Here is a 57186-nt window from a genome sequence, read left to right as displayed (position 1 = left end):
CGACTACACCGAGCACGCGATGAGCGCGGGAACCGACGCCAAGGCGGCGTCCTACGTGGAGTGCGAGGTCCACGGGCCGAACGGCGCCCAGGTCCTGTGGGGGGTCGGCATCGACGCCAACACGACGACCGCCTCCCTCAAGGCCATCATCTCCGCCGTCAACCGCGCCACCCGCTCCTGACCGCCACGCCCCTGGCGTGATCATGCACAGGTTCCTCGAAACGGTCTCTGACCTGCCCAAAAGGCATTCATGGCCATGCGATGAAGGCGGCATCCGTGAGATCCACGGGTGTCGCCTTCATCGCATGGTGCCCAGTTGAGGTACCGGCCTTTCTGCATGATCACGGCCAGGTTCGGGCAGGTCGCGGGGCATGTCCAGGAACCTGTGCATGATCACGATTCGGGTTTCGGCTGGTCGCGGTCCCGTCCGGGAATCGGTGCATGATCACCTCCTGGGTGGGGGTGGATCAGAGGCCCACCAGGCGGCCGAGGCATGCGATGTTGTGGTCGAAGAGCTCGTCGCGATGCGTGATCACGTTGTTGAACTGGCCGAACAGCTCGAAGTTCACCATGCCGAACAGCCCCGTCCAGGCGGTGATCGCGCGCGTCACCACGTCATCGGAGACGTCCGGCATCAGTGTCCGCACGGCCTCGGCATCCGATGACAGCACGTCCGGAGGCGACGGGCAGATCTCCGGCGGTGACAGCCGTCCCGCCTGAAAGGCCTCCGAGATAATCCGTCCGTACACCACCGTGTCCCGGCTGGCCGGCTCGATCGTGTCCTCGGGGGCGCGGTAACCCGGCACCGGCGAGCCGTACAGCAGCGCGTACTCATGGGGACGCGCCAGCGCCCAGTGGCGTACGGCACGGCAGACCGCGAGCCACCTGCCGGCGAAGTCGTCCCGCGCGCAGGCCGCGTCGGCCTCCTCCACGGCCTCGCCGATCGCGTTGTACCCGTCGATGATCAGCGCGGTGAGCAGGTCGTCGCGGCTCGGGAAATACCGGTAGATCGCCGACGACACCATTCCCATGTCCCTGGCGACGGCGCGCAGCGACAACCCGCCTGCGCCCTCGGTGGCGAGATGACGCCGGGCGATGTCGGTGATCTCCCGGACCAGCTCCGCTCTCACCCGCTCCCGCGCGGTACGGCTCGCGTTCATGACGTCAGGTTATCAGAGCACTGACTAGAAATGAGAGCAATGCTCTTGACGAGTGCCGCTCTCAAGCGAGAGCATTGCTCTCATAAGGGAGCAACGAACTGAAGGAGAAGCGATGCTTACCGTCGCCAAGGGGGTCAACCTCGCGGTCATGTTCCTCCTGGAGTTGGGCGTCCTCGCGTCGGTCGGCTACTGGGGCTTCACCGTGAGCCCGCATCTCGCCCTGCGACTGCTGGCCGGTCTCGGCGGCCCCGCTCTCTTTATCGCCGTGTGGGCGATCTTTGGAGCCGCCAACGACCCGGTCGTCCGGCTGACCGGCGTCGCCCGCGCCATGCTGGAGATTCTGTGGTTCGGAGGCGGGGCCGTCGCCCTGGTCGCCTCCGGGCTCGTGACCACCGGCACGATCTTCGCCGCGCTCTACATCCTCAACGCCGTTCTTCGGCTCGTCTGGAATCAGGTGTGAACATGGGAAAGCACGTCATCGTCGGCGCCGGCCAGGTTGGCGGATCGGTCGCGGAACTGCTGGCGGACCAGGGGCACGAGGTCGTGGTCGTGACGCGATCCGGCTCCGGCCCCGTCAGGCCCGGCATCAGGCTGGTCGCCGCGCAGGCGGGGGACGCCGCCACGATGCGGCAGCTCACCGAGGGAGCCGACGCGCTCTACAACTGCGCGAACCCGGCGTATCACCGCTGGCCCACGGACTGGCCGCCGATCGCGTCCGCCCTGCTGGAGACGGCCGAGTCCACCGGAGCGGCCCTGGTCATCCTCGGCAACCTGTACGGCTACGGCCCCGTGGACGGCCCCATGACCGAGGATCTGCCGCTGGCCTCGACCGGCACCAAGGGGCGTGTGCGGGCCGCGATGTGGGAGCAGGCGCTCACCGCTCACCAGGCGGGCCGGGCCCGGGTCGTGGAGGTTCGCGGCTCCGACTACTTCGGCCCCCGTGCCTCCGACCAGTCGTACCTCGGGGAGCGGTTCGTCCCGCCGTTGCTCGCGGGCAAGCCGGCCACGGTGCTGAGCGACCCCGACATCCCCCACAGTTGGACCTACCTGCCCGACGTCGCTCAGGCCCTGGTGGCGGTGGCCGGGAACGAGCGCGCGTGGGGCAGGGCGTGGCATGTGCCCACGAGCCCGGCGGTGACCATCCGGACGGTCGCCGAACGCCTGGGCGCGCTCGCCGGCGCTCCCGCGCCCCGGCTGCGGCGAATCCCGTGGCCGGTCCTCAAGGCGGCCGGCCTGGCGGTCCCCTTCATCCGGGAGTTGAGGGAGACGCGCTACCAGTTCGACCGGCCGTTCGTCCTCGACTCCTCGGCCTCCGAGGCCGCCCTCGGCCTCACGCCCACACCACTGGACGACGCGCTCAAGGCCGTCATCGCCGAGTGGCGTACGCGCTGATCACGATCAGGCGGGCGCGGCCGCCGTCCAGCCCCTCTCCAGGCTGGACATGTCGTGGATGCCGGGATTCCATAGCGTAAGGAGCGTCAGGCCGCCCGCGCCGAAGATCGCGGCAGCGGGGATGCGGATCTTCATGGAAGGTTCTCCTCCGGGGATGAGGCCGCGGTGCGCCCAGGCGTCGAGCGCGCCGTACAACAGATCGACAAGGGTGCCGAAGCGCGCGGGGTGCTCGGAGAGCAGGTCGCGGACCTCCTCGCCGTACCGCTCACGCCATGTGTGCGGGTATAGCCCGATCACCGCACCGCTCAGTCTCCGCATGTCACGTCACCCCCCATGAGGGCCGCGCGCGGCGCGTGCCCGTCTGCTCGATCCGGCGCAGCGTCGCGAGCTGCTCATTCAGGGCGTCGCGGCCCGAGGCGGTGATCCGGTACGGCCGGCGCCGCTCGGCCGCCGGGAGCGCCTCGATCCATTCGCGCTCCTCCAGCCGCATGAGCGCGCCGTACAGCGTGCCCGGCTCCAGCGAGGTGCCCGAGAACTCCTCGATGTCCTGGATCATCCGGTAGCCGTGCTTGTCGCCCTCGGCCAGGCTGACCAGAACCAGCAGTGCGACATCGGTGAACCGGCCCAGCTCCGGTGATCGTCGTCCCATGTACTCAGTTTCACTTAATAAGTCCGATTGAGCAATGGCTATAAGCTTCCGGCATGAGAGTCGGGATCATCGGGCTGGGGGACATCGCGGAGAAGGCGTACCTGCCTGTGCTGGCGGCGACGCCCGGAATCGAGCCGCACCTGTGCACGCGCGACCGGGGGACCCTCGACCGGCTGGGCGACGCCTACCGGATCAGGTCCAGATTCACGTCCGTCGCAGAGCTGGTCGGTGCGGGAATCGACGCCGCCTTCGTCCACGCCGCCACCGAGGCGCACGTCCCGATCGTCACCGCGCTCCTCGACGCGGGTGTGCACGTCTATGTCGACAAGCCGCTCGCCTATGACCTCGCCGACTCGGAGAAGCTCGTACGGTTGGCCCGCGACCGGGGCAGGTCGCTGATGGTGGGCTTCAACAGGCGGTACGCCCCCGGCTACGCGAGCCTGCGAGACCGCCCGCGCGACCTGATCGTCATGCGGAAGAACCGGGCGGACCACCCCGACGACCCCCGGACCGTGGTGCTCGACGACTTCATTCATGTCGTTGACACGCTCCGCTTCCTCGTCCCCGGCCCGGTCACCGGCATGACGATCAGGACGAGGGTGCGAGCAGGGCTCCTGGAACACGTCGTCCTGACGCTGGACGGGGACGGTTTCACCGCCATCGGCCTGATGAGCCGCGTCAGCGGGGCGGCCGAGGAGACCTGTGAGGTCATGGGCGGCGGCGCGAAGCGCGCGGTGGTCAACCTCGGAGACGTGGTCGATCACGCCGGCGCGGAGACCCTGACGAGACGGCCCGACTGGGCACCCGCGACGCGCCAGCGCGGCATCGAGCAGATCTGCCACGCGTTCCTCGGCTCCGTCCGCGAGGGCCGTACGGTCTCGGCGGACGACGCCCTGATCACACACGCCATCTGCGAGGACATCGTCACGGAAGCGGCCGGAAGTGCATGATCACGATGAGCGACCGCGCTGGTAGGGGGTCATGGACGGGAATCCGTGCATGATCACGTCGAGAGGTGGCGCTGGCAGGGGGCCATGCGCGGGAATCCATGCTTGATCACGGCCCAAAAAGCGGCCCGCACTGGCGGGTGCGGGCCGTACTCGGGTGATCAGGGGTAGAGGCCGCGCATCTGGTGGGCCTCGGCGACCCGGCCGACTCCGATGGCGTGGGCGGCCTGGCGGAGCGTGAGGTCCCTCTCCTCCGACAGGGCGGCGACCGCCTGGAACGCGCTGGTCATGAGGTCGCGGAGCTTCATCTCGACCTCATTGGCGCTCCAGGAGTAGGCCTGCATGTTCTGCACCCACTCCAGGTAGGACACGATGACGCCGCCCGCGTTGGCCAGAATGTCGGGGACGACCGTCACCCCGGCTTCCGTGAGGATCCGGTCGGCCTCGGGGGTGGTGGGGCCGTTGGCGCCCTCGACGATCAGGCGAGCTCTGACGCGCGGGGCGTTCGACGCGGTGATCACGCCTTCGAGCGCGGCGGGGACCAGCACGTCGACGTCCATCTCCAGCAGCTCGTCGTGGCTCAGGGCGTCCGCGTCGCGGTAGCCGTACACCGAGCCGGTCTCAGCGGCGTGCGCCCGCAGGGCGGCGACGTCGAGGCCCGAGCGGCGGACGACCGCGCCGGTGGCGTCGGACACGGCGACCACGCGGCAGCCAGTGTCCGCGAGGTACTGCGCGGCGAGGGCGCCCACCTTTCCGAAGCCCTGCACCGCCACGGTGACGTCCTCCGGGGACCGGGAGAGGGCCTGGAGCGCCGCGATCTGGACGCCGCGCGAGGTGGCCCCCGCCCGGCCCAGCGAACCGCCGAGCGTCATCGGCTTGCCGGTCACCACGCCCGGCACCGAGTAGCCGGCGTTGGCGCTGTAGGTGTCCATGATCCACGCCATGGTCTGCTCGTCGGTGCCGACGTCAGGGGCCGGGATGTCCTTCTCGGGGCCGATGAGCGGAAGGATCTCGTTGATGTAGCGCCGGGTGACCCGTTCAAGCTCGCGGGTGGTCAGCGCCCCGGGGTCGACGGCCACGCCGCCTTTGGCCCCGCCGTACGGGATGCCGACCAGGGCGCACTTCCAGGTCATCCACATGGCGAGCGCGGTGACCTCGGCGAGGTCGGTGGAGGGGTGGAAGCGGATGCCGCCCTTGGCCGGGCCGCGCGAGAGGTTGTGCTGCACCCGGTAGCCCTGGACGACCTCCATGCGGCCGTCCTCGCGGCGGACCGGAACCGAGACGGTCAGCGACCGGCGTGGAGTGGCGAGCATGCGGTGCAGGCCCTCGTCGAGGCCCAGGAAACGGGAGGCCTCGGCGAGCTGGAAGCGGGCCGCCGCGAGGGCCTGCTCTCCGGGGGAGGCGGGCTCCGCGGGGTGAGAGGCCGCGGGCTGAGAGGCCGCAGGGAAAAGGGGATCGGGGACCTCGTCCCGAACCCCCGACGCCGTTGTCGGGAAGTCCGTGATGGTCATGTCTGGGAGTGCTCCTCCGATTGGATGGGCTGGATGCGCCAAATGCCCGGACGCCCGGATGTCCGGCCACGTGCCGTCGACGTTGACGGTACGGAGTCGGGCGGGGCTTCGCCGGCCTCTTGATCGAATCGTGGACGCGCCCGCAGCGGTATAGGCCATTCCGGCGGCGTGAGAGAGATATTTCACCTTTGTGGAGCAGCGGCGAGTGGAACAGCTGACCAAGGCGGTGGACCGGCTCGTGGACCGGGTGGTGGTCTATCGCGGACATTAGCCCACAGATCGCCGCAAAGTAGCGGTTCTTTGTGCTGATCGGGGCAGTGACCTCCTGAGCCGCCTGGAGGCGGGCATCGCCGAGCACCACCGGGCGATTCTCGCCACCTACGGCGCGGCTCCGACTGAAGAGCTCATGCGCGAGCTCGATCATCTGGTGCGGTCCCTCGACGGCTGACCCACTCACCAGGTGGAGTTCCCGCATATGGTCATAAATGGCTTAGAGGGGAGTCACGTGCCTGATCTGCTGGTAGGCCCCATGCTTCGTTACGTCGATGAGACGAGCGCGTCCATATGGGTCGAGACGACCGAGCCGTGCGAGGTCGCCATCGCGGTCGGCGGCGTCCGGGCCACCGACCGGACGTTCTCCCTGCACGGCCACCATTACGCGATAGTCGACGTCGAAGGCACCGGGCCGTACAGCGTCGAGCTGGACGGGCGGCGCGTCTGGCCGCTCGACGGCTTCCCCGACAGCGAGATCTGCCCCCTGGAGGAGCTGAACCGGGTCGTGTTCGGCTCCTGCCGCACCACAGTGCCGCACGACGAGGAGTACGTGGCGACGCACGGCGTGGACGTGCTCCGCGAGTACGGCATGCGCCTGATGGACGGGGAGGACCTGCCGAGCCTCATCCTGTTCCTCGGCGACCAGGTCTACGCCGACGAGCCCTCGCCTGAGATGCTCGAATTCATCCATGCCCGCAGGAGCGACGGCCCCGACGAGATCGTGGACTTCGAGGAGTACGCCGAGCTGTACCGCCAGGCGTGGACCGATCCCGTGGTCCGCTGGCTGCTGTCCACCGTACCGACGGCGATGATCTTCGATGACCACGACGTGCGCGACGACTGGAACACCTCCCTGGCCTGGCGCCAGAAGATGGCCGAGGTGCCGTGGTGGCCGAAGCGGGTGACCTCGGCGCTCGGCGCCTACTGGGTGTACCAGCACATCGGCAACCTGTCGCCCGCGGAGCGGAAGGCCGACCCCCTGTTCGCGCAGATCCACGGCGCCGACGTGGACGGCGGGCCGGCCTTGGACGAGTTCGCCAAGGGAGCCGACGAGGACCCGTCGTCGGCGAGGTGGAGCTACACAAGGGACATCGGCGGCACGCGTTTGATCATGCTGGACACCCGCTGCGCCCGCGAAGTCGACCCGCGCCGCCGCCGCATGCTCGACGACCAGGAGTGGGCCTGGTTCGACGACCTCGCCACCGGCGGCGTCGACCACCTGATCATCGGATCATCGGTGCCGGTGTTCCTGCCGAGCGGCATCTTCGACGTGGAGAGCTGGAACGAGGCCGTCGCGGGCGGGGCCTGGGGTCGCCGGGCCGCGGTGTGGGGGGAGAAGGTCCGCCAGGCCCTCGACCTGGAACATTGGGGGGCGTTCCGGGAGTCGTTCGAGCAGCTCGGCCGCCTGCTGGCCGACGTGGCGGCGGGCCGTCGCGGACGGGCCCCGGCCACGATCGTCCTGCTCTCGGGCGACGTCCACTACTCCTACCTCGCGGCGGCCGGGCGGAAGTCCTCCGACCTCGACTCGCCCCGCATCTATCAGGCGGTGTGCTCGCCGATCCGCAACCCGCTGAGCCGCACGCTGCGACTGGCCAACGTGATCGGGTCCTTCGGCGTCGCCGGTCTCGTCGGCGGCGTCCTGGCGCGCATGGCCCGCCTGCCCCGCCGCGCCCTCCGCTGGAAGATCACCGATGGGCCGTGGTTCCCCAACGCGCTGGCGACACTCGACCTGGACGGCCGCTCGGCGGCCGTGAGCTGGCACACCGCTCGTCCCGCCCTTGAGGAGATGGCCCGGGTTCAGCTCACCCAACCCCGCCGTGATCATGCACGGGTTCCGGTACGGCGCGGCTGACCTGGGCCTTCCCCGTCCGCGATCATGCACTGACGGGGGATGCCATGCCGTGCCCCCTGAGCGGGGGCTTGGCTCACGCTCCGGGGCGCGAGCCGTACCGGAATGGTCTCAGCCGGCGGCGAGCTCGGTCAGGACGGCGGCGAGCTGGTCCACCGCCCAGGCGAGGTCGTCCCTGGAGACGACGATGGGTGGCGCGAGGCGGATCGTCGAGCCGTGCGTGTCCTTGGCGAGCACGCCGCGGCGCATGAGGGCCTCGCTGACCTGGCGGCCCGTGCCGAGCGACGGGTCGATGTCGATGCCCGCCCACAGGCCGCGCCCCCGGACCGCCACGATGCCCGGCCGGCCCTCGCGGGCCTCCGACAGCTCGCGCAGCCGCTCGTGGAGAAAGGCCCCGAGCTCGCGGGCCCTGGCCTGATACTCGCCCGTGCGGAGCAGCGCGATGACCGCGTTGCCGACCGCGCAGGCCAGTGGGTTGCCGCCGAACGTCGAGCCGTGCTGGCCCGGTTTGATCACACCGAGGACGTCGGCGTTCGCCGCCACCGCCGAGACCGGCACGACGCCGCCGCCGAGGGCCTTGCCCAGGACGTACATGTCCGGCACGACGCCCTCGTGGTCGCAGGCGAAGGTTTCCCCGGTGCGGCCCAGGCCCGACTGGATCTCGTCGGCGATGAAGAGCACGCCGCTCTCCGAGCAGATCTCCCGGACCGAGGTGAGGTAGCCGTCCGGCGGCACCAGCACGCCCGCCTCGCCCTGGATGGGCTCGAGCAGCACGGCGACGGTGTCCTCGTCGATGGCGTCCCTGATCGCCTCGGCCGAGCCGTACTTCACGATCCGGAAGCCGGGAGTGTAGGGGCCGAAGCCGTCGTGCGCGTCCGGGTCGGTGGAGAAGCTGACGATCGTGGTGGTGCGGCCGTGGAAGTTGTCCTCCATGACCACGATGTTCGCCCGGTCCCCGGGTACGCCCTTGACCTCGTAGCCCCACTTGCGGGCGACCTTGATGGCGGTTTCGACGGCCTCGGCGCCGGTGTTCATCGGCAGGACCATGTCCTTGCCGCACAGGTCCGCCAGTCCGGAGACGAACGCCGCGAACTGGTCGTGGAAGAACGCCCGGCTCGTCAGCGTCAGCCGTCCGAGCTGCTCGCGGGCGGCCGCGATGATCGCCGGGTTGCCGTGGCCGAAGTTCAGCGAGGAGTAACCGGCCAGGCAGTCGAGGTAGCGCCGGCCCTCCACGTCGGTCACCCACGCGCCCTCGGCCGAGGAGATGACGACGGGCAGCGGGTGGTAGTTGTGCGCGCTGCGGCTCTCGCCGAGCCTGATCAGGTCCTCGGTCGCGTTGTCGTTGGGCGTGGTCATGGGCGGATCTCCAGGGTGCAGCACTTCGGGCCGCCGCCGGCCTTGCGCAGCTCGCTCAGATCGACCGGGACGACCTCGTAGCCGCGGCGCTTCAGCTCCAGCGCGAGCCCGGTTGCCTCGGCGTTGAGGACGACGTTCCGGCCGTCGCTGACCGCGTTGAGGCCGAGGACCTCGGCGTCGGCGGCCGAGGCGATGAGGGCGTCGGGGAAGAGCCGCTTCAGGACCTTGCGGCTTCCTGCGGAGAACGCCTCGGGGTAGTAGGCCACGTTCGTCCCGTCGAGCGGGAACAGGGCCGTGTCGAGGTGGTAGAACCTCGGGTCCACCAGCCGGAGCGTGACCACGGGCCGGCCGAGGAACTCCTGGGCCTCCATGTGCGCGGCCACGTCGGTGCGGAAGCCGGTCCCCGCGAGGATCATCTCGTCGAGCGTCAGGTAGTCGCCCTCGCCCTCGTTCGTGAACGACGCCTCCAGCGTCTCGAAACCGCGATCGGCGAACCACCGCAGGTACGCCGGGCCCTCGGCGACCCGCTCCGCGTGGGCGAACCGGGCTCCGTAGACGCGGCCCTCGACGATCAGCGCGCCGTTGGCGGCGAAGACCATGTCGGGCAGCCCGTCCACCGGGTCGATCAGGCTGACGCGGTGGCCCAGGCTCTCGTACGCCCGCCGCAGGCTCTCCCACTGCTGTACGGCTCTGGCCGTGTCGGCGCCCGCGTCCGGGTCCATCCAGGGGTTGATGGAGTAGGACACGGTGAAGAACTCCGGACGGCACATCAGGTAGTGCCGTGCCGTACCGGTGCGCTGGCCGGTGGTGGCGGCGGTGGTGGCGGTGAAGGGCAAGGTCATCGGGGCTCCATACGGGAAACCGGTGAACAGGTCTTCAGCGTAGGAACCGGGAGGCTGGCGGCCAATGTGCCCGCGTTGCGCCTTAGTGGGGATCGGTTGCGTCCTTCAGCCGGTTTGCGGCGATCCGTTAATCAGCCGGGAGAGTACGATCGCGCTCTTCGTCCGCACCACGAACGGCTCGGCGGCGATGCGCTCGATGATGCGCTCCACATGGCTCACGTCGGTCGCGCGGATGTGCAGCAGGGCGTCGGCCTCGCCGGTCACCGTGCAGGCCGAGACGATCTCCGGATGCCGGGCGACCGCCATGGCGATCTCCGATGGGGACGTCTTGCCCCGGCAGAAGAGCTCGACGTACGCCTCGGTCGTCCAGCCGAGAGCGGACGGCTCGACCTGGGCGCTGAACCCGGTGATCGCTCCAGTGGCGACGAGCCGGTCGACCCGGCGCTTGACCGCCGGGGCGGACAGCCCGACCTGAGCGCCTATTTCGGCATATGTTGCGCGGGCGTCCTCGACGAGAGCCTTGATGATGGCGCGGTCCAGCTCGTCCAACTTCACGTGGACCTGTATACCGGTCATCGCGCGCGAGGCATCGATCGCATAGGACCCCAACCCCCCGTGTCTTCCGGCCGTGATCATGCACAGGTTCCCGGAGGGCGGCTTTGACCTGCGCCGATCGAATTGGTGATCATGCGCAGACTCCCGGCCTCGGCCCTTGACCTGCGACAACCGGGGTGGTGATCATGCGCGAGTCGCGAGGCGCGATGTGCATGATCACGCCGAGGGTTGGGGCAGCTCAATCAGGCTGTCCGGGAAACTATGCATGATCACGCCGGAGGTGAGGGGGTGTGAGGGGGGTGGTGGGGTCCTTGCCAAAGGCGGGCCTGTCCCCTCATCTGGTCGTGGGGGACGGTGCGGAGGGCTGGCCGGACGGCGGGCCGTATGACCGGGTGCATGTCACCTGCGGCGTCTCATGGGTGCCGTATGCGTGGGTGGCGCAGACACGACCGGGCGGGGTCATCGTGCTTCCGTGGATGCCGGAGTTCGAGGGCGGTCACAAGGTGGCGCTCACCGTGGGGCGGGACGGCCGGGCGATCGGGCGGCTGTCGCATGGTGGGGCGGCTTACATGATGCTGCGCGAGCAACGCCCGCCCGGCTGGAAGTACGCGGGCGGCTACCGGGAAACCGTGGCGACCCTCGACCCTCGGCGGATCTTCAAGGCCGGTGTCGGGCTGGATGTGGCCGTGGCCGGGATGCTGCCGGGTGTTTCGGCAGTCACCGAGCAAGACGACTCCTTCGAGATCTACCTGTCGGACGGCGAGTCGGGCGCATGGGTGTCCGGTGAGGAGGTGAAGCAGTACGGGCGGCGAAACTTTGGTGATGCGCCGAACTCACGGATGACGAAATTCGGGCCATGCGGGCGACGTTGGCGGGGGTGCGTGAGGCTCTTGCGGTGATCGTTGCTCGTGAGCGTGAGCATGCTCAAGGGCTGATGGACGGGGGGCGTCTGACCCGTGAGGGCGTGGATGCGACGGCTGTGTTGCTGGGCATGTCGCCGGTCAGTGACGAGGAATGGCGGGATATCAACGGCGGCGCGGCAGACGGGCGATAGAGCAAGGTCGCTATGACAGCGATGGTTGATCAAGCTATCGGCAACGAGAACGCAAGTTGGCCGCGCGGTTCCCAGGGCGAGGTGCCATGCGGCCGTAGAACGGACCCTGACATTTCGATGGGGGGTCCTCATGCGTCCACGTTGGACGAGAAACACGACGGAGAATCGCTGTCCTGAACGGCCGGGCCGGTCTTATAGGGGTGGGTGGTGGTCGCGTGTCCGGCTATCCGTGAGCGCGGCGGCCATCGTGGCCGGGCTGGCGTCGCTGATGGTGGTACCCACCCCAGCCGGGGCCGCCGCGCAGGTGCGGGAGTACGCCTACGTCGCCAACAGGAACTCCAATACCGTGTCGGTGATCGATACCGCGACCAACACGGTGACCGCCACCATCTCCGTGGGGCGTACTCCGACCTTTCCTGCGATCTCTCCCAACGGCACCCGTGCCTATGTCAGCAATCAGGACTCCGGCAGCGTGTCGGTGATCAACACCCTGACCAACAGGGTGATCGCGACCATCCCCGTGGGGACCAACCCCATCGGGGTGGTGGTGACTCCGAACGGTGCCCGTGCCTACGTCGCCAACCAGAACTCGAACAGCGTGTCGGTGATCGATACTGCGGCCAACAGGGTCATCGCGACCATTCCCGTCGCGGGCGGTCCCACCTTGGTCGCGATCTCCCCCAACGGTGCCCGTGCCTACGTCACCACCCCGAACTCAAGCAGCGTGTCGGTGATCGATACCGCGACGAACAAGGTCGTCGCCACCATCACGGCCGGAATCGGGAACGCTCCCGTGGGGGTGGCGATCACCCCAGACGGTACCCGCGTCTACGTCGCCGACCTTGGCTCGAACGAGGTGTCGGTGATCGATACCGCGACGAACACGGTCGTCGCCACCATCCCCGTGGGGACCAACCCCACACTGCTGGCAATCTCCCCCAACGGTGCCCGCGTGTACGTCGCCAACCAGAACTCGAACAGCGTGTCGGTGATCGATACCGCGACGAACACGGTCGTCGCCACCATCACGGCCGGGCTCGGGGCTAATCCCGTTGGGGTGGCTCTGAGTCCCAACGGTGCCCGCGCGTACGTCACCAACCAGACCTCGAACAACGTGTCGGTGATCGATACCGCGACGAATACCGTCGTCGCCACCATCGGCGTGGGGAGTTATCCCGGTGGTCTAGCCGTCGGACGTGTCAATGTTGCCAGTGCTGTCAGTGCCGTCCAGCCCGTCACGATCAGGCGTCACATCAAAAACAAGATCAAGCAAACTCAGGGGTTCGGTCCTTGAAACGCCAGCGAGGGCGGCCCGCTACCTGACCTATTTGGCGTGGTCACCCTGGCGTGTCGATCGATGGGAGTTGGCGCCGTAGCGGTCGATAGTGATCTTGATGCGCCCCGCGGCGTATTGCAATGATCTTTAGGGTTGGCGGGCCGATCTTGATTCCTATGAGATTAATTCGGCAACCGATGCGATAAGGGTCCTCATCATCGACCATGGGCGGATCGTGGCCTCCGGCACGCCGGCCGAGCTCAAGGCGGCGCACGGGGCGGCCACGCTCGACGACGTCTTCCTCGCGGTCACCGGCCGCGAGCTGCGTGAGGGAGCCGCCGCGTGAGCGCCCTCATCCCGCTGACCGCCTACTACCTCCGCGCCACGTTCAAGAACAAGTTCGCCGTGGTCTTCGGCGCCGTCCAGCCGCTCTTCTTCCTGCTGCTGTTCGGCCCGTTGTTCGCCCGCAGCGGCGTCGGCTCCTGGGACACGCTCGTGCCGGGCCTGCTCGTCCAGCTCGCCCTCATGAGCTCGGGACTGGTGGGCTTCGGCGCGTCGGTGTCCTACGCCGCCGCCCTGACGATCAGGCAGGAGCTCTTCGCGCCCCTCATGACGACGCTCGTGATCCCGCTGATGCTGCTGTCGGGGGCCCTGCTGCCCATGTCGCTCGCGCCGGCGTGGCTGGACGCCGTCTCCCGGTTCACCCCGTTCCGCTACGCCGTAGAGGCGCTGCGGGCGCTTTTCGCCGGGTCCTACGCCTCCTCTGAGGTCCTGTGGGGCGTGCTGGTGTCGGCCGTCTTCGTCGTCGCCGGCGTCGTCATCGGCACTCGGCTCTTCCAGCGGGAAAACGCCTGATCAAGGCATGGAACGGTCCGCGCAACTTCATGGAGGCCCACCTGAGGGTTGCGGGAGCCGTACGGACCCGGGGCGGTCACAATGGGTGGCGTGGCGGACGTCAACTTCACCCTCGTCCAGCTGCGTTACTTCGTAACGGCGGCCGAGCTCGGCAGCATGACCGCGGCCAGCCGGGAGCTCATGGTGGCGCAGTCGGCGATCTCGGCTGCTATCGCCCAGGTGGAGCGGGAGCTCGGGGTGCAGCTCCTGATCCGCCACCACGCCAGGGGGCTGTCGCTCACCCGGTCGGGGGAGCGGTTCCTCGTCGAGGCCCGGGAGTTCCTGGCCCGCGCCGCCGCGCTGGCCGAGTCGGCGCGCGGGCTGGCGGGCTCGCTCACCGGCGAGCTCGCCGTCGGCTGCCTCACCACGCTGGCGCCGTTCTACATGTCCCGGCTGCTGCGCCACTTCGCCGGGCGGCACCCGGGCGTCCGGGTGACGGTGTCCGAGGGGGAGATCTCCGCCGTGGAGAGCGCCCTGCTCGACGGCCGGTGCGAGGTCGCTCTGGTCTACGCGATCGACCTGGCCCTCGATCTCGACATCAGGCCGCTCACCCGGGCCAGGCCGTACGTGCTGCTGCCGCCCGGCCACCCGCTCGCCGGGGCCGACGCGGTGTCGCTGTCCGACCTCGCGGCCGAGCCGATGATCCTCCTCGACCTGCCGCGCAGCCGCGACTACTTCCGCACGCTGTACGCGGCGGAGCCCCGGGTGCGGTTCCGGACGTCGAGCTACGAGACGGCGCGGTCCCTGGTGGCGGGCGGGCACGGCTACTCGATCCTCAACCAGCGGTCCGCGACCGACCAGACCTACGACGGTGGGCGGGTCGTGAGCGTCCCGATCAGAGACGACGTGCCGTCGCTCGACGTGGTGCTCGCGTCGGTCCGGGGAGTCCGGCCGACCGCGCGCGCGATCGCGTTCACGGAGACGTGCCAGGAGTTCTTCTCGGCTCTGACGGAGACGTGAGGGTCTACCGGATCTCCGCGAGCAGCTTCTCCAGGAAGGCCTTGGTGCGGAAGGCCGGCCGGGCCTCGACGCACAGCGTGTTCATGACCTGCATGTACGCCTCGGTGTCCTCGGGCTTGTCGAGATAGAGCGCGCTCGTGAGCTGCTCGAGGTAGACGACGTCGGGCAGCTCCCGCGCCTCGAAGCGCAGGATCGTGAACGGGCCGCCGGCCGCCGAGTGGCCTCCGCGCTCGAACGGGACCACCTGGAGGGTCACGTTGGGGTGCCCGGTCATCTCGATCAGGTGCTCGATCTGGCCGCGCATCGCCTTCTCGCCGCCCATCGGCCTGCGCAGCGCGGCCTCGTCCACGACGGCCCACAGCTTCGCCGCGTCCGGTCCGGTGATGCGCTCCTGCCGCCGCATCCGCAGGCTGATCCGCTTGTCCAGCTCGGCGTCCGACGCGTTGGGGTTGCCGAGCAGGATGACCGCGCGGGCGTAGTCCGGCGTCTGGAGCAGGCCGGGGACGAACTGGAGCTCGTAGCTGCGGATGACCGACGCGGCCTCCTCCAGCCCGATGTAGACCTCGAACCAGCTCGGCAGGACATCGCCGTACTTGTGCCACCAGCCGGGTGTGTTGGCCTCCCGCGCCAGGCTCAGCAGCGGGGCCCGGTCGGCGGGGTCGGTCATGCCGTACAGCGTGAGGAGGTCGGCGATGTCGCGCTCCTTGAAGCTGACGCGGCCGAGCTCCAGGCGGCTGATCTTCGCGTGGGACGCCCTGATGGCGCTCCCGGCCTTCTCCGGCGTGATGCCGTGCTCCTTGCGCAGCCGCCTGAGCTGCGCACCGAGGAGGATGCGCAGGACGGTCGGTCCGCCCCGCGCCGTTCCGATCCGCGCCGGCTCGGCGTTCGCCGCCTGTGCCGTGTTCATGTGGACTCCGTGGCGGACATGATTCTCAGTGAACCAGTCTCTCGTTGCGGCGGTGTTGCGGACAGATGATCACTGTATTGGGTCCACGACGCCGTTCGCCAGTGGTGATCGCCGCCCGTTTCGCCGGCCGTATGTGTAACGGTCCATGGTTAACGGGGAATCCGCAGGTCGGGACTTCTTTTAACTCTTGTATTGACACTTGTCGTATCCATCCCTAGTTTCGTCGCGATGTTGGGACCCGCTATCCGACTGGGGAATTCATGACACGGTGGAAGACCTGTCTTCGGTTGTTCCTCGTTTGCGTGGCATTCCTGGGGGCCGGGGTCGTGGGTTCACCCCAGGTCGGCGGCTCACCGACTCGCCCGCGTACGCGCGGGAGGGCGGAAAGCCGGTCGTCGAGCTGTGGGGCTTCGGATTCACCGGCAGGCCTGGCGGCGTCGCGCAGGCGGTGAGCCTCGTCAACTGGTTCAAGAGCCAGGGCGCCTACGTGATAGGGGGCGTTCCCCGGGGCTGGCGGACCAACAGCGCGGGCGCCAAACCGGGCTACACCGCGGCGTACGACGCCTTCGACATGATCTCCCCCTGGACGGTCGGCTACACGGGCTCCGACCTCGTCCAGAACTATCTGGTCCCCGACCGCGACTACCTGACCGCTCGCGGAAAGGCGTACCAGCCCGTCATCTACTCCGGCTTCGCCTGGTCGAACTGGAACGGCGGAGCGAGAAACGTCATTCCGCGCAGGAGCGGTGACTTCTTCTGGCAGCAGGCCGTCGCTCTGCGACAGAACAACATAAAGCAGGCATTCATCGCGATGTTCGATGAATACGACGAGGCCACCGCGATCGCGAAGACCGCCTAAGACTCGTCCATGATCCCGTCCAACCAGTACTTCCAGACCACGAGTGCGGACGGCAAATACCTGTCGTCCGACTTCTACCTGCGTCTGGCCGGGAAGGCGATCCGCATGATCGGCAGGCTGGATCCGCTCGTCACGACGGTGCCCATCCCCGGCTCCCTGGGTCCGGTCTTCTTCCGCACCGGCCTGGAAAAGGACACCGATGCCTTCTTGACCTGGGTGAACACGCTGAATGGCGGTGCTCTGAAGAACGTGACGGGTTATGGCGCGACGGCGTCCCCCCGGCTTGAGATCGTGGCGAACGAAGAGCATCAGAAGGGACTGTCCGCACTGCGAGTCCAGGGACACGACGACCTGGCGGACCATTCGTACGCGTACTTCCAGGCCTTCGCGGTCAACATCCCGGTGACCGCCACGACGGTCCTGAAGTACGGCTTCATGCCCAAGGACGCCAAGGGGCGCTTCACGTCGATCGATCTCGTGATGACGGACGGAACCACGCTGAGGGACGCGGGCGCGACCACGACGACCGGAGTGCGGATGCATCCCGGAAGCCCGAAGGGCACCGTCAACGCGTGGACGCAGATCCAGAGCGACATCGGAACATGGCTCAAGGGAAAGACCATCGCCAAGGTCCTGGTCGCCTACGACCAGGCGAGTGGTACGGGCGATTTCCGCGCCTACTTCGACAACATTGAGATTTCCGGCTGATCGAAGCCGCGCGGCCGGGAAGGCCGTCACTCGAGGGTGACGGCGCCCCGGCTGGCGGCGACATCGTGTTTACCGTGAACTAAGGCGGAATTTCGCCGAGCGGGAACTTTGCACATTCACGTGTGCTTGCATCCGCAAGGCACGGGGCAAGAGACATGACGACAGGGAAGTTCACAACGTGTAACGCGTGACGACCGCAGGGGCTGGCGATGACTGCAGATCTGGCGGGCCCGGGGGCCGCGACAGCGCCTCCATGGTTGACCTCGTTCGACCGTGACGACGTCGCAGAACTGTCCGCCCCGCCGTCGGCGACGTGCGCCCTCCACGGCCGCACCACCTCGCCCGCCGTCGCCCGGGACTTCACCGCCAGGACCCTGTGCGGCTGGGGCGCTCCCCACCTGGTCCAAGACGCCCAGCTCGTGGTGTCCGAACTGGTGACCAACGCCCTCCGGCACGCCTGCGTGTCCGACCCGGCGTCCGGCCCGCCCATCCTGCTGCGGCTGGTGAACAACCGGTTTCATATCGGCTGCGCCGTCCGCGACGCGAGCGAGCGGGTGCCCGCCATATCCCCCGGAAGCGACCTGTCGGAGACCGGGCGCGGCCTCCACCTCGTCTCGGCCCTGACAGCCACCTGGGGATGGATCCTCACCCGCGGTGGCGGCAAGGTCGTCTGGGCCCTCTTCGACGTCCGGGACTCCTGAGACGCGATCATCGCCGCTCCCGCGGTCGTCAGCGGTCTTGAGGCCCTCTTGGCGCGGTCTTGGAGAGCGCCGCCAGGGCCTCCTTCTCCCACACCGGCGCGTCCCACCGCCGCGCGACCTCGACCGCGTGGGCGAAGTGCCCGGCGGCCTCGCCGGGCCGGTCCAGCAGCAGGGCCAGCTCACCGAGCGAATGCGCGACCGGCCGCAGCACCAGTGACGTGGACGGCGCGCCCGGAAGCTGGTCGCGGTAGGGGAGGAGCACCTCCATCATCTCCTCCGCCTCGTCCCGCTCCCCGAGCGCGACGACGGCCATCGCGCGCAGCGTGGCGAACACCGCCCGGAAGTAGTCGTTCCGCAGCGGAGGCCGGTGGACTCGCACCGCCCTCGCCTCGTCCACCCGGCCGTTCGCGGCGAGCGCGAGGGCGTAGCCGTCCGCGCCGGACGGGCCGTACTGCTCGCAGAGCGCGCGGAGCAGTCCCTCCTGCTCACCGATCCGGCCCTGGCTGATGCGGATCGACGTCAGGGCCATGCTGTAGACGCCGTAGGCGTGTATCGAGCCCTCGCGGCGCATCTTCTCGTAGGCCAGGCCGTACAGCCGCTCGGCCTCGTCGAAACGTCCGCCGACGTGCGCCAGGACGGCCTGGGCGCACATCCCCACCGAGAGCGCCTCCGCCATCTGGTAGGTCTGGGCGATCTCCATGCTCCGCCCGACGTGGGCGCGGAGCATGGCCGCGTCTCCCGCCGCCGTCGCGAGGGTGTATTCGGCGAACCACCGGTAAACGACCAGGTCGTGGTCGTCGGCGAGCGCCCGCAGCCGAATCGCGAGCGCGGCCCGCTCGTCCGGGGCGTGCTCGAAGGAGGTCTCCTTGATCAGCAGGGTGATGGCCAGTGCCTTCAAGGCCGGGTGGTCGAGGTGCTCCACCAGCGCCACCGCCTCCTGGGCGGCGGCGAGGCTGCGCGGGTCGCCCTCGCTGTCCATCTCGGCGACGAAGGCCGCCAGCAGGAGGCAGCGGGTGACCGGCTCCAGGTCGGTACGGCGCAGCAGCCGGCCGAGCAGCCGCACGGCGTCGGCGTCGATCGTCCCGTAGGGGCGGGTCTGCCAGGGCGTCGCCTCCGTCCAGGACGTGAAGGCGGCGATCAGCAGGTCGTCGCGGCCCGACTGCACGGCGATGCCGACGGCGCGCTGCCTGGACGCCCGCGCGGCGACGACGTCGCCCGCCCGGACCTGGGCCCGCAGCAGCTCGCCGAGCAGCGCCACCCGCCTGGCGTCGTGGTCCGCCGCCCCGGCCACCCGGTCGAAGCAGTCGAGCGCCTGGGACAGCAGCTCGGCGGCCGTGTCGTGCGCGTACCGCCGGGTGGCCATCTCAGCCGCCCGCACGGAGTAGTCCACCGCCATCGGGGCAGTCGCCGACGACGCGGCCCTGGCGTAGTGATAGGCAAGGGCGGTCAGGTCGTCCGGGTGGAGCTCCCGCAGCGCGGCGGCGACCCGGGCGTGCATCCGGGTGCGCCTCACCTGGGACAGGTCCTGATAGAGGGTGTCGCGCACGAGCGCGTGGACGAACCTGACGCGGCCCGGGGACGGCTCGGTGAGCAGGCCGGAGAAGACGCCCGCCTCCAGCGCGTCGAGGACGGCGTCCTCGGTGCCGTCGGCGGCGTTGACGAGCACCTCCACCTCGGCCTCACGGCCCACGACGGCGGCCAGCCGCAGGACGCTCACGGCGGCGGCCGGCAGCCGCGAGAGACGGCGCCGCAGGACGTCCCGCACGCCCTCGGGCACATCGGACAGCGTGCCCTCGCTCGCCAGCAGCCGGGCGCTCTCCCAGACGTAGAAGGGGTTGCCCCCGGTGCGCTCCGCGAGAGACGAGAGGGTCGCCGGATCGACCGGCCGGTCGCACACCGAGGTGACCAGGGTCTCGACCTCGGCGCCGGACAGCCCGCCGAGCTGCACCCGCACGGGGGAGTGCCGCGCCAGCGCTGCCAGGGCGTCCTCCTGCGCCTCCGTGACGTCCGACGGCCGGAGCGCGACGACGAGGAGGATGCGGGTGCCCGCCAGCTCCCCGGCGACGGAGGCGAGCAGGGCCAGGGTCTCGGCGTCGGCGCGGTGTACGTCGTCGAGCACGATGGCCAGCGCCCTCCGCGCGCCGTTGGAGGGGTTTCCCGCGATGGCCCGCAGCCACGCGGAGACCGCCCGGTGCAGGCGGAAGCGCCCCGCCGAGGCGTCCTCGATCACGTGGCCCTCGCCCAGCAACGGGGAGAGCGCGGCCTCGTGCTCGCCCGGCGGCACGACGCGGGCCAGCGGCCGCAGCGCCTCCAGCCAGGCCCATGCGGGGGGCGCGCCGTCGGTCTCCGGGCACCGGCCGACCGCGACCAGCCAGCTCGCCGGGTCGAGGCCCTCCTGCAGGCGGCCGAGCAGCGCCGACTTGCCCGCTCCCGCCTCGCCCGTCACCACGGCGATGCGGGGCATCCCGGCCAGCACGTCCCGCGCGGCCTCGTCGAGCGTGGCCAGCTCCGCCGTACGTCCCACGAACAGCGCCGGCCGTCCGGGCGCGCCGTGCGCCGGGGCCAAGCTGGGGGAGCCGTCAGGCGAGGTGAGGCGGGGGGAGCCGTCAGCTGGGGCCGCTACGGGGACGGAGGCGGCTGGTCGGCCTCGCTTGCCGTCGCCCAGCGAGGCGTGGAGCACCTCGACCCGCTGGCCGAGGATGGCGTCCTCCAGCGTCACCAGTGCGGGGTCCGGGTCGAGGCCCAGCTCGTCGGCGAGGGTGTGGCGGGCGCGGCGCAGCGCGGACAGCGCGTCGGCCTGCCGTCCGCTGCCCCACAGCGCGAGGGCCAGCAATCGCCAGCCCTCCTCGCGGAGCGGCTGCCTCCGGGTGAGCATCTCGGCCACCGGGACGGCGTCGGCGGCGGGCGCCGAGCGGAGCGTCGCCGCGACGAACAGCTCGCCGGCCGCCAGCCGCTGCTCCTCCAGCCGGGCGGCCTCGGCGACGGCCCACTCCTCGTCGGCGACCTCCGCGAACGCCTGCCCGCGCCACAGGGTCAGCCCCTCACCGAGGAGGGTCCTGGCCTCGGAGGGGCGGCTCTCGATCCGCTGCCGCGCTTCCTCGACCAGCCGCTCGAACCGCCAAGCGTCCACCTCGTCGCCGCCCAGCCGTACGGCATAGCCGGGGGCCGCGCTGACCAGGACGCGGGCAGGCGCGCGGGGAGGCCGGTCGGGCTCCAGGGCCCTCCGCAGGTTGGCGACATAGGTCTGGAGGGACGCGATGGCCTTCGCGGGAGGCTCCCCGCGCCACAGGTCCTCGATCAGCCGGTCGACGGACACCACGTCGCCCCTGGCGGCGATGAGCAGGGCCAGCACGGCGCGCTGGCGCGGCCCGCCGAGCTGCACCGTCGTCCGGTTCACCTCGGCGTCGAACGCGCCGAGCACACGAATGCGGATCATCGCCGGAACGGTCCGTTGAGCACGCGGACATCGTAGGTCACTTCGGGCCATCCGTCCCAAGACCGTCTCAAGAGGGCTCCAAGAAACCGGCCGGAGAGTGGAGGCGACCACCTGCGAGAGGAGACGAAGATGACCCCCGCCGCCCACGGTGCCGCCCACGGTGCCGCCCACACCCGTCCGGACACCCACGACATGCTCGTCGTCCACCGTGTGTTCCGCCGCGAGTCCCGCCTGCTGGCCGAGCTCGTGCCGGCGGTGTCCGAGGGGGACGCCGGACGGGCCCGGGTCCTCGCCGGGCACTTCCGCGACTACGCGCTGGGCCTGCACCACCATCATTCCGCCGAGGACGACCTGCTCTGGCCCAAGCTGCTGGCCCGGGTCGACATGGAGGCCGACCTGGTCCTGCGCATGGAGGCCCAGCACGAGACGATCTCGGCCACCCTCGACCAGGTCGCCGGGCTGCTACCGGAGTGGGAACGCACGGCCGCCGCGCCGGTGCGGGACCAGATCGCCCTCGCGCTGACCGGCCACCGGGCGGCCCTGGTCGAGCACCTGGGGGAGGAGGAGATCCACATCCTCCCACTGGCCGAGGAGCACCTCACCGCCGACGAGTGGGCGGAGTTGGGCGGCCGGTTCGCCACCGAGACCCCCAAGGACAAGCTGCTGTATTTCCTCGGCGCCCTCCTCGAGGAGGCGACCCCGGAGGAGCGCGCGGAGCTGCTCGGCGGCCTCCCGCTGCTGGCCCGGCTCGTCTGGCGGACCGTCGGCCGGCGCAAGTACGCCCGCCGGGCCCGCCAGGTTCGCGGCCAGTCCGGTTAGTCGGGTCGGTCGGGTCGGTCGGGTCGGTTAGTTGGGGGGTTGGTTCGCGGTCAGGCGGCGTCCGCGTCGCCGGTGGCCTGCTCGGCCGCGTCCTCCGGCGACTGCTCCAGGTCCTGATCGGCCTGGGCCTGGGCGGAGGCCTTGTCCAGGCGCACCCAGCTCACCACGCTCTCCACCGAGAACAGCACGACGAGGTAGGCCGTGAGGACCGCCGCCACCGGGGTCAGCAGGCCCGTCGCCGCGCCCACGCCGAGGAGCAGCAGGCGGACCTCCCAGCCCAGCCCCGCCCGGAACACCCAGGCCGGCGGCCAGATCCCCTGCCTGGTCCGATACACGGTGTCGTACGTGTGGTAGCCGACGATGTAGAGCAGTACGAACAGCAGCCACTTGGGCGTGTCCGCGGCCAGACCGAGCAGGATGATCGTGAGGAACTCGGTTCCGCGCAGCAGCGGTGGGATCAGCCAGTCCAACCGCCCGAGGTGGTCGCGCGGCGCCGTCGGGACGACCAGGGCGACGATCACCAGCACGGGAACCAGCAGGATCGGGCCCTTGCCGAGGGTCCCGGTGACCGCCAGGACGACGACGGTGGCCAGCGCCACGAGCATCGCGGGAACGGGCGGCAGGCCGGGGCCGAGGCGCCCCTTCAGCGCGGCGACGAGCGGGCCGTCGTCGCGGTAGGCCAGCAGCCGCTCGGTCTGGATGCGGCGGCGCTCCTCGTCGGGGTCGGGGATGGCGGTGACCTGCGGCTGGGTGATCATGCGAGAGACCTCAGAAGACGTCCGGTCAGGGTGTAGGTGGCAGCGACGCCGCCCCAGATCACCAGCGTGAGGAAGGTGACACGGGGGTCGAAGAAGGCGGCGGTGATCGCGATGGCGGCGAAGCGCTCGCCGATGGGGAACACGATCATCTTGCGGGCCCAGTGCACGGCGCGGAACCTGCCGGCCCTCGACCAGAGCCGCAGCAGGCCGCGGATGCCGGTGCTCTGGGTGACCTTGCGGTTCTCCAGCGCCCTGCGCAGCGGGCCGTCGTCGGCGGCCGACAGCGCCAGCGTCGGCAGCGGCGCGGGCGGCTTGCGCCGGTTGGCGGCGCCGAACGAGAAGTCGAGCAGGTGCTTGACCGTCTGGAGGCCCAGCGCGACCAGAGCCAGCGTCCACACGCCCTCGCCGTCGCCGAACTTCCCGGACACGGTGGCACCCACGGCGAGGCCGACGAAGACGGCGTACTCCTTGAACCGGTCGAATGTGGCGTCCAGCCAGGCGCCGAGCACGCCGAACTTCCGCGCGTACCTGGCGACCTGGCCGTCGACGCAGTCGAACACGAACGCGAAGTAGATCAGCACGCCGCCCGCGACCGCGCCCCAGCGGGTGCCGGTGGCGAAGGCGGCAGCGGACAGCAGGCCGAGGAAGATCGAGATCAGCGTGACCTGGTTGGGGGTCAGCCCCCGCCGGGCCGCCCACCGGGCGATGAACCGGGAGTAGGTGCTGACGAAGAAGGTGGTGAAGAAGCCGTCGGCGCCCTTCACGGCGTTGTCGAGCCGCGCCCGGTCCTCGTCGAACCCGGCCATCTCCGCCAGGGCCTCGTCGGCCTCCCACTGGGTCCGGACCCGCCGGTAGAACAGGTCGCGGCGGCCGCGGACGCCCACGGACACGCCCCGCCGTACGAGACCGAGGACGAGCAGCTCGGTCACGTCGTCCTCGGGCCCGAACAGGTGGGCCATGTCCGCCAGCTCGCGGGCGGCCTCGGCGAGGACGGCGGCGTGCCGCTGGTGAAGGTGGAAGGGCCCGAGCAGGACCGCGTTCGGCCGGGTCACGGCGTGGTATGCCGTGCCGACCGAGACGACGCGGCCGCGGCCGGCCCGGGCGCGCTGCGGCAGGCCCTCCATGACCTTCCGCCCGATCTCGGGCACCGCATCCTCGATCGGCGGCTCCTCCCCTTCGGTCTCCTCCCGGAGGATCAGCGCGATGGCGGCCCGCTTGGCCTTGGTGATCTGGTAGATCAGCTCGTCGTGCACCAGCGACTCGGCGGGGAGGATCAGCAGGTTGTCCGTCGCGCCCTCGACCGCGTCGGCCAGCGCGCGCAGATCCCCGGCGACGTCCGTGCTCTCCACGACCCGCCCGGGGTGCTCCCGGTAGGACGGAGCGTCGCCCGGCCGGGCGATCGTCACGGGCGCCGGGTCGAGAGAGGTGAGCTGCCCCAGCAGCCTGCCGTACGCGGTGGGCTGTCCGGCGAGGGATGTAAGGGTGATGTCCGTCGGCAGGACGGGCTGGCCGCCCGGGGGCGGAGGACCGATCGGGCCGGGCGGCGAGCCCAGCAGGACCACGCGGGTCATGGCACCCTTTCACGCAGCGGGGGGATCAGGCCGTACGGCTTGACCGGCGCGGGGAACTCCGCCGGAGGCCAAAGCTTAGTGAGCTTTCGGTCAAGCCGTCGCATCCCAGGTTTACCGTATGGACACCTGATGTCCAGCTTGTGGCCGGTTCCGCCGGAGTGGGAGAGATCAGATCCTTACCGAAATTTCACCATTTGGGGTGCTCGTAGGATGGCCGTGTGAGTCTTTACCGTGACGAGGGCGTCGTGCTTCGCACCCAGAAGCTGGGCGAGGCCGACCGCATCATCACGATCCTCACCAAACGCACGGGCAAGGTCCGCGGCGTCGCCAAGGGCGTGCGCAAGACCATGTCGCGGTTCGGCGCGCGGCTGGAGCCGTTCTCCCACGTCGATCTGCAGCTCCACGCCGGCCGGACGCTCGACGTGATCACCCAGGTCGAGACCATCCGCCCGTACGGCGAGGCGCTCGTGAGCGACTATCCCCGCTACACCGCCGGGACCGCGATGCTGGAGACCGCCGACCGGCTGACCATGGGGGAGAAGGAGCCCGCGCTGCGCCAGTTCCTGCTGCTGGTGGGAGGGCTGCGCACGCTCGTCGAGGGCGGCCACGAGGCCCGGCTGGTGCTCGACGCCTACTTCCTGCGCTCGCTGGCGGTCGCGGGCTACGCCCCCGCGCTGTCGGAGTGCGCCCGGTGCGGCGCGGACGCCGTGCGGGCCTTCGCGATCGTGGCCGGCGGCGTGGTCTGCGGCGGCTGCCGTCCCACGGGCGCGGCCGTGCCCGCGGCCGAGACGATCGCGCTGATGATCGCGCTGCTGCGGGGAGACTGGCCGGCCGCCGACTCCTCCGAGCCCCGGCACCGCACCGAGTGCAGCGGCCTCGTGGCGGCCTACCTCCAGTGGCACCTGGAGCACGGCATCCGCTCCCTGCGGCACGTCGAGCGGGACGAGCCGGCGAACGGCGGGTGGCGATCCACACAGGACCCGCACATTTCGCGCACCTGAGACCCGGCGGCACGCAATACGCTCATGAGCATGGTCCGTCCTCCTACTCCGCATCCGTCCGGGGCGACCCCGCCCGCCATCCCGCGCGACCTTCTGCCCCGGCACGTCGCGATCGTCATGGACGGCAACGGCCGCTGGGCCAAGGCCCGGGGCCTGCCCAGGACCGAGGGTCACAAGATGGGCGAGGCGTCGCTGTTCGACGTCATCGAAGGCGCGATCGAGGTGGGCATCCCCTATCTGTCGGCGTACGCGTTCTCCACGGAGAACTGGAAGCGCTCGCCCGACGAGGTCCGCTTCCTGATGGGCTTCAACCGCGACGTGATCCGCCGCCGCCGCGACGAGCTCAACGCGATGGGGGTCCGGGTCCGCTGGGCCGGGCGTCCCGGGCGGCTCTGGAAGAGCGTCATCAAGGAGCTCCAGGACGCCGAGCGCATGACGACGCGCAACACGACGCTGACGCTGCAGTTCTGCGTCAACTACGGCGGCCGGGCCGAGATCGTGGACGCCGCCGTGAAGCTCGCGCAGGACATCGCCGCGGGCCGGGTCAAGCCGGGGAAAGTGTCGGAGCAGACCTTCGCCCGTTACCTCGACGAGCCTGACATTCCCGACGTGGACCTGTTCCTGCGCTCCTCAGGCGAGCAGCGCACCTCCAACTTCCTGCTCTGGCAGGCCGCCTACGCCGAGATGGTCTTCCTCAACCAGCTCTGGCCCGACTTCGACCGCCGCGACCTCTGGCAGGCGTGCGAGATCTACGCCAAGCGCGACAGAAGGTACGGCGGGGCCCTGCCGAACGAGGTCCGCTGAGTCGTCTTATGTTATGGCCGGGCTCAGGCCCGCCTGCGGGCCCGGTACGCGGCGACGTGCATGCGGTTGCCGCAGGTGCGGCTGTCGCAGTAGACGCGGGACCGGTTGCGCGACTCGTCGACGAACACGTGGGAGCAGCCGGGGGCGGCGCACGTGCGCAGCCGCTCCCACTCGTCCTCGACCAGCACGTGGGCGAGGGCCACGCCGCAGTCCGCGGCGAGGTGCTCCGCGATCGACGCGCCGGGCGCGAAGTAGTGCACGTGCAGCGCGAACCCGTCGTGCTCGGTGAGGCTGGGCGTGATCCGCGTGCGGCCGAGCAGCGTGTTGAGCCGGGCGACCGCCGTCGTCCGATCGGGGGCGGTGAAGACCTCGTGGAACGCGTCCCGCAGCACCCGGACCTCGGCGAGGTCGCGGTGGGTGAGCGCCGCCACCCCGCTGACCTGGCGGCGCCGCACGAACGCCTCGAGGTCTTCGACGCCGGCCAGCCCGTCGCGCTCGCCTGCCGCGGGCGAGGTGTTGATCAGGTCCACCACGGTGGCCAGCGAGAACACCATGTCATGGCTGAACGGCACGGCATCTCCCTATTTCCCGGCGCAGGCAGCGTACCTCTCGGGGCGGCCCGGCGTGGCGACATGACCACATATCCGTGTCACGATCATGCGGCGGTCACCTCGTCGCGTCACCCCGCCGCGCACGACGAGCAGGTGCCGAAGACCTCGACGGTGTGGGTGATCTCGGTGAAGCCGTGCTCCGCGCCGACGACCTCGGCCCACCGCTCGACGTCGGGACCGGCCACCTCGACCGTGCGCCCGCAGCGGCGGCAGACGAGATGGTGGTGGTGGGTGTCGCTCTCGCACGCCCGGTAGACGGACTCGCCGTCGTCGGTGCGCAGAACGTCGACCCGGCCGTCGTCGGACAGGGACTGCAGCGCCCGGTAAACGGTGGTCAGGCCGATCTTCGCGCCGTCCGCCCGCATCTTCGTGAACACGTCCTGAGCGCTCCGGAACCCTCGGCTCTGGCGGAGGGTCGCGTGAACGGCGTCGCGGCTCTTACTCATGAGGGACTCCCGTGTACGGCGTGGCCACTTCGAATCTACCGATGCTCACAGGAGTCCGAGCCGCGTGGCGGCGAGCAGCAGCAGGAAGGTCACGACCGCCACGCGGAGCACCCGGCCGCCGAGCCGGAGCGAGGGCCACGACAGGTAGGCCAGCCAGACGACGAAGCCCAGCACGGGAAGCACGGCGAGGGCGCCCCGCCAGTCGGCGACGACCATGCCGGCGAGCAGCAGCGCGACCATCACGACGGGGACCAGCCAGCGCGGCAGCTGGAACAGGAACACCAGGGGCGTCGCGCTCTTCTGCTCGACCGCCTTCCTGAGCCCCGTCGCGCCGGGCGTGACGAACTGCTCGCCCGCGGGCAGCGGCCGCCCCGGCCCTGTTGTCGCCCCTGCCCCCGTCCGCGCACGTGGCTGGGCACGTGGCTGGGCCCCCGGGGCGGGCTTCCTCGCCAGGGGATGGGCCGTGACCCTGGGCCGGCGCGTCGGATCGGTTTCGCTTCCCACGAGTCGAGCCTAGCGCCCGAAGGCGCACCCCGGCCGGGCCGATGCCGCGGCCCCTCATCCGCCCTTCATGTGCCCCTTCATGCGGGCCGTACCGGATGGATGGCATGCTTGGCGGCATGCTCTCCCTGATCCGCTATTCGGTGCCCGGCGCCAGGACCGAGGAGTTCACGGCGCAGGCCCGCGACATCCTCGACGTGCTGGCGGCCCAGCCCGGCTACCTGTGGGGCCAGGTCGGCAGGTCGGTCGACGAGCCGGCCCTGTGGGCGCTGGTCAGCGAGTGGGAGGGCGCGGGTTACTACCGCCGGGCGCTGTCGGCCGCGCGGATGGCCATGTACCCGCTCATGACCCTGATGATCAACGAGCCGAGCGCCTTCGAGGGCGTGTACGGCCTGCCGGAGACCCCGGAGGGGGATCTTCCCGGGATCGATCGCGCGGGAACCACGGGCGAGGCCTGAGCGAACGGCCGCCGGATTCCCCTAAGCTTGAGCACAGATTCGGGCAGGTGCCGAGCCTCTTGCCGCCTGCGGCACGCGATCCGGCCGGCCCGCCCGATCGACGCACCGATCGGAAAACCGATCCCGAACACCTGATCTCAGGGCCGACACCCAGCCGGATGGAGTTCCACTCATGGCACGTCGCACCGACGTCTTGGAAACGATCGTCAGCCTCGCCAAGCGCCGCGGGCTGGTCTTCCCGTCGAGCGAGATCTACGGCGGTCTGCGGGCGTCGTGGGACTACGGGCCCCTCGGTGTCGAGCTGAAGAACAACGTCAAGCGCGAGTGGTGGAAGTCCGTCGTGCAGGGCCGCGACGACGTCGTCGGCCTCGACTCGTGCGTGATCCTCGCCCCCGAGGTGTGGCAGGCCAGCGGCCACGTGGAGACCTTCACCGACCCGCTGACCGAGTGCCAGTCGTGCCACAAGCGCTTCCGGGCCGACCACCTCCTGGAGGCGTACGCCGCCAAGCACGGCGGCGAGCCCGCGGGCGGCCTGGCCGACATCACCTGTCCCAACTGCGGCAACAAGGGCGCGTTCACGCAGCCGAGGCAGTTCAGCGGCCTGCTCAAGACCTACCTGGGCCCGGTGGAGGACGAGTCCGGCCTGGCCTACCTCCGGCCGGAGACCGCCCAGGGCATCTTCATCAACTACCTGAACGTGCAGCAGTCGGCGCGCAGGAAGATCCCGTTCGGCATCGGCCAGCAGGGCAAGTCGTTCCGCAACGAGATCACCCCGGGTAACTTCATCTTCCGGACCCGCGAGTTCGAGCAGATGGAGATGGAGTTCTTCGTCAAGCCGGGCACCGACGAGGAGTGGCACCAGTACTGGATCGACGAGCGCCTGCGGTGGTATGTCGATCTCGGCATCAACAAGGACAACCTGCGCCTCTACGAGCACCCGAAGGACAAGCTGTCCCACTACTCCAAGCGCACCGTGGACATCGAGTACCGCTTCAACTTCACGGGCACCGAGTGGGGCGAGCTGGAGGGCATCGCCAACCGCACCGACTTCGACCTGACGGCGCACAGCAAGGCGTCGGGCACGGATCTGTCGTTCTTCGAGCAGGACACGGGCGAGCGCTACGTGCCGTACGTCATCGAGCCCGCGGCCGGTGTGGACCGGGCCGCGCTGACCTTCCTCCTCGACGCCTACACGGTGGACGAGGCGCCCAACGCGAAGGGCGTCATGGAGGAGCGCACGGTCATGCGGCTCGACCACCGGCTCGCGCCGGTCAAGGTCGCGGTGCTGCCGCTGTCTCGCAACGCCGACCTGTCGCCGATGGCCCGTGACCTGGCCGCGCAGCTGCGCCGCCGGTGGAACGTGGACTTCGACGACGCGGGCGCGATCGGCCGCCGCTACCGCCGCCAGGACGAGATCGGCACGCCGTTCGCGATCACGGTCGACTTCGGCACCCCGCAGGACCAGGCCGTGACGATCCGCGAGCGCGACACCATGGCCCAGCAGCGGGTCGCCCTCGACCAGGTGGAGTCCTACCTCCGCCAGCACCTCAACGACTGACGAGCACGCGAGAAGGCGCCTTCCGGGAGATCCAGGAAGGCGCCTTCTCGCGTACGGGGCTCTGTCAGGCGAGGGTCAGCAGCGGAGGCCGTTGACGGGGACCCTGCCGTCGAGCAGGTAGGCGTTGACCGCCGTGTCGATGCAGGCGCTCTGGCCGTACGCGCCGTGGCCCTCGCCGTTGAGGGTGAGCAGCACAGCGGTGCGGAGCTGCTTGGTCAGGCTCGGCGCCCATTGGTACGGCGTGGCCGGGTCGTGGGTCACCCCGACCACCACGATCGGCTTGGAGCCCGTGGCGTCGATGTGCTTGTTGGCGTCGTCTCCGGGCACCGGCCACACGCTGCAGATCCCGGAGCTCGACGCGGTGGCGGCGAAGAGCGGGGTCGCCTTCCTGAGCCGGCCCGCCAGCCCCACCGCCTGCGCCACGGTGGGCCGGTCGGTGTGGTCCGCGCAGAGCACGGCGGGCAGGGAGAACTGCAGGGTCGAGTAGGAGCCGTTCGGCTGCCGCCCGGCGTACTCGTCGGCCAGTGTGAGCAGGCCGCTCCCGTCGCCCTTCCGCGCGTCGTTGACCGCCTCGGTGAGCAGCGGCCAGGCGAGCCTGCTGTACAGGGCCTGCGTGATGCCGGATCTCGCGACGGTCGCGTTGACCTCGCGCGCGCCGACCTTCAGCGGCTGACGCCCGAGGGTGTCGAGGAGCCCGAGGACGGTCGCGTTCGCCGTGGTGGGGTCCGCCCCGAGCGGGCAGCTCACCTTGGTCTTCGCGCAGTCGGCGAGGTAGTCCTCGTAGGCCCGCTGGAAGCCGAGGGACTGGGTCTTCGCCATGTCGAGCAGGCCCACCGTGGGGTCGAGGGCCGCGTCGAGCACCATCCGGCCCACCTTCTTCGGGTATTGCGTGGCGTAGACCGCCCCGAGGTGGGTGCCGTAGGAGAAGCCGAAGTAGTTGAGCTGCGGCTCGCCCAGGGCGTCGCGCAGGGACTCCATGTCGCGGGCCGCGTTGATCGTGCCGACGTAGGGAAGGATCCTGCCCGCGTTCCGCTGGCACCCCCTGGCGAACTCGGTGAGGAGGGCCGTCTCCTTGTCGACGCTGTCGCTGGGCTCCTCGGTGAGGTACTGGTCCATCCGCTGGTCGCTCAGGCACCGGATCCCGCTGCTGCGGTCGACGCCGCGGGGATCGAAGCTGACCAGGTCGTAGCGCCGGCCGAGGACCCCGAAGGCGGACGCCGCGTTGAGCAGCGTGGAGACCCCCGAGCCGCCCGGCCCGCCGAAGTTGAACACCAGCGAGCCCAGCCGCTGGGCGGGGTCGGTCGCCCGGAGCCGGATCAGCGCGATCCCGACCTTCTCCCCGTCGGGCTTGGCGTAGTCGAGCGGCACCTTCATCGTCGCGCACTGGAAGCCCGACGCCGTCGAGACCTGCTCGCACTGCTTCCACGCCAGAGGGTCGTGAGGAGTGGCGTAACCGGCGGTCGTGACCTGCCCCGGCCCGCAGGCGGTGGCTCCCACCCCCAGCGAGCCGAGCCCCACGATCCCCGCCAGCACGACCTGCCAGACCCTGCGAGACACGAGCACCCTCCACAATCGACGTCATTCGGAGGGTTGTTCATTTATACCGTACGGCCGTGCGGCGCCGTCGGGCGGACTCACCGATAGCGACGCCTGCCGGATGGCCGGGGAATGGTCTAAACCAATTAACACCGGGGAAACATGCGGTGAATCCGCCCAATGCTCGAAATTGGTTTATACCAGTGGTCTAGGCCCATGGAAAAACGAGCGATCTTTACGGGGATAAGTAGTGGATTAGACCTCTACGGTGTCGTCTAGCTGGCCATATGGCTTATCGGCTGGGGTGTGATGTTTGATGGCCTTCTTCGTCGGTAGAGTCCGGGTGCGGGGTCGATCCGCGCGTTTAATTTGAAGTCGCGAAGGAGCTCACGTGCCCAAGTACGTTTACGACTTCACCGAGGGCAACAAGGACCTCAAGGACCTGCTCGGCGGTAAGGGCGCCAATCTGGCGGAAATGACCAACCTCGGTCTCCCGGTGCCTCCCGGTTTCACGATCACGACAGAGGCGTGCCGTCACTACCTCGGCCACGGCGGCATGCCGTACGGGCTCGGCGACGAGATCGCGATCCACCTGGCGGACCTGGAGAGCCGGATGGGCAAGCGGCTGGGCGACGCGGACGACCCGCTGCTGGTCAGCGTCAGGTCCGGGGCCAAGTTCTCCATGCCGGGCATGATGGAGACGGTCCTCAACATCGGCCTCAACGACCAGTCCGTCCTCGGCCTCGCCAAGCAGTCGGGCAACGAGCGCTTCGCGTGGGACTCCTACCGCAGGCTCATCCAGATGTTCGGCAAGACGGTGCTGGACATCGAGGGCGAGCTGTTCGAGGGCGCGCTCGACGAGCTGAAGGGCGACCGGGAGGACACCGACCTCGACGCCGCCGACCTTCAGCGGCTCGTCGAGACGTACAAGGGCATCGTGCTCGCGGAGAGCGGCCGCGAGTTCCCCGTGGACCCCCGCGAGCAGATGGACCTGGCGATCATGGCCGTGTTCGAGTCGTGGAACTCGTCCCGCGCCGTCCTCTACCGGCGGCAGGAGCGCATCCCCACCGACCTCGGCACCGCGGTCAACGTGGTGGCGATGGTCTTCGGCAACCTCGGCATGGACTCCGGCACCGGCGTCGCCTTCACCCGCGACCCCGGCTCGGGACAGCAGGGTGTCTACGGCGACTACCTGCAGAACGCCCAGGGAGAGGACGTCGTCGCCGGGATCCGCAACACCGTGCCGCTCCAGGACCTGGAGGCGATCAACCCGGCGGCCTACCGCGAGCTGCTGGACATCATGGCCACGCTGGAGAACCACTACCGCGACCTGTGCGACATCGAGTTCACCGTAGAGCGGGGCAAGCTCTGGATGCTGCAGACCCGCGTGGGCAAGCGGACGGCGGGCGCGGCCTTCCGCATCGCCACCCAGCTCGTGGACGAGGGCCTCATCGGCATGGACGAGGCCGTCACGCGGGTGACCGGGGACCAGCTCGCGCAGCTCATGTTCCCCCGGTTCTCCACGACCGCCGGAAACACGCGGCTCACCACCGGCATGAACGCCTCGCCGGGGGCCGCCGTGGGCAAGGTCGTCTTCACCTCCGCCAGGGCCGTCGAGCTGGCCGGCCGGGGGGAGGCGGTCATCCTCGTCCGCCGTGAGACCAACCCCGACGACCTCTCCGGCATGATCGCGGCCCAGGGCGTCCTCACCTCGCGGGGCGGCAAGACCTCGCACGCCGCCGTGGTCGCCCGGGGCATGGGCAAGACCTGCGTCTGCGGCGCGGAGGAGCTGGAGGTCGACGTCCGCGCCGGACGGTTCACCGCGCCGGGCGGGATCACGGTCGAGGAGGGCGACGTCATCTCCATCGACGGCGGCAACGGGGCTGTCTACCTGGGCGAGGTGCCCGTGGTCGCCTCGCCCGTGGTGGAGTATTTCGAGGGCGGCCGGCCCGGCGACGACCTCGTCGCCGCCGTGGACCGGATCATGACTCACGCCGACTCCGCGCGCCGCCTCGCCGTACGGGCCAACGCCGACACGCCGGAGGACGCCGCCCGCGCCCGGCGGTTCGGCGCCCAGGGCGTCGGGCTGTGCCGTACGGAGCACATGTTCCTGGGCGACCGGCGGCAGCTCGTCGAGGACCTCATCCTGGCCGTCACGCCGAAGGAACGGCAGGCAGCGCTGGACGCGCTCGAACCGCTGCAGACGGCCGACTTCACCGGGTTGTTCGCGGCGATGGACGGCCTGCCGGTCACCATCCGGCTGATCGACCCGCCGTTGCACGAGTTCCTGCCCGACCTCACCGACCTGTCGGTCAAGGTGGCCCTGGCCGGGGACCGGGCGACCGAGAAGGACCGCAGGCTCCTCGACGCCGTCAAGCGGCTGCACGAGCAGAACCCGATGCTCGGCCTGCGCGGAGTGCGGCTCGGCCTGGCCATTCCCGGCCTGTTCGCGATGCAGGTGCGGGCCATCGCGGCGGCGGCCAAGCGGAGCGCCGGCCCGAAGGTCGAGATCATGATCCCGCTGGTCGGCGCCGTCCAGGAGCTGGAGATCGTGCGGGAGGAGGTGCTGGAGATCCTCGCGGAGGCGGGCGTTGAGGCCCTCGTCGGCACGATGATCGAGGTGCCGCGGGCCGCGCTGACCGCCGGGCAGATCGCCGAGGCGGCCCAGTTCTTCTCGTTCGGCACCAACGACCTCACTCAGATGACCTGGGGATTCTCGCGGGACGACGTCGAGAGCGCCTTCTTCGGCAAGTATCTCGATCTCGGCGTCTTCGGCGTCTCGCCGTTCGAGTCGATCGACAGGGACGGCGTGGGCCGGCTCATGCGGATCGCCGCCGAGGAGGGCAGGAAGACCAGGCCCGACCTCAAGCTCGGCATCTGCGGCGAGCACGGCGGCGATCCCGACTCCGTGCACTTCTGCCACGAGATCGGGCTCGACTACGTCTCGTGCTCGCCGTTCCGCATCCCGGTCGCGCGGCTGGAGGCGGGCCGGGTTGCCCTGACCAGCACCGGATCCGACAGCCGCTGACCTTCGCCGTGATCATGCAGGGTTTCCCGGGCGGCGCGACGACGTCGGGTTCCCTGAAACGTGATCATGCATGGATTCCTCCGCACCCGGTCCGATCAGCGCCGCCACTTTTGGTGATCATGCAGCGTCCCGTCCGATGGGGCGCTGCATGATCACGCCACACACGGTGCCGGGTGGGACGGTGAATGCGGGAACACGTGCATGATCACGCTGGGTTAGGAGCGGGTGATCGTCACGTCGTCGATCGCCGCCTCGATCAGGCTGGCGCCGGCCGCGTCCGCCGCGTCGACGACGATGCGCACGGTCTGCCCGGCCTGGCCGGAGATGTTGGCGGTCGCCGTGGCCCACGAGGCGGCCCGGTTCCTGGCCGCGCCCGTCTGGTTGAGCACGGTCGCCGTTGTGGTGCCGACCACGCGGACCCGGAGATAGTCGGCGCTCGTGGCGTTGTTCAGGTGCGCGAGATACCAGCTGAAGCGCAGCGTGAGCGTGCCGGACGACGGCAGCGTGATGGCGGGGGACCGGATCGAGGTCACGCCGCCGTCGACGTCGTACGCGCCCGCGCTGCTCCCGGCGAGCCGGCCGGTGACCAGGTCGTGGGTGCCGCTGACGGTCGTGCCGAGCTGGGTCGCCGTCCCGCCGGAGCCGGCGGCCTCAGGGTCGCCGAGCTCCCACCTGCCCAGCGTGGCGGTGTCGGTGCCCGAGGGGTTGGCCGTCCAGCCGGTGGCGGTCTCGAACCTGTCCGAGAACACCGTGCCCGTGGTCGGGGACGGGGTCGGGGTCACGGTTGGGGTCACGGTTGGGGTCACGGTTGGGGTCGGCGTGGGTGTGGGCGTGGGCGTCGGGGTGGGGGTCACGGTCGGCGTGGGAGTAGGTGTCGGGGTCGGTGTGGGTGTGGGTGTGGGCGTCGAGGTGCCCGCGGTGTAGAGCAGCAGGTTGGGGGAGCCGGTCCCCGGGCTCTTGACGCCCCCCCGGGTGGCGCCGGCCGTGAGGGCCGAGGAGACCTGTGCGGGGCTGAGGGAGGGGTTGGCCGCGAGGATGAGCGCGGCGGCGCCCACCACGTGCGGGGTCGCCATGGACGTGCCGCTGATCGTCTTCGTCGCGGCGGCGCCCGTGAACCAGTCCGAGGTGATGGAGACCCCCGGCGCGAAGAGGTCGAGACAGTTTCCGTAGTTGGACCACGACGCCCTGGTGTCGTCGTTGGCCGTCGCGCCGACGGTGATGGCGGCGGGGACGCGGGCGGGGGAGCTGCCGCAGGCGTCGGCGCCCTCGTTTCCTCCGGCGATGCCGTACGTGACGCCTGACGCGATGGAGTTGGCCACGGCCTTGTCGAGTGCGCTGCTGACGCCGCCGCCCAGGCTCATGTTGGCGACGGCCGGTTTGACGGCGTTGGCCGTCACCCAGTCGACGCCGGAGATGACGCCTGAGGTGGTGCCGCTGCCCGCGCAGTCGAGCACTCGGACGGCGACGAGCTTGACGCCCTTGGCGACCCCGTAGGTCGCGCCGCCGACCGTGCCGGCCACGTGGGTGCCGTGCCCGTTGCAGTCGCTCGCGTCGGAGTCGTTGTCGACGAAGTCGTGCCCGCTGGACGCCCGGCCGCCGAAGTCGCCGTGGGTGGTGAGCACGCCGGTGTCGATGATGTAGGCGTGCACGTTCGCGGCGGTGGTCGTGTAGGTGTACGTGCCGCTGAGCGGCAGGGCGGCCTGATCGATGCGGTCCAGGCCCCAGGTCGCGCCCTGCTGGGTGTCGCTTGTCGTGACCTTCTGGTCCTGCTCGACGTAGGCGACGTCCGCGTTGGCCGCGAGCTTCTTGGCGTCGGTCTCGTCCATGCTGACCGAGAAGCCCTTCACCGCCCGGGTGAAGACGTGCCCGACCGAGCCGTCGTGGCGGGCCGCCAGGTTCCTCGCCGAGGCGGGCACGCCCCGCTCGCGGACGGCGGCGTTGTCCTTCAGGACGACGATGTACTCGCCGGGGATCCTGTCGGGGGAGTCCGCCTTCCGGATGGTGCCGACGGGGTCGTCGGCCGCCGCGGCGGGTGTGCCGGCGAGCAGCGTCGCGGCAGCGGCTCCCGCGGCTGTCAGCCTCAGGAGCAGGGGCACCGTCTTCATGCTGGGGGTCCTCCAGTCGGGGGGACGTTCGGGGGGAACGGTGGACACGGGGCAACTTATGCTGATTGACCCGGCCTCAGTCGCCGATGTTGCGAAATTTGTTGATATGGCGGGCGCGAAGAGAGCGCTCCGCCGGACCGCCCGGCAGCGTTTCCGGCGTGTTTGTCGTGAAGTCAGAGGAACAGGGGTACGGTTCACTCCCCGCAGCCGGAACGCTGGGCCGGGAACCGCCGGGGGAGGAGGACGGATGACCCGCTACGACGAGCACGACCAGGCACGATGGGTGCCCGAGCCCCCGGGGAACCCCGAGCGGAGCGCGTTCGAGCGGGACCGGGCGCGGGTGCTGCACAGCGCCTCGCTGCGGAGGCTCGCGGCCAAGACCCAGGTGGTCACCCCGGCGGATTACTACAGCATGCACAGCCCCCGCACCCGGCTGACGCACTCGCTGGAATGCGCCCAGATCGGCCGGGAGATGGGCAAGGTCCTCGGCCGCGATCCCGACCTGGTCGAGACGGCCTGCCTCGCCCACGACCTCGGCCATCCGCCCTTCGGCCACAACGGGGAGGTCGCGCTCGACGAGATGGCCGCCCGATGCGGCGGCTTCCAGGGCAACGCCCAGAACCTGCGGCTGCTGACCCGCCTGGAGGCCAAGGTCATGACCGAGGACGGCCGCAGCGCCGGGCTCAACCTGACCCGGGCGACGCTGGACGCGGTCTGCAAGTATCCCTGGACCAGCCATGCCTCCCAGGTGCCGGGAGTCCCGCACGGCCGCGAGGGCCGGCCGTACTGCGTCTATCCGGACGATCTCCCCGTCTTCCAGTGGATCCGCGAGGGGACGCCCGGCTACACGATCAGCTTCGAGGCGCAGATCATGGACTGGGCCGACGACGTGGCCTATTCGGTCCACGACCTGGAGGACGCGCTGACCTCCGGCCACGTCACGGCCGAGGCGCTGCGCGACCCCGACGAGCGGCTGGCGGTCTGCCGCCTGACCCGCGAGTGGTACGCCCCCGAGGCCGACCTGAACGAGCTGGCCGAGATCTTCGGCCGGTTGGTGGCCGAGCCGCTCTGGCCGGGCCGGTTCGACGCCGGGCTGGTGGACCTCGCCGCGCTCAAACGCCTCACCAGCGCGCTCATCGGCCGATTCTGCAGGTCCGCGCAGGAGGCCACCCGCGAGGTGTACGGCTGTCGCGTCGTTCCGGCCGGGGGAGCCATCTCGGGACGCCACTCGATGGACCTCGTCGTGCCGAGGACCACGCGGCTGGAGTGCGCGCTGCTGAAGGGCGTCACCGCTTACTACGTCATGTCCCGCGCCGACCACCACGCCACCCAGGCGAGGCAGCGCGAGCTGATCGCCGAGTTGGGCTCGCTGATCATGCTGGGCGCCCCGGCGACGCTGGAGCCCGCCCTGCGTCCCATGTTCGAGAACGCCTCCGGCGACGCCGAGCGGCTGCGCGTGGTCGTGGACCAGATCGCGTCGCTCACCGACGCGTCCGCGATGGCCTGGCATCGCCGCCTCTCGGCCCGCGGCTGACGACAGGCGCCCGTTTTAAGGGAAACACGGTCCGGCTCATCCGCGCCGGGGGTCCTGCGTTACGGTCGGCACCGAAGGAGGACCCAATGTCGACATACGTGATCATCGGTGCGAGCCTGGCGGGGGCGAAGGCGGCTGAGACCCTGCGCGAGGAGGGCTTCAGCGGGAGGATCGTGCTCATCGGTGCCGAGCGCGAGCGTCCCTACGAGCGTCCGCCGCTCTCCAAGGGCTACCTGCAGGGCGCGACGGACCTGGAGAAGGTCTACGTGCACGAGTCCGGCTGGTACGCCGCCCACGACGTCGACCTCCGGCTGGGGATCACCGCCACGGGCATCGACCCCCAGGGTCACCTCGTCCACCTCGACTCGGGGGAGAGCCAGCCGTACGACAAGCTCCTGATCGCGACCGGCGCGACCCCCCGGCCGCTCGCGGTGGACGGCGGCGACCTGGAGGGGGTCCACTACCTGAGGACGGTCGCGGACAGCAAGGCGCTGCGGGAGGCCTTCGCGAGCGGGGGCCGCGTGGTGGTCGTCGGGGCCGGATGGATCGGGCTGGAGACGGCCGCCGCCGCCCGCCAGGCCGGCTGCGAGGTGACCGTGGTGGCCCCGGGCCCGGCCCCGCTCCACCGGGCGCTCGGGACGGAGGTCGGCGAGATCTTCGCCGCCGTCCACCGGGCGCATGGCGTCGAGTTCCGGCTCGGGGCCTCGGTGAGCGCCCTGCGGGAGACGTCCGGCGTGCGCGAGGTCGTCACCACGGCGGGCGAGGTGCTGCCCGCCGATCACGTCGTCGCCGGCATCGGCGCGACGCCCAACGTCGAGCTCGGCCGGAGCGCGGGGCTGGAGGTCGCGGAGGGCATCGTCGTGGACGCGTCGCTGCGCACGTCCGACCCCGACATCTACGCGGCCGGGGACGTCGCGGAGGCGGCCAATCCGCTCCTCGGCCGCCGGATCAGGGTGGAGCACTGGGCCAACGCGCTGAACGGCGGACCGGCCGCGGCGCGGGCGATGCTGGGCCAGGAGGTCGTCTACGACCGCGTGCCGTACTTCTACACCGACCAGTTCGATCTCGGCATGGAGTTCTCCGGCGACCTCGCCGGGCACGACGAGGTCGTCTTCCGGGGCGACCCGGCGCTCAGGGACGGTGCGACGCCCGAGTTCCTCGTCTTCTGGGTGACGAAGGACGGGCGCGTGCTCGCGGGCATGAACGTCAACGTGTGGGACGTGACGGACGACATCCAGGCCCTCGTCCGGGCCGGGCAGGCGGGCAGGGCCGTTGACCTCGGCCGCCTGGCCGACCCGGAGATCCCTCTCTCCGGCCTCCTGGGGTAGGAGGGATTCAGTTCAAGGGGATCACCACGCGGGTGTCGTCGGTGTCGTCCTTCGGCGGCTTGGTCTCCTTGGCCGGGACCGGGGACTTCGACGTGCAGAGCTGGACGCAGCGCGGGAGCGCGCCGACGTGCCTGCGCATGGCGAGCGTGGCCTTGCGCGGCGACAGCGTCGCGTTCCCGTCGTACCACGCGTCGAGGTACGGCCAGGGCTCGACCATGCCCCGGCGGACCCACCAGTACTGGGACGGCGTGGGCCACGAGACGGCGAAGTAGAGGTTGCTCGCCATGTCGCGCGCGTTGCCGGAGTTGCCTATCCGGCCGAGCTGCTGCCCGGCCTTGACGTGGGTTCCGGCCCGTACGGCCGGCTCGACCGAGTCGAGGTGGCCGCCCAGGTAGAGCACGCCGTCCTCGCCCAGGACGGAGACGAACCGGCCCTCCCTGTCCGCCCCGCGGTCGGTGGAGGGCTTCCAGAGGTTCTTGACGTTGACCTCGTGGACCACGCCGTCGACGGGGGAGACGAACGCGCAGCCCTTGCCCGCCCAGATCGTGGTCTTCGGCAGGACCAGCAGCTTGCGGGAGTACGACGCCCTGCAGCCCTTGACCGGGAACCTGTAGGTGAAGCGCGACAGCGTGGGCGGCGGAAGCCGTACGGGAGCGTCGCCGGGTGGCGGGGCAACCGCCACCATGTGGGACGGGTCGGCGGCGGCTGTGGCGGCGCCACCCCCGCTCGTCACGGGCTGCGCCGGCGGCAGCGTGCTCACGCCGGCCACTCCGGCCGGCGCGCTGCACGCCGCGGCCAGGCACGCGGCGCTCGTGAGGGCGGCCAGTCTTCGCATGATCTCCACCTGGTTGACGTTACCGAACCTCTCCTTTGTAACGGACCTTCGCATTTGTCACGACCCGGATCGGCAAAGTCCCTGTGGGGCGGGCGCAGCCCGAGGTGTCGTGGGCAGGCTCTAAACTCGCGAGCGTGGCAGGGCGGATGAGTGGCCGGATCAGTGACGAGGACATCGCGCTCGTGCGGGAGCGCTCGGCGATCGCCGACGTCGTCGGCGAGCACATCCAGCTGCGCAACGCCGGCGGGGGAAACCTCAAGGGCCTGTGCCCGTTCCACGACGAGAAGTCGCCGTCGTTCAACGTCACGCCGGCCCGGGGGTACTACTACTGCTTCGGCTGCGCCGAGGGCGGCGACGTCATCACGTTCGTCCGCAAGATCGAGAACCTCTCGTTCTCCGAGGCCGTGGAGCGGCTGGCGCAGCGGGCCGGCATCCAGCTCCGCTACGAGCAGGGCGGCTACGTGCCGGGCCGCGAGCAGGGGGAGCGGCTCCGGCTCATCGAGGCCCACCGGGCGGCCGCCGAGTTCTACGCCGCTCAGCTCTCCACCCCGGACGCGGCGCCCGGCAGGCGCTTCCTGTCCGAGCGAGGCTTCGAGCGGGTGGACGCCGAGCGGTTCGGCGTCGGCTACGCCCCCGCGGAGTGGGAGGCGCTGTCGCGGCACCTGATGGCCCGAGGCTTCACCTCGCAGGAGCTCATCAAGGGCGGCCTCGCGCGGGAGGGCCGGCGTGGGCCGATCGACCGGTTCCGCGGCCGCCTGGTCTGGCCGATCCGGGACATCACCGGTGACGTGATCGGGTTCGGCGCGCGCAAGCTGCTCGACTCCGACGACGGCCCCAAATACCTGAACACGCCGGACAGCCCGATCTACCACAAGAGCTCGGTCCTGTACGGCGTGGACCTGGCCAAGCGGGAGATCGCCAAGCGGTCCCAGGCGGTCATCGTCGAGGGGTACACCGACGTGATGGCCTGCCACCTGGCCGGGGTGCCGACGGCGGTGGCCACCTGCGGCACGTCGTTCGGCGAGGAGCACATCAAGGTCCTGCGGCGGCTGCTGCTCGACCAGGCCGAGTTCCGCGGCGAGGTGATCTTCACCTTCGACGGCGACTCGGCGGGGCAGAAGGCCGCCCTGCGGGCGTTCCAGGACGAGCAGAAGTTCGTCACCCAGACCTATGTCGCCGTCCAGCCCGACGGCCTCGACCCGTGCGACCTGCGGGTCAAGCACGGCGACGCCGCCGTCCGGGACCTCGTCGCCAGCCGGGAGCCGCTGTACGCGTTCGCGATCCGGAGCATCCTGTCGCGCTACGACCTGAACACCAACGAGGGCCGCCTCGGCGCGCTCGACGCGGTCGCCCCGGTCGTCGCCGGCATCAAGGATCCGGGGCTGCGCAAGACCTACGTGGTCGATCTCGACCGCTGGCTCGGCTTCATGGACGAGGGCTTCGTCATCCAGCGGATCCAGCAGGTCATCGGCCAGCCCCTCCAGCGCGGGCAGGGGCAGCAGGGCCGGGGGCGGGCGGCCGTCCAGCGGCGGGAGGAGCCCGTCGACCCCGCCGTGCGACTGGAGGCGGAGGCGCTCAAACTCGCCGTGCAGCGTCCGGCGCTGCTCGGCCCCGAGTTCGACGCCCTCGGCCCGGGGGCCTTCACGCTGCCCGAGCACGTCGCGCTTTACGGGCTCGTGATGGCCGCCGGGGGCACAGCCTCCGGGGGACCGGGCGGCCGCGAGTGGGTGGACCGGCTGCTAAACCAGACCGGGATCTCGTCGGCCTCGTCCGACGCGTCCGCCGCCGAGCCGGGGGCCGATCTGCGGTCGCTCGTCACGCGCTTCGCCGTCGAGGCGCTCCGCGCCGACGTCACCGGCGAGGAGCGGTACGGCACGGCGGTGCTGGCCAAGCTCCAGGAAGTCGCGGTGGGCCGGGCCATCACCCAGGTCAAGTCACGCCTGCAGCGGCTCAACCCGGTCGAGGAGCAGCAGGAGTACAACCGGCTCTTCGGGGAACTGGTCGCCCTCGAACAGCAGCGACGCGTGTTGAGAGAGCGAGCCACCGGGGCCTGAATAAACTCCCCTTTCCAGATCTCCCAACGGCCAAACATATGTTGTGATCTCAATTCGGTATTGACTTCTGCCTTACCTTGGGTGACAAAAATAGGCCTGCCATTTACTGGTCCCTATACCGCAGACTGTGTTCCGTGGGTGCATCGGTGCTGCCAAGCAGGCCGCCATCGGTAGATCAGGTGGCGGACCTCGTCGCGAAGGGAAGGGAACGCGGGAGCGTCACGGTTGACGACGTGGCCGCCGCGCTCGACCGATCCGAGCTACCCGCCGACGCGCTGGAACGCGTCGTGCGGATGCTCGCCGAGAACGGGGTTGAGGTCCTCGAGCCGCAAGGCGACGAGGAGCCCAGCAAGCCCGACGAGGAGGACGTAGGCAAACGCGCGCCAACGAGTGACCTGGTCAGGATCTATCTCCGAGAGATCGGCCGGGTCCCGCTGCTGACCGCCGAGGAGGAGGTCGAGCTCGCCAAGGCCATCGAGGCCGGCCTGTTCGCCGAGGACAAGCTCTGCGAGAGCGCCGCCGTCAGGCTCGCCCGGCCGGAGCTCGAGGACCTCGTCTGGGAGGGCGTCCGGGCCAAGCAGCGGCTCATCGAGGCGAACCTGCGGCTCGTGGTCTCCATCGCCAAGCGATACGTCGGGCGCGGAATGCTCTTCCTGGACCTCATCCAGGAGGGCAACCTCGGCCTGATCCGGGCCGTCGAGAAATTCGACTACACCAAGGGCTATAAGTTCTCGACCTACGCGACCTGGTGGATTCGCCAGGCGATCACCCGGGCCATCGCCGACCAGGCGCGGACCATTCGCATTCCAGTTCACATGGTCGAGACGATCAACAAATTGGTCCGCGTGCAGCGGCAGCTCCACCAGGACCTCGGCCGCGAGCCCGCGCCCGAGGAGATCGCCGCGGAGATGGACCTGCCCATCGACCGCGTCGTGGAAATCCAGCGGATCGCCCAGGAGCCGGTCTCGCTCCAGTCGCCGATCGGCGAGGAGGACTCCGACCTCGGGGACTTCATCGAGGACGCCGACGCCGTGGTGCCGATCGAGGCCGCCGCGTTCATCATGCTGCAGGACCAGCTCGACGACATCCTCGCGACGCTGTCCGAGCGTGAGCAGCGGATCATCCAGCTCCGGTTCGGCCTGGCCGACGGCCACCCCCGCACACTGGAGGAGGTCGGCCGCGAGTTCGGCGTGACCCGCGAGAGGATCCGGCAGATCGAGTCCAAGACGCTCGCCAAACTCCGCCACCCCACCCGGGCCCAGATGCTCCGGGACTACCTGGACTGAGGTCGTGAGCTAACGAAGCCAGTGACCTGTGCCATCGGCGGGTCACTGGCTTTCGCCTTGCCGGCCGTACATCTGGAAGGGGGCAAGCCGGGCCCCGGCGGCCGGCATCGGGACGCCGGATAGCCTTCCGGTATCGATGGTCGCGCTCACTGGTGGTGCTCGTTGGCTGGTTCCAAGCTTTCCATCTTCGGCCGCTCCGGGGGGCTCTTCGGGTCACGGCGGCTGCCCGCCGAGGTCCGTACGGCTCTCGCGCTCGAACCGCGCGAGCGCGTGATCAGCCACGCCCACACGCCGGGCGGCGACTACCACGTCGCCACGACACAGGCGCTGCACCTGCCGGGGGGCATCCGGCTGCCGTGGCACCTCATGGACAAGGCCGTGTGGGACGAGAAGGGCGTGACGGTCACGATGACCGACGGCGCCGTCCACCGGGCGCTGCTGCCCGAGCCCGGTCTGCTGCCCGAGACGATCCGAGAGCGGGTCACCGCGTCGATCGTGGCGAGCAGGCACGTGCCGCTCGGTGCGCGCGGGGGAGTGCGGCTGGTAGCGCGCCGCGTCCCCGGCTACGACGCGCCGCGCTGGGAGTTCATCTTCGACCCCGGCCTGGACCCCGCCGACCCAGGCCTGCGCGCTCTCGCGGAGCAGGCCCTCGAAGAGGTACGGCGAAGCCTCGGCGTCTGAGGATGTCGGGGGCATGATCGTGCACTTCGCAGGTGCGGAGTAACGACGCCGCGCATGATCACGGATAGCGTCCGGGCAGCTCAGCGGTTGACAGTGGGAACGTGTGCATGATCACGACAGGTGTCGGCGCAGGTAGGCCGGGCGCGTGGGAAATCATGCATGATCACGAGGTTGGTGGACCAGAAAGCCCCCGGCGTGAGCCAGGGGCCTGCTGTGTCCTGTTGTGTCCTGCTGTGTGGGGGATCGTCAGGTGATCCGGTCGGCGTCGGAGGCCGGCCAGCCGGTGGCGGCGCCCACCTTCTCGGCCTGCCACGGCTCGTGCCTCTTCAGAAACGGCACCTTGCCGCCGAACTTGTCACCGGCGAGGTCCTTGGCCTTCTCCGCCACCTTCGAGGCCCGGGCCCCGACCAGCCCCGCCGCTTCCTGGACGGAAGGGCTGTCCGCCACTCGCTGTGCCATGCGCTTGATCTGCTCGTACCGCTCACGTCCGGCTCGGGTGCCCAAAACGTAGCCGACGGCCAGCCCGGCGGCGAACATCGCCTTGTACCGCATCTTCCACCTCCGCGCTCGTGTTCTCCGCCCTCCTACCCCGGAGGCCTGCATCTATCCAAGCCGAATGAACGTGACAGGCACCCCCCCGAGTGCGCTAATCTAGTTCCGCGCAGCAAGAACGGCCGCAAGACCGGATCGAGCAGCGCAAGCAGCAATCCCGTGTAGCTCAATCGGCAGAGCAGCCGGCTGTTAACCGGCAGGTTATAGGTTCGAGTCCTATCGCGGGAGCGTTGGCCCCGGTTGCTTGATGGTCTTCGACCATCCGCGCCGGGGCTTTTGTGTTTGTCTGGGGGGACGACCCCCCTGGAACCCCCCGGTGTCGCGGCTGCGCCGCGACGGCCCCGGTTGCTTGATGGTCTTCGACCATCCGCGCCGGGGCTTTTGTGTTTGTCTGGGGGGACGACCCCCTTGGAACCCCCCGGTGTCGCGGCTGCGCCGCGCGGGGTTGTGTGTTGCCTGGGGTTGATGTGCCGAGTTCGGACTCAGGTATGCGAATGTGGCGGACAAATCACGAGACTTCCCCGAAAATGTGAGTCGCCGCGGATCACAGACACGCAGTGGGGTGAGGGCCACTGCGGAGAGGGCGTCCCGCCACCCCCGGAAACAGGTGCGATGCCCGCGAGTGCGAAGTGTGTGGCGGTCGTGCTGAGGTGGTTCAGGTCCAACAAGTCCAAGAAGATCACGGAAGCCGAACAAGAACCCGGGCGTGAGGAGGGGGTCGACAGGGGCGAGGCGGAGGACTTCATCCGGCTCTACCACGCCGAGAACCCGTCCACGGGGTCGGTGAAGCCCAGGCTGCGCGAGGTCTTCGGAGAGATCTCGCAGACGGGAACGTATACGCACACGCCGGCAGAGCTGGCTTTCGGCGCGCGCGTCGCATGGCGGAACAGCAACAGATGCATCGGCCGCCTCTACTGGAAGTCGCTCCGGGTCCGGGACCGCCGGCACGTCGACACGGCGGACGGCATCGCCGAGGAATGCGCCGAGCATCTCCGGATCGCGACCAACAACGGGAAGATCCGGCCGACGATCACCGTGTTCGCGCCCGACACGCCCGGAGAGCGCGCGCCGACGATCTGGAACGACCAGCTCATCAGGTACGCCGCGTACCTGAACTCGGACGGGGGTGTCGTCGGCGACCCGGCCAACATCGAGGTGACGAGGACGGCCCACCGGCTCGGCTGGCGCGGCCACGGCACGCGGTTCGACGTGCTGCCCCTGATCATCGAGGCGAAGGGCGGGCTGACGGCGCACTTGGTGCCGCCCGAGCTGATCCTGGAGGTCCCGCTCCGGCATCCCGAGTTCCCGTGGTTCGCCGAGCTCGGCCTGAAATGGCATGCCGTACCGGCGATATCCAACATGTGCCTGGAGATCGGCGGGGTTCGCTACCCGTGCGCGCCGTTCAACGGCTGGTACATGGGCACCGAGATCGGCGCCCGCAACCTCGCCGACGTGGGCCGGTACGACCAGCTCCCGGTGGTCGCCGAGCGGCTCGGCCTGGACACCTCGCACGACCGGACGCTCTGGCGCGACCAGGCGCTGGTCGAGCTCAACATCGCCGTGCTGCACTCCTTCGCCGAGGACGGCGTGACGATCACCGACCATCACACCGAGGCCAAACGGTTCATCACCCATCTGGAGAAGGAGGAGCGCAACGGCCGGGTCTGCCCCGCGGACTGGTCGTGGATCGTCCCACCCCTCTCGGGCGCCGCCACGCCCGTCTTCCACCGCTACTACGACGACGTCCAGCTCACGCCCATGTTCACCCACCGGCCGCGGCCGTGATCCCCGTGGTTCCGCCGTCGCGCCCCTTGGTGTAGAACATAGTTCGGGTAGAGGAGGCCGAGATGGTGGTGCTGTCCGAGGACGACGGCGGCGTGCGGATCCTGACGTTCAACCGGCCCGAACGGCTGAACGCCTGGACCGACGAGATGGGCCGTCGCTACTTCGACCTGCTCGAAGAGGCCGAACAGGACCCGTCGGTCAGGGTCGTCGTCGTGACCGGCGCGGGCAAGGGCTTCTGCGCCGGAGCCGACTTCGAGACCCTGACCGCGATCCAGACCGGTGGCTACGCGGGCGAGCCGGACAAGCGGCCCAACACGTTCCCCATGACGATCCGCAAGCCCGTCATCGCCGCCGTGAACGGGGCCTGCGCCGGGCTCGGAGTGGTCCACGCCCTCGTGTGCGACCTCGTCTTCACGGCCGAGGACGCCAAGTGGACGACCGCGTTCTCCCGGCGGGGGCTCATCGCCGAGTACGGCCTGGCCTGGATCCTGCCCAAGCTGATCGGCCAGGCCAAAGCCATGGACCTGCTGCTGTCCGGCCGGGTCTTCACCGGCTCCGAGGCGTACGCCCTGGGACTGGCCGGCCGTGCCGTACCGGGGGACCGGCTCCTGGAGGAGACCCTGGCCTACGCGCGTGAGCTGGCCACGCACTGCTCTCCGACGTCGATGGCCGTCATCAAACGGCAGGTGTGGGGCGACTGGACCGCCACCCTGGACGAGTCGAGGGACGCGGCCGTGCGGCTGATGCTGGAGTCGTTCGTCCGGCCGGACTTCACCGAGGGTGTCGCCAGCTTCCTGGAGCGCCGCCCTCCGCGCTTCCCCCCGCTCAGCTGAGCCTGTGCGCTCCGGCCGCGCAGGTGGTGGACAGGAACGTCGGCGCGGCCCAGCCGCGCTCCTCGTAGGCCTCCAGGACCTTCGCCCGCACGCGGTCCACCCTGTCCTCGGCGACGAGCGTGATGGCGGAGCCGCCGAACCCGCCCCCCGTCATCCGGGCCCCTCGGGCGCCGCCCCTGATCGATGCCTCGACCGCCACGTCGAGCTCCGGGCACGAGACCTCGAACTGGTCGCGCAGCGAGATGTGGGAGGCGTTGAGGATCGCCCCGATCTCCTGTACGGCTCCCGCGCGCAGCAGCCCGATGAGCGCCTCGACGCGGTGGTTCTCGGTGACGACGTGCTGCGTCCGCTTCCGCTCGTTGCCGGTGAGCCTCTCCAGCGCGGCCGCGAGGTCGGTCACGTCCCGCAGAGCCGGGACGCCCAGGTGCTTGGCGGCGTTCTCGCAGTCCTGCCGGCGCTTGGCGTACTGCCCGTCCGCCAGCTCGTGCCGCACGCCCGTGTTGATGATGAGCAGCCGCAGCCCGTGCTTCTCCAGGTCGAGGGGGATGGCGCGGCTGGCCAGAGACCGGCAGTCGAGGAAGAGCGCGTGGCCCGCCCTGCTCAGCGCCGACGCCGCCTGGTCCATGATCCCGCACGGCATGCCGACGAAGTCGTTCTCCGCCCGCTGGCTGATCTTCGCCAACCGCATGGGCTCCAGGCCCAGCCCGTACAGGTCGTTGAGGGCGAGCGCGACGGACACCTCCAGCGCGGCGCTGGAGGAGAGCCCGGCGCCTTCGGGCACGTCGCCGTCGACGACGATGTCGGCGCCCCGGACGGGGAGACCGTCGCCGCGCATGACCCAGAAGACGCCCACGGGGTAGCGGACCCAGCCCTCGGCCTGATCGACATCCGCCATGACGTGCGGCTCGCCCGGCGCCTGGAGGGAGGCGATGCGGATGGTGTCGTCCTCGCGGGGGCTCACCGCCACCGTGACCCCGTAGGGGACGGCGAACGGCAGCACGAAACCGTCGTTGTAGTCGGTGTGCTCCCCGATCAGGTTGACCCTCCCGGGCGCGTGCCAGACCCCGGCGGGCTCGCCCCCGTACATCTCCCGGAAAGCATCAACAACCCGCATAATCCCACACTCCTGAACAGACGGCGGCCTTCCCGTAGGGTAGCGACTCACGACAGGGGTCAGGTACGTGAAGGAGCCCGCCTACGGCTCGGGCGTCCCGTCGGGTGAGACGCACGGTGACTTGGCGGCGAGATACAGCCGGCCCCCCTCCGGCCACATCAAGGCGAGGATGAACCCGTCCGGCCGGGATGGGCGATACGCCGCCTGGTTGTCACGTGATCGCCGCTAAACGGCCATTTCGCGGCTATTGCCCCAGTATGCCGTCTTAGAGCAGGGTGCTGAGGTGTTTGCTCGGGAATCGGATCCCGAGTTCTTATTGGGAGGTTTGGTGCGAGCTCTACGAGCGTTGTCGCCCGTTCTGGCGGCGGCCGCGCTGCTCACGTCGTTCACCGGATCGCCGGCGTCGGCTGACAGCGATCACGGGCACGGCGGGCACGACGGACCACGTGTGGTGGGTAAGTATCACCATCTGGTGGTCATCTATGAGGAGAACCACAGTTTCGACAACCTGTACGGCCACTGGGGCCGGGTCGACGGCCGCGGGATCGACGGCCTCGCCGGGCACTCGGCCCGCAACGCCACGCAGGTCGCCCAGGACGGCACGCCGTACGGCTGCCTGGCGCAGAACGATGTGAACCTGGCGACGCCGCCGCTCGCGGCCACCTGCCAGGACGCCGGCCACGGCGTCGCGGCCAGCCACTTCGCCAACCGGCCGTTCACCATCGACGACTACATCAAGCCGACGGACAAGACCTGCCCGCCGCCGGACGGGGGCGAGGAGACCGGTGTGCTGAAGGACAGCCCCGGGGCGCTGCCCGGCGGCTGCACGCGCGATCTCGTCCACCGCTTCTACCAGGAGCAGTACCAGATCGACCACGGCAAGCAGGACCGCTACGTGACCGGCAGCAACGCCGTGGGCCTCACGATGGGCGCCTACGACACCAAGAGCCTGCCGATCTGGAAGTACCTCCACGCGGCCGGCGCCCCGAACTACGTGATCGCGGACAGGTTCTTCCAGGGCTCCTTCGGCGGCTCCTTCCTCAACCACCAGTACCTCATCGCGGGGCGGGCGCCGATCGACACGGCCGCCGCTCCGGGCGGGGCGCAGGAGAGCCTGCACTCGGTGGTCGACGCCAACGGCTTCCCGAACGCGGGCTACCCGCTCTACAAGCCCACCGGGACGGTCAAGGACGCGCAGCTCACCCAGGCCTGCGGCCCGGCGGCGAACCCCGGCGTGGCCTGCGGCGACTACGCCGTCAACACCATCCAGCCGGCCAGCACCCCGCAGGGTGGCGGCGCTCGGCTCCCGCTGATCGATGACGCGAAATATCCCAACATCGGCGACCGGCTGACCGGCGCCGGCGTCGACTGGGCCTGGTACTCCGGAGGCTGGAAGGACGCCGAGGCCGGTCACCCGGGCCCGCTGTTCCAGTTCCACCACCAGCCGTTCAACTATTTCGCGGCGTACGCCCCGGGACAGCCCGGCCGTACGCACCTGAAGGACGAGACCGAGTTCCTCGACGCGGCCAAGAAGGGCACGCTGCCCACCGTCAGCTTCGTCAAGCCGTACGGCGCGGAGAACGAGCACCCCGGCTACGCCAGCGAGGCGGACGGCAGCGACCACCTTGTGGACCTGCTCAAGACCATCGAAAGCGGACCGCAGGCCGACGACACGCTGGTCGTGGTGACCTATGACGAGTTCGGTGGCACGTGGGACCACGTGTCCCCGCCCGGCAAGGGCAGCCGGACGAAGGGCGCCTTCGACCTGTTCGGCCCCGGCACCCGGATCCCCGCCCTGGTGGTCAGCCGCTCCCTGCCGCACTCGGGGGTGGACCACACCGTCTACGACACGACGTCGATCCTGGCCACCATCGAGCGCGGCCTCCACCTGGCCCCCGTCGGGACCCGTGACGGTCGCGTCAACGACCTCTCCGGCGTTCTCCACGCCGCCGGCGCCCACCACTGATCAAGCCCGGTTGATCACAGCCCGGTGCGTACGGTCCCCCGCTCTCACCCGGAGCGGGGGACCGGCTCGTCCACGCGGCGGAGCCGCCGGGCAGAATGCCGCGCATGGCGATTGTCAGTGACACGATCTTCGGTCCGGTGAAGCTGGAGAGGCACGGCGGCCTCCTCGTCACCGACGTGGACGGTGAAATCAGCTTCAAGGGTGTCGTGTTCGGCGGCTGGACGGCTTCGCTGGCCGTGCTCGCGGCCGCTGAGGGCCTGGACGGCGCCGTCCTCAGCGCCGCCCACGTGCTGTTCTCCGGTCCCGTACGGCCCGGCCGGATCGAGCTGCGGGTCGAGGACCTGCGGACGGGCGGCTCGCTGACGGCCCGCCGGGTGGCCGTCACGCAGGGCGGCGGGACGCTCGTCTCGCTTCAGGCGTGGTTCTGCCCGCCGGATCTGCTGGCGGAAGCCGTACCGGACGGGAGACCACAGGCGTCGCCGCCACCGCCGCCCGAGGACTGTCCGTCGCTCGAGTGGTTCTGGACGGACGTGCCGTTCCTGCGGCACATCGACGAGCGAGGCATCGACTACCCGGCCTCGGTGGAGACGTTTCGGGACGGGCCGCCGCGCGTCGAGCTGTGGGCCAGGCCCGCGGACCGGGAGGCGCGGCTGAGCCCGCTGGCGCGGCAGCTGTTCGATCTCGTGCTGTTCGACGCGCACCTGCTCGACTCCGCCTATCGGGCGACGGACCTGACCGCAATGCACATTCTCTCGCTCGACCTCTGCGTCACCTGGGCCGCCGTCCCACCCATCGGCTGGACGCGTCTCACGGCCGACGCGATCACGGGCCCCGCCATCATGGCGACCACCGGCACCGCCCGCGACGAGCACGGCACCGCGTACGCCGTCGCCACCAGCCAGGGACGGGTGCGAGGGAGTGTCTGAAGGCCGCCCGTTCCACATTCTGAGAACCGTCAGAGGAAGGAAGCCGGGAAACCGTCCGGCTGTGGCCTGACAGTGGCTCCCGGAAGGGATGTGACCAGGCTCACGGAGATGGCGTTGGCCGTCCGCCTGACCATGTCCACGATCTCCGCCGAAGGCGCGGTGGGGGAGGGGCCCGCCACGCCCACCGCCATCGAGATCCTGCCGTCGGGGCCGAAGACGGGAGCGGCGGCGCAGACGACGCCCTCGGCGAACTCCTCCCGCGAGTAGGCCACCCCCTGGCGGCGCACCGCGCCCAGCTCCCGGTCGAGGGCCGCCCACCCGGCGAGGGTGCGCCGGGTCATCCTGCGCAGGGCCCCGTGCTCGGACAACGCGTGCTCGGAGAACGCGTGCTCGCGGAACGCCGCGTTGAGCTCGTTGTCGAACGCGAGCAGCACCTTGCCGGTCGCGGTGCAGTGCAGGGGCGCGCGGTCGACCTCGTCGGACGGCGAGCTCACGCGGCTGTGCCCGTAGACCCGCTCGACGTAGGCCACCTCAAGGCCGCGCGGAACGGCCAGGTTCACCGTCTGGCGGGTCAGCTCGTATAAGCGGATCAGGTGCGGCAGGACGAGGCGCCGGGCGCCGGGAACCATGCGCGACCCCGGGCCCGCCAAGGTGGCCAGCTGGCCGCCGATGGCGTAGTCGACGCCGATCCGCTGGGCGAACCCACGCCTGCACAGCACGCCGAGCAGTCGGTAGACCGTCGTCTTCGGCAGCCCGGTGGTCCTGGACAGCTCCGCCAGACTCACCGGCTCCCGGGCCGCGCTCAGCGAGGTGAGGATCGTAATCGCCTTCTCCAGGCTGCTGGGCGGGTGGGCGGGCGCCAGACGTCGTGACGGGGATGGTTCCTCGGGGGCCTCGGGGGCGGCGTTTCGCGGCATTCGTGTCCTGTGCGGCTAGCTGGGGGTGAGAAGGCGCGCCCTTCCTACGGACTCGCAGGGCATGACTACCCAAAGCGATGCCCCGTCACACTCTGCCGTCGGTGGCGTGCGACCTGGTGCGACCCGCGCCGCCGTTCCGCTCTTCGGAATGGGATCTACTGCTTTCGGTAACCGATCAATAGCGTTCCGCTCATCACAGCGTGTCGGAGAGGGGCGGGCGATGACCGTGGAGACCGAGCAGGCGTCGATCATGCAGACCTCCAAGCGGATAAGGGCGCTGATCGACGACCGGCTCGCCGCCTTCCTCGACGAGCACGCCGCGCCCGTCGCCGACCCCGAGGTGGCCACGGCCTACCGGTTCCTGCGCCACTTCATCCTCGGCGGTGGCAAGAGGATCCGGCCCCTCCTGTGTTACTGGGGCTGGCGGGGAGCGGGCGGTGCGGACTGCGACCAGATCATCTCGGCGGGCTCCGCTCTCGAGCTCTGCCACGCGGGACTGCTGATCCACGACGACATCATGGACAGCAGCGACCTGCGCCGCGGCCATCCGACCATGCACCGCCGGCTGGCCGGCCTGCACCGGGGGCCCGCGGCCCGCTCATTCGGGCGGGCAGCGGCCATCCTGCTGGGCGCGCTCACCCTGACCTGGTCCGACGAGCTGCTGTCGAGCAGTGAGGTCGAGCCGGCCCGGCTGCGGGCCGCCCGGGCCCTGTTCGACCGCCTGCGGACCGAGGTGATCACCGGTCAGTATCTCGACATCCTCGCCCAGGTCCGCGACCTGTCCACCGTCGATCAGGCGCTCATGGTGGTCCGGTTCAAAACGGCCAAGTACACGGTCGAGCGCCCCTTGCAGATCGGCGGTGCGCTGGCGGGCGCGGACCAGGCCCTCCTCGACCTCTACTCCGAGCTCGGCGTCCCGCTGGGCGAGGCGTTCCAGCTCCGCGACGACATCCTCGGCATGTTCGGCGACCCGGGTGAGACCGGGAAGTCGGTGCTCGACGACCTGAGGGAGGGCAAGCACACGATCCTCATCGCCCATGCCCTCCAGCACGCCTCCCGGGCCGAGGCCCTCCACTTGAGGACCTGGCACGGCAACGAGGACCTGACCGAGCAGCGGGCGGCCGAGCTGCGGCAGATCGTCGTCGCCACCGGAGCCCTGTCCCACGTCGAGGCCATGATCGGCGAACGTGCCCGCCACGCGCTCGACGTCCTCCGCACCGCCCCGATCGACCTCGAGGCCAGAAGCGGCCTGGAGGTTCTGGCCGACAGCCTCATCAACCGCACCCGCTGAACCGCATCCACTGAACGGCACCCCGCTGGACCGCATCCACTGAACGGCACCCCGCTGGACCGCACCCGCTGAACCCACCCGCCAACCGGCATCCGTTCACCGCACCCCCCGTTCATCGCACCCCATGACCGGTAGTTCACGTTGACACAGAACAGGTGGTTCCCGTCATGACGGAATCTGCTCCCTCGAACGGCCAGTCGCAGCTCAGCCTCGGTACGGCTGCCGCGCGGAACCTGGCGACCACGACCAAGTCCGCGCCGCAGATGCAGGAGATCACCTCGCGGCACCTGCTGCGGATACTCCCCTGGGTTCAGGTGCTCGGCGGGACGTACCGGGTGAACCGCCGGCTCAGCTACGGCGTGGGGGACGGGCGGATCACGTTCGTCTCGACCGGCGCGGACGTCCGCGTCATCCCGGCCGAGCTGTGCGAGATCGCGGCCCTGCGCCACTTCGACGACAGCGACGTGCTGGCGGCCCTCGCCGGACGGTTCGCCCAGCGGGAGTTCGAGCCGGGGGAGGCCCTGGTGTCCTCCGGCACGCCGAGGGACCAGGTGGTCCTCATCGCCCACGGCAAGGTCGACAAGCTGGGAGTCGGAGCGTACGGCAATGAAACGACGCTGGGAGTGCTGGCCGACGGCGACCACTTCGGCGAGCAGATCCTGACCGAGGACTCCGGCTCGTGGGACTTCACGGCGAGGGCCCTCACCCACTGCACGGCGCTGTTCCTCTCACGGGAGGCGTTCCAGGAGGTCGCCGCCCTGTCGGCGGAGCTCCGGACGCATCTGGAAGGGCAGAGGGCCGGCGCGAACCGGGCGGCGAACGCCCATGGCGAGGCGGCGATCGAGCTGGCCGCGGGGCATGTCGGCGAGGTGACGCTGCCGGGCACGTTCGTGGACTACGAGCTGGAGCCCCGGGAGTACGAGCTGAGCGTGGCGCAGACGATCCTGCGGATCCACACGCGAGTGGCCGACCTCTACAACGAGCCGATGAACCAGACCGAGCAGCAGCTCAGGCTCACGATCGAGGCGCTGCGCGAGCGGCAGGAGCACGAGCTGGTCAACAACCGCGACTTCGGCCTGCTGTACAACGCCGACCTCGGGCAGCGGATCCACACCCGCACCGGGCCGCCCACCCCCGACGACATGGACGCCCTGCTCGCCAAGGTGTGGAAGGACCCCGGCTTCATCCTGGCGCATCCGCGGGCGATCGCCGCCTTCGCGCGGGAGTGCAACAGCAGAGGCATCTACCCGCAGAGCGCCGAGCTGCACGGCAACCGCGTCCCGGCCTGGCGGGGCGTGCCGATTCTGCCGTGCAACAAGATCCCGGTCAGCGAGACCGGGCTGAGCTCGATCATGGTGATGCGGATGGGCGAGGCCGATCAGGGGGTGATCGGCCTGCACCGCACCGGTCTGCCCGACGAGTACCAGCCCGGCCTGTCGGTCCGGTTCATGGGGATCAGCGACAAGGCGATCATCTCCTACCTCGTGACCACGTACTACTCCGCCGCAGTCCTCGTCCCCGACGCGCTCGGCATCCTCGAGAGCGTCGAGGTCGGCTAGCGACGATGGGGACCGATTCCTCGGGACAGCCGTTCACGCTGCCGGACTTCTACGTGCCGTATCCGGCCAGGCTCAACCCCCACCTGGAGACGGCCCGCGCGCACACCAGCGCCTGGGCGTACGACATGGGCATGCTCGACCCCGCGCTCGGCGTCTGGGACCAGCGGCAGCTCGACGCGATGGACTACGGGCTGATGTGCGCCTACACTCACCCCGACGCCTCCGCCGCCGAGCTGGATCTCATCACCGACTGGTACGTGTGGGTGTTCTTCTTCGACGACCACTTCCTGGAGGTCTTCAAGCGCAGCGGGGACATCGCCGGCGCGAAGGAGTACCTCGACAGGCTCCCGGCCTTCATGCCCGTCACCGCGACAGAGGACACGCCGGAGCCGGTCAACCCGGTCGAGCGGGGCCTGGCCGACCTGTGGGGCCGGACGGTGCCGGACATGTCCATGGACTGGCGGGTCAGGTTCGTGGAGAGCACCAAGAACCTGCTCGACGAGTCCCTCTGGGAGCTGTCCAACATCAACGCGGGCCGGGTGGCCAACCCGCTGGAGTACGTCGAGATGCGGCGGCGGGTCGGCGGGGCGCCCTGGTCCGCCAACCTGGTCGAGCACGCCGCCGGGGCCGAGATCCCCGCCCGGATCGCCGGAACCCGGCCGATGCACGTGCTGCGGGACACCTTCGCCGACGCGGTGCACCTGCGCAACGACCTGTTCTCCTACCAGCGGGAGGTCGAGGAGGAGGGCGAGCTCAGCAACGGCGTCCTGGTGTTCGAGCGGTTCCTCGGCTACGACACCCAGCGGGCCGCGGACGCCGTCAACGATCTCCTCACCTCCCGGCTCCACCAGTTCGAGAACACGGCCCTGACCGAGCTGCCCCCGCTCTTCGAGGAGCACGGGCTGGACTCCCGGGAGCGCCTGGCCGTACTGGCCTATGTGAAGGGCCTGCAGGACTGGCAGTCCGGCGGGCACGAGTGGCACATGCGGTCAAGCCGCTACATGAACGGCGGCTCCAGCGAGCGTGCCGGGTCCGCGCTCGGCGGGCCGAGAGGGCTCGGCACCGAGTCCGCGCAGATCGGGCTCATCGCCGGTCTGCTCGGGCCGGGAGGCGTCCGGAGCCACGCCAACGTCCGCTACCGGCACGCCGGGCCGCTGCCGCGGCCCGAGTTCTCCATGCCGCATGCCGTACGGCTCAGCCCGCACCTGGACACCGCGCGGCGGGAGAGCCTGGAATGGTCCGGGCTGATGGGCTTCTACGACCCGCTGCCGGAGCTCGCCGGGTCGCCCCTGTGGACCGCTCGGAAGACCGAGGGCTACGACTTCGCCCTGTGCTCGGCGGGGATCGATCCGGACGCGGCGGCCCACGAGCTGACGCTGTCGGCCGAGTGGCTCACCTGGGGGACCTACGGCGACGACTACTTCCCGGCGGTCTTCGGCCCCACGGGCGACATGGCGGGGGCGAAGGCCCTCAACGAGCGGCTGTCGGCCTTCATGCCGATCGACCTCTCACCAGAGGGGCAGGGCGCCACCCCGGCGCCGGCGAACCCGGCGGAGCGCGGCCTGGGCGACCTGTGGGTCCGCACGGCGACCTCCATGACGGTGGACGGCCGGCGGCTGTTCCGCTCGGCCGTCGAGAGCATGACCGAGAGCTGGCTGTGGGAGCTGGCCAACCACACCCAGAACCGCGTCCCCGATCCGGTCGACTACATGGAGATGCGCCGGAGGACCTTCGGCGCGGACCTCACCAAGGCGCTGGCCCGGCTGGGGGATGGGCGGGTCGTCCCTCCGGAGGTCTACCGAACCCGCACGATGCTCGGGCTGGAGAACTCGACCGCCGACTACGCCGGCCTGCTGAACGACGTCTTCTCCTACCAGAAGGAGATCGAGTTCGAGGGTGAGCTGCACAACTGCGTCCTGGTCGTGCAGAGCTTCTTCAACTGCGACGCCGAGCGGGCCACAGGCATCGTCGCCGACCTGATGGACTCGCGGATGCGGCAG

Annotated in this window: 50 protein-coding genes, 1 tRNA gene and 1 pseudogene (2 of these 52 running past the window's edge); 32 read left to right on the top strand and 20 right to left on the bottom strand. The window is 70.1% G+C overall.

Annotated features, from left to right (window positions below; translation table 11 throughout):
• Positions 1 to 181, top strand: partial view of a 2-isopropylmalate synthase gene (gene leuA, locus ABH927_RS07460; RefSeq protein WP_370019308.1) — the 3' end only. Its footprint begins 1544 nt before the window's first position; only the last 181 of its 1725 coding nucleotides appear in the window; its start codon lies beyond the left edge, outside the window; its stop codon occupies positions 179 to 181.
• Positions 182 to 467: 286 nt separating this feature from the next.
• Here the strand turns inward: leuA and ABH927_RS07455 are convergent, their stop codons facing one another.
• Positions 468 to 1160, bottom strand: coding sequence for a TetR/AcrR family transcriptional regulator (locus ABH927_RS07455; RefSeq protein WP_370019306.1), 693 nt, complete (start codon positions 1158 to 1160; stop codon positions 468 to 470).
• Between the two features lie 112 nt (positions 1161 to 1272).
• Between ABH927_RS07455 and ABH927_RS07450 the strand changes: the two genes are divergently transcribed.
• Positions 1273 to 1620, top strand: coding sequence for a YrdB family protein (locus ABH927_RS07450; protein WP_370019304.1), 348 nt, complete (start codon positions 1273 to 1275; stop codon positions 1618 to 1620).
• Positions 1621 to 1622: 2 nt separating this feature from the next.
• The gene (locus ABH927_RS07445; protein ID WP_370019302.1) at positions 1623 to 2552 is read left to right on the top strand and encodes an NAD-dependent epimerase/dehydratase family protein; all 930 of its coding nucleotides are present in this window, start codon (positions 1623 to 1625) and stop codon (positions 2550 to 2552) included.
• Positions 2553 to 2558: 6 nt separating this feature from the next.
• Here ABH927_RS07445 and ABH927_RS07440 read toward each other — a convergent pair whose 3' ends face one another.
• On the bottom strand, positions 2559 to 2870 hold the full coding sequence (locus ABH927_RS07440; RefSeq protein ID WP_370019300.1) for a hypothetical protein: 312 nt from the start codon (positions 2868 to 2870) through the stop codon (positions 2559 to 2561).
• A gap of 1 nt (position 2871) precedes the next feature.
• On the bottom strand, positions 2872 to 3201 hold the full coding sequence (locus ABH927_RS07435) for a PadR family transcriptional regulator (RefSeq protein ID WP_370019298.1): 330 nt from the start codon (positions 3199 to 3201) through the stop codon (positions 2872 to 2874).
• 53 nt (positions 3202 to 3254) lie between these two features.
• Here ABH927_RS07435 and ABH927_RS07430 point away from each other — a divergent pair, with 53 nt between their 5' ends.
• Entirely contained in the window at positions 3255 to 4151 is an 897-nt protein-coding gene (locus ABH927_RS07430; protein WP_370019296.1) for a Gfo/Idh/MocA family protein, read from the top strand.
• Between the two features lie 158 nt (positions 4152 to 4309).
• Here the strand turns inward: ABH927_RS07430 and ABH927_RS07425 are convergent, their stop codons facing one another.
• On the bottom strand, positions 4310 to 5659 hold the full coding sequence (locus ABH927_RS07425; RefSeq protein WP_370019294.1) for a Glu/Leu/Phe/Val dehydrogenase: 1350 nt from the start codon (positions 5657 to 5659) through the stop codon (positions 4310 to 4312).
• 505 nt (positions 5660 to 6164) lie between these two features.
• On the opposite strand from ABH927_RS07425, the gene ABH927_RS07420 reads away from it, so the two are divergent.
• Positions 6165 to 7784 (top strand): alkaline phosphatase D family protein, encoded by a 1620-nt coding sequence (locus tag ABH927_RS07420; RefSeq protein WP_370019292.1) that lies wholly within the window; start codon positions 6165 to 6167, stop codon positions 7782 to 7784.
• A 108-nt stretch (positions 7785 to 7892) separates the two neighbouring features.
• On the opposite strand, the gene rocD is transcribed toward ABH927_RS07420, so the two are convergent.
• The 3 genes from rocD to ABH927_RS07405 form a co-directional block, all read right to left on the bottom strand.
• Positions 7893 to 9137, bottom strand: coding sequence for an ornithine--oxo-acid transaminase (gene rocD, locus ABH927_RS07415; protein ID WP_370019290.1), 1245 nt, complete (start codon positions 9135 to 9137; stop codon positions 7893 to 7895).
• On the bottom strand, positions 9134 to 9979 hold the full coding sequence (ddaH, locus tag ABH927_RS07410) for a dimethylargininase (protein WP_370019289.1): 846 nt from the start codon (positions 9977 to 9979) through the stop codon (positions 9134 to 9136). Before ddaH ends, rocD begins: the two co-directional genes overlap by 4 nt.
• Before the next feature lie 105 nt (positions 9980 to 10084).
• On the bottom strand, positions 10085 to 10534 hold the full coding sequence (locus ABH927_RS07405; protein ID WP_370019288.1) for an Lrp/AsnC family transcriptional regulator: 450 nt from the start codon (positions 10532 to 10534) through the stop codon (positions 10085 to 10087).
• A gap of 290 nt (positions 10535 to 10824) precedes the next feature.
• Between ABH927_RS07405 and ABH927_RS07400 the strand changes: the two are divergent.
• The 5 genes and pseudogenes from ABH927_RS07400 to ABH927_RS07380 form a co-directional block, all read left to right on the top strand.
• A pseudogene (locus tag ABH927_RS07400) lies at positions 10825 to 11001 on the top strand (protein-L-isoaspartate(D-aspartate) O-methyltransferase); the annotation flags it as partial.
• Positions 11002 to 11010: 9 nt separating this feature from the next.
• Positions 11011 to 11433, top strand: a complete 423-nt coding sequence (locus ABH927_RS07395) for a hypothetical protein (protein WP_370019688.1) — start codon at positions 11011 to 11013, stop codon at positions 11431 to 11433.
• A 384-nt stretch (positions 11434 to 11817) separates the two neighbouring features.
• The gene (locus ABH927_RS07390; protein ID WP_370019287.1) at positions 11818 to 12882 is read left to right on the top strand and encodes a beta-propeller fold lactonase family protein; all 1065 of its coding nucleotides are present in this window, start codon (positions 11818 to 11820) and stop codon (positions 12880 to 12882) included.
• Positions 12883 to 13206: 324 nt separating this feature from the next.
• Positions 13207 to 13719 carry an ABC transporter permease gene (locus ABH927_RS07385; protein WP_370019286.1) on the top strand — a complete coding sequence of 171 codons (513 nt, stop codon included), beginning with the start codon at positions 13207 to 13209 and terminating at the stop codon, positions 13717 to 13719.
• Between the two features lie 81 nt (positions 13720 to 13800).
• Complete coding sequence (locus tag ABH927_RS07380; protein ID WP_370019285.1) at positions 13801 to 14718, top strand: LysR family transcriptional regulator; 918 nt, start codon at positions 13801 to 13803, stop codon at positions 14716 to 14718.
• Positions 14719 to 14722: 4 nt separating this feature from the next.
• Here the strand turns inward: ABH927_RS07380 and ABH927_RS07375 are convergent, their stop codons facing one another.
• Complete coding sequence (locus ABH927_RS07375; RefSeq protein ID WP_370019283.1) at positions 14723 to 15625, bottom strand: helix-turn-helix domain-containing protein; 903 nt, start codon at positions 15623 to 15625, stop codon at positions 14723 to 14725.
• 298 nt (positions 15626 to 15923) lie between these two features.
• Between ABH927_RS07375 and ABH927_RS07370 the strand changes: the two genes are divergently transcribed.
• From ABH927_RS07370 to ABH927_RS07360, 3 genes are all read left to right on the top strand, one after another.
• Entirely contained in the window at positions 15924 to 16484 is a 561-nt protein-coding gene (locus tag ABH927_RS07370) for a hypothetical protein (RefSeq protein ID WP_370019282.1), read from the top strand.
• Between the two features lie 9 nt (positions 16485 to 16493).
• Positions 16494 to 17192: a hypothetical protein gene (locus ABH927_RS07365; RefSeq protein WP_370019281.1), complete on the top strand. Its 699-nt coding sequence runs from the start codon at positions 16494 to 16496 to the stop codon at positions 17190 to 17192.
• Between the two features lie 209 nt (positions 17193 to 17401).
• A complete protein-coding gene (locus ABH927_RS07360) occupies positions 17402 to 17893 on the top strand; it encodes an ATP-binding protein (protein ID WP_370019279.1) in 492 nt (163 codons plus the stop codon).
• Between the two features lie 28 nt (positions 17894 to 17921).
• On the opposite strand, the gene ABH927_RS07355 is transcribed toward ABH927_RS07360, so the two are convergent.
• Positions 17922 to 21329 carry a BTAD domain-containing putative transcriptional regulator gene (locus ABH927_RS07355; protein WP_370019277.1) on the bottom strand — a complete coding sequence of 1136 codons (3408 nt, stop codon included), beginning with the start codon at positions 21327 to 21329 and terminating at the stop codon, positions 17922 to 17924.
• A gap of 129 nt (positions 21330 to 21458) precedes the next feature.
• On the opposite strand from ABH927_RS07355, the gene ABH927_RS07350 reads away from it, so the two are divergent.
• Positions 21459 to 22148, top strand: a complete 690-nt coding sequence (locus ABH927_RS07350; protein ID WP_370019275.1) for a hemerythrin domain-containing protein — start codon at positions 21459 to 21461, stop codon at positions 22146 to 22148.
• 50 nt (positions 22149 to 22198) lie between these two features.
• On the opposite strand, the gene ABH927_RS07345 is transcribed toward ABH927_RS07350, so the two are convergent.
• Entirely contained in the window at positions 22199 to 22906 is a 708-nt protein-coding gene (locus tag ABH927_RS07345) for a DUF5941 domain-containing protein (RefSeq protein WP_370019274.1), read from the bottom strand.
• Positions 22903 to 24477, bottom strand: a complete 1575-nt coding sequence (locus tag ABH927_RS07340) for a CDP-alcohol phosphatidyltransferase family protein (protein ID WP_370019272.1) — start codon at positions 24475 to 24477, stop codon at positions 22903 to 22905. Before ABH927_RS07340 ends, ABH927_RS07345 begins: the two co-directional genes overlap by 4 nt.
• 218 nt (positions 24478 to 24695) lie before the next feature.
• Between ABH927_RS07340 and recO the strand changes: the two genes are divergently transcribed.
• Both recO and ABH927_RS07330 read left to right on the top strand, forming a co-directional pair.
• Entirely contained in the window at positions 24696 to 25478 is a 783-nt protein-coding gene (gene recO, locus ABH927_RS07335) for a DNA repair protein RecO (RefSeq protein ID WP_370019270.1), read from the top strand.
• Between the two features lie 30 nt (positions 25479 to 25508).
• On the top strand, positions 25509 to 26282 hold the full coding sequence (locus tag ABH927_RS07330) for an isoprenyl transferase (RefSeq protein WP_370019268.1): 774 nt from the start codon (positions 25509 to 25511) through the stop codon (positions 26280 to 26282).
• Positions 26283 to 26305: 23 nt separating this feature from the next.
• On the opposite strand, the gene ABH927_RS07325 is transcribed toward ABH927_RS07330, so the two are convergent.
• The 3 genes from ABH927_RS07325 to ABH927_RS07315 all read right to left on the bottom strand — a co-directional run bounded on the left by ABH927_RS07325 (position 26306) and on the right by ABH927_RS07315 (position 27843).
• On the bottom strand, positions 26306 to 26854 hold the full coding sequence (locus ABH927_RS07325) for a CGNR zinc finger domain-containing protein (protein ID WP_370019267.1): 549 nt from the start codon (positions 26852 to 26854) through the stop codon (positions 26306 to 26308).
• Positions 26855 to 26961: 107 nt separating this feature from the next.
• Positions 26962 to 27339 carry a Fur family transcriptional regulator gene (locus ABH927_RS07320; protein WP_370019265.1) on the bottom strand — a complete coding sequence of 126 codons (378 nt, stop codon included), beginning with the start codon at positions 27337 to 27339 and terminating at the stop codon, positions 26962 to 26964.
• A gap of 45 nt (positions 27340 to 27384) precedes the next feature.
• Positions 27385 to 27843 (bottom strand): DUF6703 family protein, encoded by a 459-nt coding sequence (locus tag ABH927_RS07315; RefSeq protein ID WP_370019263.1) that lies wholly within the window; start codon positions 27841 to 27843, stop codon positions 27385 to 27387.
• 116 nt (positions 27844 to 27959) lie between these two features.
• On the opposite strand from ABH927_RS07315, the gene ABH927_RS07310 reads away from it, so the two are divergent.
• Positions 27960 to 28298, top strand: a complete 339-nt coding sequence (locus tag ABH927_RS07310) for an antibiotic biosynthesis monooxygenase (protein WP_370019261.1) — start codon at positions 27960 to 27962, stop codon at positions 28296 to 28298.
• A 172-nt stretch (positions 28299 to 28470) separates the two neighbouring features.
• Entirely contained in the window at positions 28471 to 29856 is a 1386-nt protein-coding gene (locus tag ABH927_RS07305; protein WP_370019259.1) for a glycine--tRNA ligase, read from the top strand.
• Between the two features lie 75 nt (positions 29857 to 29931).
• Here ABH927_RS07305 and ABH927_RS07300 read toward each other — a convergent pair whose 3' ends face one another.
• Positions 29932 to 31413 carry an alpha/beta hydrolase gene (locus tag ABH927_RS07300; protein ID WP_370019257.1) on the bottom strand — a complete coding sequence of 494 codons (1482 nt, stop codon included), beginning with the start codon at positions 31411 to 31413 and terminating at the stop codon, positions 29932 to 29934.
• Between the two features lie 370 nt (positions 31414 to 31783).
• Here ABH927_RS07300 and ppdK point away from each other — a divergent pair, with 370 nt between their 5' ends.
• The gene (gene ppdK / locus ABH927_RS07295) at positions 31784 to 34420 is read left to right on the top strand and encodes a pyruvate, phosphate dikinase (protein WP_370019255.1); all 2637 of its coding nucleotides are present in this window, start codon (positions 31784 to 31786) and stop codon (positions 34418 to 34420) included.
• A gap of 215 nt (positions 34421 to 34635) precedes the next feature.
• Here ppdK and ABH927_RS07290 read toward each other — a convergent pair whose 3' ends face one another.
• Positions 34636 to 36525 carry a S8 family peptidase gene (locus ABH927_RS07290; RefSeq protein WP_370019253.1) on the bottom strand — a complete coding sequence of 630 codons (1890 nt, stop codon included), beginning with the start codon at positions 36523 to 36525 and terminating at the stop codon, positions 34636 to 34638.
• Between the two features lie 247 nt (positions 36526 to 36772).
• Between ABH927_RS07290 and ABH927_RS07285 the strand changes: the two genes are divergently transcribed.
• Positions 36773 to 38059, top strand: a complete 1287-nt coding sequence (locus tag ABH927_RS07285) for a deoxyguanosinetriphosphate triphosphohydrolase (protein WP_370019251.1) — start codon at positions 36773 to 36775, stop codon at positions 38057 to 38059.
• A gap of 86 nt (positions 38060 to 38145) precedes the next feature.
• Complete coding sequence (locus tag ABH927_RS07280) at positions 38146 to 39387, top strand: NAD(P)/FAD-dependent oxidoreductase (RefSeq protein WP_370019249.1); 1242 nt, start codon at positions 38146 to 38148, stop codon at positions 39385 to 39387.
• 7 nt (positions 39388 to 39394) lie between these two features.
• Here ABH927_RS07280 and ABH927_RS07275 read toward each other — a convergent pair whose 3' ends face one another.
• Positions 39395 to 40222, bottom strand: a complete 828-nt coding sequence (locus ABH927_RS07275; protein WP_370019247.1) for a M23 family metallopeptidase — start codon at positions 40220 to 40222, stop codon at positions 39395 to 39397.
• Between the two features lie 146 nt (positions 40223 to 40368).
• Between ABH927_RS07275 and dnaG the strand changes: the two genes are divergently transcribed.
• The 3 genes from dnaG (at position 40369) to ABH927_RS07260 (ending at position 44243) form a co-directional block, all read left to right on the top strand.
• Positions 40369 to 42276, top strand: coding sequence for a DNA primase (gene dnaG, locus ABH927_RS07270; RefSeq protein WP_370019678.1), 1908 nt, complete (start codon positions 40369 to 40371; stop codon positions 42274 to 42276).
• Between the two features lie 179 nt (positions 42277 to 42455).
• Complete coding sequence (gene rpoD, locus ABH927_RS07265) at positions 42456 to 43562, top strand: RNA polymerase sigma factor RpoD (RefSeq protein ID WP_370019245.1); 1107 nt, start codon at positions 42456 to 42458, stop codon at positions 43560 to 43562.
• Positions 43563 to 43724: 162 nt separating this feature from the next.
• Positions 43725 to 44243, top strand: a complete 519-nt coding sequence (locus ABH927_RS07260; RefSeq protein WP_370019244.1) for a hypothetical protein — start codon at positions 43725 to 43727, stop codon at positions 44241 to 44243.
• Between the two features lie 246 nt (positions 44244 to 44489).
• On the opposite strand, the gene ABH927_RS07255 is transcribed toward ABH927_RS07260, so the two are convergent.
• Positions 44490 to 44795, bottom strand: a complete 306-nt coding sequence (locus ABH927_RS07255) for a YtxH domain-containing protein (protein ID WP_370019242.1) — start codon at positions 44793 to 44795, stop codon at positions 44490 to 44492.
• Between the two features lie 155 nt (positions 44796 to 44950).
• On the opposite strand from ABH927_RS07255, the gene ABH927_RS07250 reads away from it, so the two are divergent.
• The 3 genes from ABH927_RS07250 (at position 44951) to ABH927_RS07240 (ending at position 47413) form a co-directional block, all read left to right on the top strand.
• Positions 44951 to 45023 (top strand) — tRNA-Asn (locus ABH927_RS07250).
• Between the two features lie 384 nt (positions 45024 to 45407).
• On the top strand, positions 45408 to 46580 hold the full coding sequence (locus ABH927_RS07245) for a nitric oxide synthase oxygenase (protein WP_370019240.1): 1173 nt from the start codon (positions 45408 to 45410) through the stop codon (positions 46578 to 46580).
• Positions 46581 to 46642: 62 nt separating this feature from the next.
• A complete protein-coding gene (locus ABH927_RS07240; protein ID WP_370019239.1) occupies positions 46643 to 47413 on the top strand; it encodes an enoyl-CoA hydratase-related protein in 771 nt (256 codons plus the stop codon).
• Here ABH927_RS07240 and galK read toward each other — a convergent pair.
• Complete coding sequence (gene galK, locus ABH927_RS07235; protein ID WP_370019238.1) at positions 47406 to 48527, bottom strand: galactokinase; 1122 nt, start codon at positions 48525 to 48527, stop codon at positions 47406 to 47408. The genes ABH927_RS07240 and galK overlap by 8 nt on opposite strands.
• 328 nt (positions 48528 to 48855) lie before the next feature.
• Here galK and ABH927_RS07230 point away from each other — a divergent pair, with 328 nt between their 5' ends.
• Positions 48856 to 50493, top strand: coding sequence for an alkaline phosphatase family protein (locus tag ABH927_RS07230; RefSeq protein WP_370019236.1), 1638 nt, complete (start codon positions 48856 to 48858; stop codon positions 50491 to 50493).
• Between the two features lie 104 nt (positions 50494 to 50597).
• Entirely contained in the window at positions 50598 to 51419 is an 822-nt protein-coding gene (locus ABH927_RS07225) for a thioesterase family protein (protein WP_370019234.1), read from the top strand.
• 29 nt (positions 51420 to 51448) lie between these two features.
• Here ABH927_RS07225 and ABH927_RS07220 read toward each other — a convergent pair whose 3' ends face one another.
• Positions 51449 to 52336: an IclR family transcriptional regulator gene (locus ABH927_RS07220; RefSeq protein ID WP_370019233.1), complete on the bottom strand. Its 888-nt coding sequence runs from the start codon at positions 52334 to 52336 to the stop codon at positions 51449 to 51451.
• Between the two features lie 220 nt (positions 52337 to 52556).
• On the opposite strand from ABH927_RS07220, the gene ABH927_RS07215 reads away from it, so the two are divergent.
• The 3 genes from ABH927_RS07215 to ABH927_RS07205 form a co-directional block, all read left to right on the top strand.
• The gene (locus tag ABH927_RS07215) at positions 52557 to 53627 is read left to right on the top strand and encodes a polyprenyl synthetase family protein (RefSeq protein WP_370019230.1); all 1071 of its coding nucleotides are present in this window, start codon (positions 52557 to 52559) and stop codon (positions 53625 to 53627) included.
• 167 nt (positions 53628 to 53794) lie between these two features.
• On the top strand, positions 53795 to 55186 hold the full coding sequence (locus ABH927_RS07210) for a family 2B encapsulin nanocompartment shell protein (protein ID WP_370019228.1): 1392 nt from the start codon (positions 53795 to 53797) through the stop codon (positions 55184 to 55186).
• Positions 55187 to 55191: 5 nt separating this feature from the next.
• On the top strand, positions 55192 to 57186 hold the 5' portion of the coding sequence (locus ABH927_RS07205) for a family 2 encapsulin nanocompartment cargo protein terpene cyclase (protein ID WP_370019226.1). The gene runs 282 nt beyond the window's last position; only the first 1995 of its 2277 coding nucleotides appear in the window; its start codon is at positions 55192 to 55194; its stop codon lies off the right edge, out of view.

This window comes from Planotetraspora sp. GP83 (assembly GCF_041262585.1).
GTDB lineage: Bacteria > Actinomycetota > Actinomycetes > Streptosporangiales > Streptosporangiaceae > JAOEGB01.
Note: the sequence above shows the minus strand (reverse complement) of the source record. Positions and strands in the feature narration are given on the sequence as shown.

Coding starts and splice junctions, on each gene's coding strand:
- ABH927_RS07365 (WP_370019281.1), top strand. CDS start 16,494: ATGATCCCGTCCAACCAGTACTTCCAGACCACGAGTGCGGACGGCAAA.
- ABH927_RS07395 (WP_370019688.1), top strand. CDS start 11,011: ATGCCGGAGTTCGAGGGCGGTCACAAGGTGGCGCTCACCGTGGGGCGG.
- ABH927_RS07290 (WP_370019253.1), bottom strand. CDS start 36,525: ATGAAGACGGTGCCCCTGCTCCTGAGGCTGACAGCCGCGGGAGCCGCT.
- ABH927_RS07380 (WP_370019285.1), top strand. CDS start 13,801: ATGGGTGGCGTGGCGGACGTCAACTTCACCCTCGTCCAGCTGCGTTAC.
- ABH927_RS07215 (WP_370019230.1), top strand. CDS start 52,557: ATGACCGTGGAGACCGAGCAGGCGTCGATCATGCAGACCTCCAAGCGG.
- ABH927_RS07285 (WP_370019251.1), top strand. CDS start 36,773: ATGACCCGCTACGACGAGCACGACCAGGCACGATGGGTGCCCGAGCCC.
- ABH927_RS07310 (WP_370019261.1), top strand. CDS start 27,960: ATGCTCTCCCTGATCCGCTATTCGGTGCCCGGCGCCAGGACCGAGGAG.
- ABH927_RS07345 (WP_370019274.1), bottom strand. CDS start 22,906: ATGATCACCCAGCCGCAGGTCACCGCCATCCCCGACCCCGACGAGGAG.
- ABH927_RS07425 (WP_370019294.1), bottom strand. CDS start 5,659: ATGACCATCACGGACTTCCCGACAACGGCGTCGGGGGTTCGGGACGAG.
- ABH927_RS07210 (WP_370019228.1), top strand. CDS start 53,795: ATGACGGAATCTGCTCCCTCGAACGGCCAGTCGCAGCTCAGCCTCGGT.
- galK (WP_370019238.1), bottom strand. CDS start 48,527: ATGCGGGTTGTTGATGCTTTCCGGGAGATGTACGGGGGCGAGCCCGCC.
- ABH927_RS07445 (WP_370019302.1), top strand. CDS start 1,623: ATGGGAAAGCACGTCATCGTCGGCGCCGGCCAGGTTGGCGGATCGGTC.
- ABH927_RS07220 (WP_370019233.1), bottom strand. CDS start 52,336: ATGCCGCGAAACGCCGCCCCCGAGGCCCCCGAGGAACCATCCCCGTCA.
- ddaH (WP_370019289.1), bottom strand. CDS start 9,979: ATGACCTTGCCCTTCACCGCCACCACCGCCGCCACCACCGGCCAGCGC.
- ABH927_RS07340 (WP_370019272.1), bottom strand. CDS start 24,477: ATGACCCGCGTGGTCCTGCTGGGCTCGCCGCCCGGCCCGATCGGTCCT.
- ABH927_RS07320 (WP_370019265.1), bottom strand. CDS start 27,339: ATGAGTAAGAGCCGCGACGCCGTTCACGCGACCCTCCGCCAGAGCCGA.
- ABH927_RS07305 (WP_370019259.1), top strand. CDS start 28,471: ATGGCACGTCGCACCGACGTCTTGGAAACGATCGTCAGCCTCGCCAAG.
- ABH927_RS07245 (WP_370019240.1), top strand. CDS start 45,408: ATGCCCGCGAGTGCGAAGTGTGTGGCGGTCGTGCTGAGGTGGTTCAGG.
- ABH927_RS07280 (WP_370019249.1), top strand. CDS start 38,146: ATGTCGACATACGTGATCATCGGTGCGAGCCTGGCGGGGGCGAAGGCG.
- ABH927_RS07375 (WP_370019283.1), bottom strand. CDS start 15,625: ATGAACACGGCACAGGCGGCGAACGCCGAGCCGGCGCGGATCGGAACG.
- ABH927_RS07355 (WP_370019277.1), bottom strand. CDS start 21,329: ATGATCCGCATTCGTGTGCTCGGCGCGTTCGACGCCGAGGTGAACCGG.
- ABH927_RS07455 (WP_370019306.1), bottom strand. CDS start 1,160: ATGAACGCGAGCCGTACCGCGCGGGAGCGGGTGAGAGCGGAGCTGGTC.
- ABH927_RS07275 (WP_370019247.1), bottom strand. CDS start 40,222: ATGCGAAGACTGGCCGCCCTCACGAGCGCCGCGTGCCTGGCCGCGGCG.
- dnaG (WP_370019678.1), top strand. CDS start 40,369: ATGAGTGGCCGGATCAGTGACGAGGACATCGCGCTCGTGCGGGAGCGC.
- ABH927_RS07330 (WP_370019268.1), top strand. CDS start 25,509: ATGGTCCGTCCTCCTACTCCGCATCCGTCCGGGGCGACCCCGCCCGCC.
- ABH927_RS07255 (WP_370019242.1), bottom strand. CDS start 44,795: ATGCGGTACAAGGCGATGTTCGCCGCCGGGCTGGCCGTCGGCTACGTT.
- ABH927_RS07430 (WP_370019296.1), top strand. CDS start 3,255: ATGAGAGTCGGGATCATCGGGCTGGGGGACATCGCGGAGAAGGCGTAC.
- ABH927_RS07225 (WP_370019234.1), top strand. CDS start 50,598: ATGGCGATTGTCAGTGACACGATCTTCGGTCCGGTGAAGCTGGAGAGG.
- ABH927_RS07435 (WP_370019298.1), bottom strand. CDS start 3,201: ATGGGACGACGATCACCGGAGCTGGGCCGGTTCACCGATGTCGCACTG.
- ABH927_RS07450 (WP_370019304.1), top strand. CDS start 1,273: ATGCTTACCGTCGCCAAGGGGGTCAACCTCGCGGTCATGTTCCTCCTG.
- rocD (WP_370019290.1), bottom strand. CDS start 9,137: ATGACCACGCCCAACGACAACGCGACCGAGGACCTGATCAGGCTCGGC.
- ABH927_RS07440 (WP_370019300.1), bottom strand. CDS start 2,870: ATGCGGAGACTGAGCGGTGCGGTGATCGGGCTATACCCGCACACATGG.
- ABH927_RS07360 (WP_370019279.1), top strand. CDS start 17,402: ATGACTGCAGATCTGGCGGGCCCGGGGGCCGCGACAGCGCCTCCATGG.
- ABH927_RS07240 (WP_370019239.1), top strand. CDS start 46,643: ATGGTGGTGCTGTCCGAGGACGACGGCGGCGTGCGGATCCTGACGTTC.
- ABH927_RS07350 (WP_370019275.1), top strand. CDS start 21,459: ATGACCCCCGCCGCCCACGGTGCCGCCCACGGTGCCGCCCACACCCGT.